Here is a 57,671-nt window from a genome sequence, read left to right as displayed (position 1 = left end):
CTCTTACGAGACCTTTCAGAAGGAAAAGACGTTGATCGTCGATGCTGTTCTCTCGCCTGCTCCTCGTGCGTGTAGAAGTTGTGGTTCTACTGTGGTAGATGGAAATGGGAAAGCAATTGTAGTGAAAAACGGGAAGAAGGAAACGATTGTCCGCTTTGAACAATACAATCATATGCCTTTGGTTATGCGCTTAAAAAAGCAGCGCTATACCTGTAAAAATTGTCGAACTCATTGGACTGCTCAAAGTTCTTTTGTCCAACCTAGACATTCAATCGCAAATCATGTCAGATATAAAATTGCTTCTTTACTGACTGAAAAAGTATCTTTATCTTTTATTGCGAAAAGCTGTCAGGTATCTTTGACCACCGTTATTCGTACATTGAAAGAGTTTAAAAGCTATTTACCAAAGCAATCTAAGAAGATTCTCCCCAGAGTATTGATGGTTGATGAATTTCGTTCGCACGCTTCCATAGAAGATAAAATGAGCTTTATTTGCGCAGATGGCGAAACAGGAAAATTAATTGATGTCTTGCCTACGCGTAAGTTACCTCGATTAACAAGCTATTTCTTAGGCTGTACCAATCCAGAAGAAGTAGAATTCTTGGTTACAGACATGAACGCCGCCTACTTCCAGCTCACCAAGCGTGTTTTGCCAAATGCGAAAGTAGTGATTGATCGGTTTCATATTGTCAAACACATGAATCAGGCGTTCAATGAGTTACGTATCCGTGAAATGAATGAGCTTCGTAAAGTAGGACAGAAAAGTCTGGCAGAAAAGCTGAGAAAGAACTGGCGCTTTCTGCTAAAAAATCGTGCAAACATCAACCATTATGAATACAAAACATGGAAAAGTTTCCGAGCGCCAAAATACCCGTTTCTTACTGAAGCAATGATGATTGATCGATTGCTTGGCTTTTCTGCGCCCCTGAAGGAGGCGTATCCCTTTTTTCATGAATTAGTTGAAGCCTTTCGAGACAAAGACCCTGACTTATTTTTCTCCTTATTGGCAGAACTTCCCGAAACACTAGATGACGGTTTTCGGAAGAAGCTTCAAAACCTTCTGAATTATGAAGAAGGCATCACCAACGCAATGATCTACCCTTACTCCAATGGAAAAATAGAAGCAAAGAACACACACATAAAGACAATGAAACGAGTATCCTACGGATTTAAATCATTTGAGAACATGAGAATTAGAATCTTTTTGATCAATCAATTAATCAAAGTAAGATAACAAAAAATCTGAGCCAGAATGAGGTTCATTCTGACCCAGATTTGATTTTGTATAACTCATCAGTCCTTATTGACAAAGAGCCGTTTTTTCATTATTTATTATTTTTTAAGTCAAAAGTACAACTATTCCCATCATACTATTTATCTTAGCATTAACGGTACTAAGAATGGATAACTTCCGAAGAAATCCAAGATTGAGCGATTGATTCGCCCAGTTTGTATGTCTATATTAGTATTTCCATATTCATTAACCTCTACAGATAAAGATTGCTCTTTATCCAGGAGGACCTCATAGCTATACTCACCAGTTTTTTCCATATCATACTCACTGTTTGACATTGCAATAATGAATATATTATCTAAAATATCTGTTGATAGCTCAAATGCGCTTTCCAAGTGGAGATCCAGAGGCTTGCCGTTATCTAAAAGACTTTCTTCTACAGTAAATCCTAGACCTTTAAAATGAATAAGCAGCTGATTTAATTCATGATTTAATACAGATAGCTGAACAGATGAGTATAATTTATCAACTGACCAGTAACGAATAAGTGCCAAAACTTGATTATCATCAACATCAACTTTCATACTACCTATATCTAATTTAAATATATCCATATAAGTCGGCTGGTATTTATTATTTATTGGTTTCATTTTGAAAGCAAACTTCAGCTGGCTTTGTTCAGTTATCGCGTAGTGAATTTGAAAATGAACCGTTTCCCAGCTATCTTGCTCAGCTAGAGAATACTTCAACCCAATATGTGTCAATGGTTTTAATAGTTCATACGTCATATATTCTAGTAGAGTTGCTTGAGCAATCGAAGAAATTTCTAGTGAAGATGATTCCAATAACAGCTTTTGATAATAGGTCAGCAGTTCTGGAAATTCTGATTCCATTAGAGATTTTCTTAATTTTAAGTCAGCTAATTCTTCTTCTGCTACTTGAATCATATCAATAATATTATTCCGATTTTTTTCTTTTTTTTCATAATAAGCAATCTCAGATTTAGTCAACTCTAGCTCTTTTGTGCGACTAACTTCCTCTGACTGTTCAACGATTGGTTCTTTAGTTTCTGTTTCATCAGGAGTAATAACTTTTTTCTCATTAATTTTTGTTTCGAATTCTTCAGTTGTTTGATCCTCACTCATTATCAGGCCCTCCCTCCTCAAAATGAACTGGTTTTTCAGTTAAATAATCATCTAAAAATGCGACAATTTTCTCTCTTAACTCTTGAAATCCACCAAAATACCTTTGAATGAGTCGATGCTCTTTTTCTACAATAGAATTATTCAATTCAACTTGTTTATACTGAGCATCTAAAGCAGCTCTTTCTTGTTCTACTTTTCCGCTATCATCAATAAACGGTAACCACTCTTCTTTTTGCTTATTTAAAAGGGCTAAACGCTTATCTAATTCTTCTATTTCCGTATCAATTTTCTTTCTATTTAATAATCCTTTTGATTCATTGATTTCACTTTTTTGATTTTGAACGGCTTTAATTTTTTGATTAATTTCCTCAATCTCAGCTTTTCCAGCAATCATTTTCGCATCTAATTGATTCATTTGTTCTCTAATGAGTGCTAACTCAACTTCCTTATCTTCATAATACGTCCGCCATTCACCATCGATTTCAGGCAGAATAAAAATTTCTGGAACAGACGCATCAATTCCAATAGTCGGTCTTTGACGATAATAATTTCCAATACGATAATAATTCACAGTAGTGTCTACTTGCTTTTCAAAATACATAAATGGAAAGACCTCTTTAAAGTGTTCATGTAACTTTTGTAGAAGCATGTAATCAATTTCATGATTTTGATTCGAACTTCGCCTTAATTCATCCGTTAACTCACTATTGTATAACCGATAAATCGCTGGAATATTTTCCTTTGATATTGCTTCTTCAAACTCTTGTAAATCATGTAGTAGCTTGCTTACATTCAAACTAGCTACCTGTTTAACCTCTTCAAATGAATTTGAAGAACTCTGAGAATCTATTTCTTCAGAGTTTGTAACTTCAACCTTAAACTCAACCAATTTATCATTTTTATCATTTTGACTCTCTGATGTGGTCATAAATGTACCTCCTTTTTTGAACATCGATACTACTCTATTTTATCATTATAATGAAAATCATTCATCTTTTAAAGTAATAGTTCTTTTTAGCCTTTTAAAGTAGGAAAAAACTTAGACTACTATCAGTAACCTAAGTTTTTTATTTCTTAAAATAAATTCCCAAAAAAGTCAGTAATACTTGTCCATAAATTGGAAAAGAACCCTTGATTCTCTTCTATTGTTCCTTTAATTGAGTCTCCAAATTTTCCAAGCTCATCACTTAATTTATCTACAGTATCTTTGAATCCTTCACTTATCTTATCTAGCTGAGCAATTGACTCCTTATCTAATACACCATCTGTAGTTTGATATTTTTCTGCTAAAGAAACAAGCTTTGCTACGTCATCTTTCGTTAGATAAGTTGAAAGATTATTTTTTGCTAGTGCATCATTGACAATTTTTTCAACGTCGTCTTTTGTTGCTAACTCACCTTGTTTTTCTTTCAAATCAGCTAATTCTTTTTTTATATCAACTAAAGTCTGATTTAATTGTGCTTTATAAGCTTCATCAGCTTTTGCTTGCTCATCATCCGTTAATGCCTCTGATTCATTCTCTTTTGTTGCCTGCTCAACAATTGAATTGGATAAATCCGTTGTTGTATCTAACTCTTCTTGTGCTAGTTGAGCTCTCTGAGGATCGACTGTTTCACCATTTGCCTCATATGCTTTATATACACCTGTCAAAGCACTTTCTCCTGTTACTTTGGCCACACTGGCTACTTTTATTGTTGCATCACTTATACCTGCAGTAACTAAAGGGTTTTTATATTGATCCGCTGTAATTAACGTAATGTTTTGTGGTGTCACAATATCTACATTAATTCCTTTTCCCTCATCTTCACGATTTACAACAACTGAACTAAGCATAACGCTGTCGTCTCCGCTTCCATATCCTAGATACGTAATCAAATCTTGACCTGTTGCTTTCTGAGTATTTACTGAGTCAGAGTTTATGTCTAATAGCTTCATAGTTTCATTAATTTGACTTTGATTTAATCCTGCTCCTGCGACAAAGGTTGGTTTTCCCCACCGCTCATTAATGACCGTTTCGTTAGCGGAGCCAGTCTCAGCAAAAGCTGAATTCGTATAAATTCCAATACTCCCAGCCAAAGATAGTGTTACTGCAGCTATGATTAAACTTTTTTTCATATTCACTGTACATTCCTCCTGTATCGATACTCTTACATAATAAACTTTGTTTGATTGAAATAGGGATGGAACTTTAAAACTTAATGGATTATTTATGAATATTGAAAAGTCTTAATACTTTTTAATTAATTTATAAAACACTCTTGTTTACATAATATTTGTATTGTAAATAAAAAAAGAATAAACATTTAACTGTAAAAAGATGTTTTTATGGTAAACTTATACATAGAAAGGTTGTGAATCATTGAGTTATATAAAGAATTTTTTTATTGTTGTTGGACTCTTCTTATTAAGCCAATTATATGGATTAATCATAGGTCTTGGAATCGGTTTAACTCAGCAAAGCGGTTTAAACAAAATGTCTTATATAATGGATATTTCCTGCATTGTTTTGACATTATTAAGTGTATGGCTACTAGTTTTTATCGCTAAAAAACTAAAACTAATGAATTTTTCATGGGATTTTCTGACAAAGAAAAATGTTAAATTTATTCTTTTAGCTTTTGTTATCGCTAGAGTTGTTGTTTATGGCTTGAGCGTTTTGATGATGTTACAAGGTGAAAACTCTACAAAAAATGATGATGCTATTATTGAAATGACTAAGCTAATAAGCCCTATCTTATCGTTTATCATGGTTTCAATTGCAGCGCCGATTACTGAAGAAATTGTTTTTCGTGGTGGAATTATCGGATTGCTTTTTAAAGATTATCCGATTGCTGGTATCATCATCAGCTCTCTTATCTTTGGCAGCATTCATCTATCAACTAATTTTATCAGTTTCCTCATCTATACTTCTATTGGCTTTGTACTAAGTTATAGCTATTATAAAACAAAAAGGCTTGAAGTGAGTATAAGTATCCATTTCCTAAATAACCTTATTGGCGGATTAGCTATCTTGTTTGGCTGGCTATAAACACCTAACCCGAGTATACTCATTTGAGCACTCGGGTTTTTTTAGAAAATAAAAAAAGCTTATCACAGGTAATTATAATAGTTACTTCAAGGTTCTATAAAATATTAATAAGAGGAAGAATACATTTGAGTTTTAAATCTCCAATCTTTTATCTCTTATCAACTGACATATTTAAGTAGAAGATCATGGAAATAAGATGTACCTAATTAGTGAACCTGATACGGTTTTCCGAAAAGAATAAATGTAGAAACGTATTTACTTGATTCTGGATGCTGCACATTTTCGTTCATATCTCATATCCTCTCCTTTCACTACTAATTTGCTACAATCTTCTCCCCTCTTTCATACATATAGATTACACGTACAATTTAATCAGCTTTAACCAGAAATCTTTTAAAAAAAACTATCTTTCTCTAAATAGTAAATAAAAAATTCTTAATAATCTTTTTCTCCTTAGAGTAAGGATATATTAGAAGGAGCCCGTAATAAAATAGGGCGAATACAGTCAAAGCAATTTCTTCAACGATATATACATATTTATCTTAATTCAGCAGATAACCTCTAGAAATTAAGGTGACAAGAAAACGAGGAAAGGAAATAACTATTTAAGTTATTTCTCACCTCGTAAAATCTTGATAAAGGTTGAGAAGAAACTCAACTCCGTTAAGTTTTTTTTTGGAGGGGGACTCATCTCCACTTCGTTTCGCTCTCATCAATCTCTAAAAGCGGGACACTTTAAGAATTGAAGGTCTCCACTTCGTTTCGCTCTCATCAATCTCTAAAAGCGAGACGCTTTAAGAATTGAAGGTCTCCACTTCGTTTCGCTCTCATCATCTTCTACGCATGAAACGTGCTTGAGTTGAAGCTTTCTCAAAGATGTTGAACACTTCTGTCCCGATCTCGAAACTGTTTTGGAAGTGTACAGTCAAACGACGTTTAGACAATAAAAAAGACTAGAATTTATGTTCTAGTCTTTACGCGTGGCGACGTCCTACTCTCACAAGGGGCAACCCCTCACTACAATCGGCGCTAAGAAGCTTAACTTCTGTGTTCGGCATGGGAACAGGTGTATCCTTCTCGCTATCGCCACCACACTTGGTGATGTTGTCTTATTGAGTTATGCTTTCGCTCACTCAAAACTGGATTTGAAGTAATCAATCAAAACTCGTCCGAGTTTATTTTCTTACCATTCTTTGGTTAAGTCCTCGACCGATTAGTATTAGTCCGCTCCGTACATCACTGCACTTCCACTCCTAACCTATCTACCTGATCATCTCTCAGGGGTCTTACTTTCTTAAAGAAATGGGAAATCTCATCTTGAGGTGGGCTTCACACTTAGATGCTTTCAGCGTTTATCCCTTCCCTACATAGCTACCCAGCAATGCCCTTGGCAGAACAACTGGTACACCAGCGGTAAGTCCATCCCGGTCCTCTCGTACTAAGGACAGCTCCTCTCAAATTTCCAACGCCCGCGACGGATAGGGACCGAACTGTCTCACGACGTTCTGAACCCAGCTCGCGTGCCGCTTTAATGGGCGAACAGCCCAACCCTTGGGACCGACTACAGCCCCAGGATGCGACGAGCCGACATCGAGGTGCCAAACCTCCCCGTCGATGTGGACTCTTGGGGGAGATAAGCCTGTTATCCCCAGGGTAGCTTTTATCCGTTGAGCGATGGCCCTTCCATGCGGAACCACCGGATCACTAAGCCCGACTTTCGTCCCTGCTCGACTTGTAAGTCTCGCAGTCAAGCTCCCTTCTGCCTTTACACTCTGCGAATGATTTCCAACCATTCTGAGGGAACCTTTGGGCGCCTCCGTTACCTTTTAGGAGGCGACCGCCCCAGTCAAACTGCCCATCTGACACTGTCTCCCACCACGATGAGTGGTGCGGGTTAGAGTGGTCATAACGCAAGGGTAGTATCCCACCAACGCCTCCATCGAAACTAGCGTTCCGATTTCTACGGCTCCTACCTATCCTGTACATGCGGTACAAACACTCAATATCAAACTACAGTAAAGCTCCATGGGGTCTTTCCGTCCTGTCGCGGGTAACCTGCATCTTCACAGGTACTAAAATTTCACCGAGTCTCTCGTTGAGACAGTGCCCAAATCGTTACGCCTTTCGTGCGGGTCGGAACTTACCCGACAAGGAATTTCGCTACCTTAGGACCGTTATAGTTACGGCCGCCGTTTACTGGGGCTTCAATTCGTACCTTCGCTTACGCTAAGCACTCCTCTTAACCTTCCAGCACCGGGCAGGCGTCAGCCCCTATACGTCATCTTTCGATTTTGCAGAGACCTGTGTTTTTGATAAACAGTCGCTTGGGCCTATTCACTGCGGCTGATCTTACGATCAGCACCCCTTCTCCCGAAGTTACGGGGTCATTTTGCCGAGTTCCTTAACGAGAGTTCGCTCGCTCACCTTAGGATTCTCTCCTCGACTACCTGTGTCGGTTTGCGGTACGGGTCGTTGTTTTCTCACTAGAAGCTTTTCTTGGCAGTGTGACATCAGGAACTTCGGTACTATTATTTCCCTCCCCATCACAACTTGTCCTTAGAAGTATAAGCATTTGACTCATACTAAGACTTATTGCTTGGACAGACATTTCCAATCGTCTGCATTCCTTAGCCTCCTGCGTCCCTCCATTGCTCAAACAAAAACAACGAGTACAGGAATATCAACCTGTTGTCCATCGCCTACGCCTTTCGGCCTCGGCTTAGGTCCCGACTAACCCTGGGCGGACGAGCCTTCCCCAGGAAACCTTAGTCATTCGGTGGACGGGATTCTCACCCGTCTTTCGCTACTCATACCGGCATTCTCACTTCTAAGCGCTCCAGCAGTCCTCACGATCTACCTTCAACGCCCTTAGAACGCTCTCCTACCATAACACCAGAGGTGTTATCCACAGCTTCGGTAATATGTTTAGCCCCGGTACATTTTCGGCGCAGGGTCACTCGACTAGTGAGCTATTACGCACTCTTTAAATGGTGGCTGCTTCTGAGCCAACATCCTAGTTGTCTGTGCAACCCCACATCCTTTTCCACTTAACATATATTTTGGGACCTTAGCTGGTGGTCTGGGCTGTTTCCCTTTCGACTACGGATCTTATCACTCGCAGTCTGACTCCCGGATATGAATGTATGGCATTCGGAGTTTATCTGAATTCGGTAACCCGAGATGGGCCCCTAGTCCAAACAGTGCTCTACCTCCATCATTCTCAATTCCGAGGCTAGCCCTAAAGCTATTTCGGAGAGAACCAGCTATCTCCAAGTTCGATTGGAATTTCTCCGCTACCCACACCTCATCCCCGCACTTTTCAACGTACGTGGGTTCGGTCCTCCAGTGCGTTTTACCGCACCTTCAACCTGGACATGGGTAGATCACATGGTTTCGGGTCTACGACCACATACTCATTCGCCCTATTCAGACTCGCTTTCGCTGCGGCTCCGTCTCTTCAACTTAACCTCGCATGGGATCGTAACTCGCCGGTTCATTCTACAAAAGGCACGCCATCACCCATTAACGGGCTTTGACTTGTTGTAGGCACACGGTTTCAGGATCTATTTCACTCCCCTTCCGGGGTGCTTTTCACCTTTCCCTCACGGTACTGGTTCACTATCGGTCACTAGGGAGTATTTAGCCTTGGGAGATGGTCCTCCCGGATTCCGACGGAATTCCTCGTGTTCCGCCGTACTCAGGATCCTCCTAGGTGCCTTCCAAATTTCGTCTACGGGGTTTTTACCCTCTTTGACTGACTTTTCCAAGTCATTCGACTATCTGAAAGAACTACCATATTGGAGTCCTACAACCCCAACAAGCAAGCTTGTTGGTTTGGGCTTTTCCCGTTTCGCTCGCCGCTACTCAGGGAATCGAATTTTCTTTCTCTTCCTGCAGGTACTTAGATGTTTCAGTTCTCTGCGTCTACCTCTAACCAGCTATGTATTCACTGGAAAGTAACATTCTACTAAAAATGCTGGGTTTCCCCATTCGGAAATCTCTGGATCATCGCTTACTTACAGCTCCCCAAAGCATATCGGAGTTAGTCCCGTCCTTCATCGGCTCCTAGTGCCAAGGCATCCACCGTGCGCCCTTATTCACTTAACCTTATCAACCTTACGGTTGGGTTTTGACTCGTTTTCCTAGCGATAGGAGCGTCATCAAGAAAATAAGCAATTGAACTTCTTAAAAAACTCATTCAACGCGGTGTTCTCGGTTTGTTTTGATTCTTTTTTACTTCAATATCCAGTTTTCAATGAACAAAAGTTTTGAGAGTAAACCTCTCAAAACTGAACAAAGGTTAACAAACGTGTGTAGTTTCCGTAATATTCCTTAGAAAGGAGGTGATCCAGCCGCACCTTCCGATACGGCTACCTTGTTACGACTTCACCCCAATCATCTATCCCACCTTAGACGGCTGGCTCCAAAAGGTTACCTCACCGGCTTCGGGTGTTACAAACTTTCGTGGTGTGACGGGCGGTGTGTACAAGGCCCGGGAACGTATTCACCGCGGCGTGCTGATCCGCGATTACTAGCGATTCCGGCTTCATGTAGGCGAGTTGCAGCCTACAATCCGAACTGAGAGAAGCTTTAAGAGATTAGCTTAGCCTTGCGACTTCGCAACTCGTTGTACTTCCCATTGTAGCACGTGTGTAGCCCAGGTCATAAGGGGCATGATGATTTGACGTCATCCCCACCTTCCTCCGGTTTGTCACCGGCAGTCTCGCTAGAGTGCCCAACTAAATGATGGCAACTAACAATAAGGGTTGCGCTCGTTGCGGGACTTAACCCAACATCTCACGACACGAGCTGACGACAACCATGCACCACCTGTCACTTTGTCCCCGAAGGGAAAGTTCTGTCTCCAGAATGGTCAAAGGATGTCAAGACCTGGTAAGGTTCTTCGCGTTGCTTCGAATTAAACCACATGCTCCACCGCTTGTGCGGGCCCCCGTCAATTCCTTTGAGTTTCAACCTTGCGGTCGTACTCCCCAGGCGGAGTGCTTAATGCGTTAGCTGCAGCACTGAAGGGCGGAAACCCTCCAACACTTAGCACTCATCGTTTACGGCGTGGACTACCAGGGTATCTAATCCTGTTTGCTCCCCACGCTTTCGAGCCTCAGCGTCAGTTACAGACCAGAGAGTCGCCTTCGCCACTGGTGTTCCTCCATATATCTACGCATTTCACCGCTACACATGGAATTCCACTCTCCTCTTCTGCACTCAAGTCTCCCAGTTTCCAATGACCCTCCCCGGTTGAGCCGGGGGCTTTCACATCAGACTTAAGAAACCGCCTGCGCTCGCTTTACGCCCAATAAATCCGGACAACGCTTGCCACCTACGTATTACCGCGGCTGCTGGCACGTAGTTAGCCGTGGCTTTCTGGTTAGATACCGTCAAGGGATGAACAGTTACTCTCATCCTTGTTCTTCTCTAACAACAGAGTTTTACGATCCGAAAACCTTCTTCACTCACGCGGCGTTGCTCGGTCAGACTTTCGTCCATTGCCGAAGATTCCCTACTGCTGCCTCCCGTAGGAGTCTGGGCCGTGTCTCAGTCCCAGTGTGGCCGATCACCCTCTCAGGTCGGCTATGCATCGTGGCCTTGGTGAGCCGTTACCTCACCAACTAGCTAATGCACCGCGGGTCCATCCATCAGTGACACCCGAAAGCGTCTTTCAAATTAGAACCATGCGGTTCCAATTGTTATACGGTATTAGCACCTGTTTCCAAGTGTTATCCCCTTCTGATGGGCAGGTTACCCACGTGTTACTCACCCGTCCGCCACTCTTTTTCTTTCGGTGGAGCAAGCTCCGGTGAAAGAAAAAGCGTTCGACTTGCATGTATTAGGCACGCCGCCAGCGTTCGTCCTGAGCCAGGATCAAACTCTCATAATAAAAGTTAGAACAATCTTTCGATTGTTAAGCTCAATTTGTTTGCTAGCATATTGCTTGCTTGTTAAATGTTTGTGACTTGATAAATCAAGTACACACTACACATTTGGTTTGTCTTACTTTGTTCAGTTTTCAAAGGTCTACTGTGCTGTTTCAGCAACTTTTATATCATATCAGTTAGACAAGTGAATGTCAACTGTTTTTCAAAAGTTTTTTCTGACTTTTTTCAGAAAGTCATGTGCTTGTTTCAGCAACTTAATTAGAATAACAGGTTATTTCTCTTCCGTCAAGAATAAATTTATATTTTTTTGTTTTTATTTTTTGATTCATTGTTTCAACGCTTTACTTGCATATATTAATATATGCAAGTAAAGCTGTAAATGACTTAGGATTAGCATCAACAGCTTTACTATTTTTAAATAACATTTCTATATACTAGATAGATTCTCTTTAATTTAAATAAGTTAGTGCATACTGAACATGATAGGCAGTTGCTAGAGCAAGTCCACGCTCATCAATATCAAATTTTTCGTGATGATGACCATATTGCGTCTCTTCATTTTCTAGATTTCTTGTCCCAACTCTGCCGTATACCCCTGGAGCCTTCGCTAAAAAATCTGCAAAGTCATCTGCTCCTAAACTTTTTGGATTATCTGTAATTACATTTTCTATACCTACAATTTCAGAAGCTACTTGTTGCGCTAATATCGTTGCTTGTTTTTCATTAATAAGGGGAGCCGCTGCATCATAACGTTCAAAATTCGTTATTTTGGTTCTGTGTGAATCTGCCACCTTATTTGCAATTTCTTCAACTCTTTTCAATACAAACTCACGTGTTTCAAAGCTAAAGCTTCTAACTGTCCCTTCAATCACAGCATGACTAGCCACAATATTATAGCGAGTTCCCGCTTTTAAAACGCCTATTCCAACTACAACCGGATCAAGCGGATCTATTTCTCTAGCTACAATCGTCTGCAACTCTGTAACCACTGCAGCTGCAGCGACAAGCGCATCACGACCTGCTTGAGGTCTTGCTACATGACTGCTGAATCCTTCAATTTCAATTTTAAAAATATCGCATGAAGCATTCGTTGCTCCTTGTGTTGCAACTAACTTTCCAACTTCTATTCCTGAATCAAGATGGATACCAAACACTTGGTCCGCACTGTCTAAAAAACCACCTTTAACAAATTGTTTCGCGCCAGCACCTATCTCTTCAGCCTGCTGAAAAGCAAATTTAATTGTTCCAGAAAACTCTCTTTTTAAATTTGTTAGTACCTGTGCTGCACCCAGTAGAGCTGCTGCATGCCCATCATGACCACATGCATGATTTAATCCTGGATTCTTAGAAGCATACTCTTTATTTGTTTTATCCTCTAGTTCTAATGCGTCAATATCCGCACGTAAAATTAAAGTTTTTCCAGGTCCCTTTTCTCCTATTAAGGTTGCAATTGCTCCTGTTTCACCTACAGGTTCATAAGGAAGGCCAATTTTCGTTAATTCTTCTTTAATCCGGGCAATTGTTTCATATTCTTTTAAGCTTGCTTCTGGATATTGATGGAAATGTCTTCTTAAGTCGATTACTCTCTTTTTTACAGACTCTAATTCACTAGTAATTACCTGCTCGTCTACTATTGTTGTCATTTATGTTTCCTCCTATTTCTTTCCAAAAGTATCCCAAGCAGGGACACTTGAGCCTTTTGATGTTTCAGCAATCACTTTTTCCGTTTCTTTTGTTTGATAGGTATCAACTACTTTTTGATAGACTTTATTTTCTTTATCTTCTTTACGGGCAACAATAATATTTACATATGGCCTTGCATTATCATCTACAGGCTCAAGATAAATAGCGTCTTTGTTTGGTACTAAACCTGAATCAACAGCTACACCACTATTGATTACCGCTACATCAACATCACTTAAACTTCTTGCTGTTTGTGAAGCATCGAGTTCATTAATTTTCAATTCTTTTTTGTTTTCAGTTATGTCTGAAACAGTAGGAGCTTGTCCACTGCCATCAGCTAATTTAATCAACCCTGCTGTTTGTAATAAAAGAAGAGCTCTTCCACCATTTGTTACATCATTAGGTATTGAAATTTCTGCCCCGTCTTTTAATTCAGAAATATCCTTTACTTTGTTTGAATAGATTCCTAAAGGTGCATTGACGGTATTTCCAATTGAGATTAAATCTGTTTTGTGTTCTTTATTATAGTTATCTAAGAAAAATTGATGCTGAAATGAATTTAAATCAATTGATCCATCAGCTAGAGCTGCATTAGGTTGATTATAGTCGCTAAATTGGACATACTCTAGTTCAATTCCTTCTTTTGCCAAGCGATCTTTTACACTATCCCATACATCTGTATCCGCACCAATAATTCCTAATTTTACTGTTGTTTTTTCTTCCTTAGCATTTGCTTTTTTCTCAGAGCCATTACTGCATCCTGTTATAACGAGTAAAGTAAGTGCTGCAATTATTATTTTTCCAAATTTTTTCATGTTTATTTCCCCTTTATCCATTTCTTTTTTCTAAATTTTTTAGTGAGTTGTTTTCTTTATAATCAAATTACTAATAAACTGACTGATAAATACTAGTAATAAGATAAGCAATGTTGCAACAATTGTGACATCTGTCTGAAATCGATTATAGCCTCTAGAAATAGCCAAGTTTCCTAGACCTCCTGCACCAACTGCACCTGCCATTGCAGTTAATCCTATTACGTTAATAATTGTGACAGCAGATACTCGAACGATACTAGAAACCCCCTCAACTAAATAAATTCTAAAAATAATTCCAAAAGGACTGGTTCCCATTGCTTGTGCTGCTTCTATTACTCCAGGATCAACTTCAAGCAGAGCATTTTCAATTTGTCGTGCATAGAAGGGAATCACTCCAATAATCAGTGGAACAAGAGCCGCCTTTTCACCAATCGTAGTTCCAACTAAAAATCGTGTTGTTACCGCAAATAATGGCAACATGATAATAAATGGGATGGATCGGATCGTATTGATTATTTTATCTAAAACTCCATAGACTACACGATTTTCTAATATCCCCCGGGGTCCAATTGCTACTAATAAAACGCCTAGCAGAATCCCTAATACCCCAGCAATTAAGGCTGTCCAAAATGTCATATATAGCGTTTGACTAGTTGCTTTAACAAATTCGTCAGGTATTTCGCTGACATTGGGTAAATACGTCTTAATAAATTGATTCATTTGTCTTCCCCCCTAATACATGAATGCTATCTGTTGAGTCATTACGTTTGATAACTCTCGTTTTCACTTGTTGACTATGCAAATAATTAAAAGCCTTCATTCGCTGCTGTGCTTCTCCTTTTAAGGTGACAATCAAGCTACCAATTGGTGTATTTTGAATAATTTCCACATTGCCATACAAGATATTCGTCGTTACTTGATATTGACTATATAATTTAGAAATCAGTGGTTCACTTGTTTGATCTCCAACATATGAAAATTCAACCAATAATTCATTTGATTCTAACTGCGAGAGTGTCGGATGATTTAAAATAGTTTCTAATGCTTGATCAACATGTGTCGCTGTTCGAATAAAATCTTTAGTCAGCTCTTTTCTTGGATCACTAAAAATTGAAACACTGTCATTTTGTTCAATAATTCGACCATTCTCCATAACAGCTACTTTGTTACAAATTTCTTTTACCACTTGCATTTCATGTGTAATCAGTACAATGGTTAATCCCAGTTCTTTATTTAATTTTCGTAATAAATCTAATATCTGTAAGGTTGTTTTTGGGTCTAATGCACTAGTTGCTTCATCACATAAAAGTATTTCTGGATCATTTGCCAATGCTCGTGCTATTGCAACACGTTGCTTTTGTCCGCCAGACAACTGGCTTGGATACGCATCTTTTTTATCAGATAAACCAACTAGCGCTAAAAGCTCTATTACTTTATCCTTTCTTTCTTTTTTTGATTTTCCTGAATATTTTAATGAAAATTCAACATTATCAGAAATTGTTCTTGCACTCATAAGATTAAAATGCTGAAAAATCATTCCAATCTTTTTTCTTTCTTTTCGAAGTTCTCTAGCTGATAATTGTCCCAATTCAACATTATCAATTACAACTTTCCCATTCGTCGGTTTTTGTAAATAGTTAATTACTCGGACAAGAGAACTTTTACCTGCTCCAGAATATCCTACAATACCAAAAACATCTTTTTTATCTATTTTCAAATTCACATTTTTCACTGCTTCTATTTTTTCTTTCTTTTGTTGAAAGATGACATCAATATTTGTTAACTCAATCATTTATCTCACTCCTTATTTTTTTACTTTTTATAAAAATAAAAAGCGTCCTCAAACTGACGATACTTCATCAGCTTGAGGACGCTTTTCGCGTGTTACCACCTCTATTTAGATATTCTTCGCAGAATATCCCTCTTCGAGTACTTCATACTCTAGCATGTTAACGAATGCATCCGTCACTACCTTACAGAATTATTTGTTCGGCAATGAATACTCAATGGCCATTTTCTTTAATGAAAAGATCACCCATTTTCAGCAAACAGGGCTCTCTGCTAATCTTTTCTCTATTAAATACTTTCCATATCTACGTATTTTTTTATAAAAAAAAAGTCCTTTTATCAGAATATCTGATAAAAGGACGATTGCTCGTGGTACCACCTTTTTTTGAAAGCTTACGCCTTCCTTAAACCCAACCAATTGATTGGTGCTCCTGATAACGGAGAGCTACCCGAAAATTGCCTACTTATCGACAATTACCCTCAAAGGCCATTTTCCATTTTACCTCATTAACTCTTCACACCAACCAGAGTCTCTCTTGAAAATTAATAAAATGTACTTTCCTTCTCACTGGAAATTTATATTTCTTATTGATCTATAATTTACATGAAAACAGATTAGATGTCAAACCTTTTTTTAAATTATAAAAAAAAGACTAGCTTAAACTAGTCTTTATCATGTGTAATAAAACGAATTTGTCTTTTTTCATCTCTTCTAAGAATTGTTTCTTCATGTAAGTATTGGAATGTTAACTCATCTAATGAGGGATTTTCCAACATAGTTTCATAGCCGATAAAAATATCTCGAATATATTTTTTATAGGCAGTTTTCTTTTTCAAACGTTTATTCATTTGGCACCGTCCTTTACCACTTAATAATAGCAATAGTTGTACGATGAAACAACTATTATTTAAGCTTTTTTATCACTACTTTTAGACTGATCGATTTAACGGCAGCCAGACAAATATACTTCTCTTTTTTAACCAAAAAAACCTGCCTAAAATTGGCAGGTTAACGTTTATTCTTATAAATCAACGGTTATCTCACTGTGTTTGTCGAATTATTTTGGTGCGATATAATCAACTAGATCTGATTTAGCAATTGACATCGGAATAACACGGTAAGAAACTACATCGGGACTAACAACATTCCCTTCAGAAACAAGTATTCCATCTGTTCCTACAGCTTCAACAAAGGCTACGTGTCCGTAGACAGAGCTTGATCCTGCAACACCTGGATGGAAGCTAATTGCATAACCAACTGTTGGCTCATCTGTTACTTCATAGCCTAATGCAGCACCTTTAGCACCCCATTCGCCACCATTTCCCATATATTCATCTACTGTTTTTCCTAGTTGAGCAAAACGATTATACACATACCATGTACATTGTCCTATAGGATATGATCCTGAAGCATTATAGTTTACCCCATCAAAATCTGGATAAATCATTTGTTCACGGTAAGCATTTGGAATTTGATCACGTGCTTCAATAATCATACTTGTTTGTGTTTTCACACCCTTAGATTTATCTGGCTCATCAAAGCGTGTAAGGTTATATGCAGCAATAATTGAATTAAGTTTATTACTATATTGTGTATCCGTTGCATATTTTCCAGTCAAAGCAGCAGTTGCCTGCAAATAATTTTTGGATTCAGAGCGCCATACACCCTTATAAAAATCACTATTGCCAGAAATCCCTTGACGAAGTAATTTTACATAATCAGAAAGGGAATCACGATAACTTGAATAACTTCTAAATGCAGATTTGATTTCATATAAATTGCCTTTTCCGTCATCTTCATTTGTCGTAAATACAGCAGATTGCCCATTAAATGATCCTTTAATACCAAATAAGTTATAGTGTGGTGCGCTTGATAAACCGCTGCTGCCAGATCCGCTCTCTAAAATGGCTTGAGCAATCATGACTGAAGCAAAAACGTCATATTCCAGTCCTAATTTTCTAGCATCTTCACCAATAACCTCGATAAAGTTTTCAGTGGTTGGATTTTTTTGGAAATCTAACGTTGCAGCATATGTTTTAACTACTTTTTCACCATAGTCATTTAATTTTAAATGTTTCAGTACATCTACCGCATATGAAGGTTGTTCATCTTTTTTTGTTTTTTCATTCTTGATGACCACTGCTTCAATTTTTACTTTGTTATCTTCTTTTTTCTTCGCTTGAGTATCTACATAAATGACTTTTTGTTGACCTAAATAAATGCCAACTTTTGTCACTTTCCCATCCTTTTCCCAGAAAAGTAAATCTCCGGGTTTCGCCGTAGCTGTAGCGATTTTTGTTCCAAACTCAACTTGCTCTTCCAAAGTTTTTCCTATGGAAGTAGTAAATAATTCACTATAAATAGAATCTATAAAGAGAACATTATCAAAAGAATCTGGTCCTTTTGCATCTTTTTCATACGGTTTGTTTAATTGTTTTAGTGATTCTGCAATAACAGCAGCCATCTTCGTATTATTTAAAGAACCTAAAAGAGGCAACTCATAACCATTTAAGTCTGAATCTGTCAGACTATCAACCTGTAGAGAACTATCTAATATTGCATTTCCATCTGAGTTAACCACTGGCCCTGATGGAATAGTCACAGGTTCATTAGAAGTACTTGGTTTTGTATCACCAGACGTGTTCGAACCTGTTGATTGATTAGTTGAACTAGAACTTGTTGAGTTACTTGAACTACTTGAGCTAGAATTTGTCGAGCTGCTTGAACTAGTTGTTGAATCTGTAGTTGTACTTGAATCAGTTGTTGAGGTTGAATCTGTTTCAGTAGAATCAGTTGTTTCTTCCGGTTGTGTAGACGTGCTCGTCTCACTAGATTCCGTTGATGATTCTGATTCGCTAGGTTCTGTTGGCACCTCATCTGAAGATTCTTCTGGTAAATCTGGTGTGCTTGGTTCAGTTGGTTCAGCAGGTGTTGATTCATCTCCTGGTTCCTCAACTGGTACCTCAGTCCCTTGCTCAACTTCTGAATTTGGTGTTTCACTTTGTTCTGCAGTACTGGTATTTAATGTATTTGCTAAATTTTCAACATTCGCAAATGCTGGTGCAGACTGAGTAAATACTACTGCGACTGCACTAAATACAGCGATTGATTGTTTGAAGCGCAGACTGTTACGTCTAGTCATTTAAAATTTCCTCCTTTTTAAGAATAATTCTCCTTTGGATATATAATAACATATTTTATCCTGCCAGAAAAATTTTTTTACTGAAAAAAACAAATTATTTCCTTACGCAATAGCAGAAAAGCGTTTTTTTTATTACAAGAAATAGATAACTTAGCAAAGTTATGCCTAACTTATTCATCTAAATCGTATAATTTAACCTTCACAAAGTAACTTACGCAAAAAATGTTTTTCTTTTTTTAAAACATAAAAATGCTAGGAAACAACCTATTAGTTAAAGTCATTTTCTAGCATTTTTTTATAGATAACTTTCCATTTTTAAAAGGTTCCATTAGTTCCTCATCATTAAAAATAAATTTACATCATTCTAGCTTTTTCCAATTCTTTTTCTGCAATGATATTATTTAACAAAAGATATTGATCACAATCAAATTGTGTTTTTGAGTCAATAAATGCTAAGTAGTCCATGTAATCTTTCTCAATTCGTTGATCAAGCTCATTTAACTGGTCATTGTCACTATCAAATTCGTCTTCTGTTAAATAAAAGACACAAAGATTCAGTTTTCCTTCTTCTTTGATAATTGTTTTCAGACTCTCCACGCAATTACTGGGTGTGATTGCGGCCATCAACTGATTTACTTTTTTTGAAATTTTCTTAAATTTATCAACTAGAAAATACTCTCTTTCAGAAGCAATTTCACGATCCATTCTTTCAGTAAAATAGGCTTCCAAGTCTAAATCCCATAAATACATATAATTTTCCCCCTAATATGAACGATCTCAACTGCCCAAACAATTGATAACTGTGTCTGTACTATCTGTTAAAAGCCTACACCCCTATAAGCTAAAAACATTCTGATAATACAAAAAAATGACCGTTTTATTTTTCTAAAATTTGAAAAAGTAAGCATCCCGATCTATCACTTAATCTTTCTTCTAGATACTACATATATTAGCCTACAAAAGCCAGTTTTGTAAATCAATTCTTTTGTTTTATTTGAAAATGATTAAGTATTTTAAACTATGAGGATAAATTAGAAATAACGATCTTTTATTGTATACATTGTAAAATCAACGTTTGTTCTCTATTTTTAGAAACAAAAAAATTTAAATAGTCATTTTTAGTACAGACAATCTCCAGAAATAGACAACTTTATTCTCATTAAAAATAAAGAAAAGTGATCATTTTTTATATCTTCTACACTCTTCTTTGTCTCAAATTCAAAAAACAGGTATACTGATAGAATGAAACGGTCTATATAAAGGAGGATTTTTTTGAAAAACCATTGCTATATTTTCATTGGACCCAGTGGATCAGGAAAAACAACACTTGCTAGTCATGTCTTTTCAGAGAATCAAAAGATTATCTCCTATACTACGAGACCCATTCGAAAGGGTGAACAAAATCAAAAGGACTATTATTTTGTTTCAAACGAACAATTTGAACAAATGATTCAAGCCGATTCCTTTGCAGAGTATGACATTTATGGTGATTTCTATTATGGTGTCACAAAAGAGACACTAGAAGAAAAATTAGCGACTGATAACTGCTACGATGTCCTTACTTCTACTGGTTTTTGGACTCTTTATAAAAAGTATGGTCAACAAATCGTTCCTATATTTTTGACGATTTCCAAAAAAACGATGATTGAACGTTTACACATTCGAAACGAAAAAAAAGCAGAACTTGACAAACGTATTGCACTATTTGAAGAAGATTTAAAGAATAAAAAGGATCTTTTAACGATTCCTGCTGCAATTTTTTTAGATGCAGAAAAGCCCTTAAACGAATTAAAAACAACGCTTCTCTCTACTATTGATACACAACAAAAAGAAACAAGAAGATAACTGTGCATTTTTCTCAGTCAGCTATCTTCTTGTTTCTTCTCTTACACATGCAAATCTTTTTTTTGATATAAATAGAGGCTCGCTATAAGAAACAGCACAATGAACACAGCGATTACCCCGCCATAATGCAATTTATCTTGAATAATTATTGCTGGAATACCTAAACTTATTGGTGAAATATTTTTCAGTTTTTCCAAATTGGGTAATAATCCCGAAATAATTCCTACTAAGTAAAAACCAAAAACGATGCCTAATGAAAGCCCAGATGCTTGTTTGCTTGAGGTCAGCATCGTTGAAAATAGAAAGCCTAAAGCTAAGAAAAAGAGTAAAATAAGAAATTCACCTAAAAATACACGATTTAGTTCCTTCATAAATTCTCCGAGACTATCCCCTTGCTGCTTTGTCCCTAAAAAGACCACTAGTGCACTTCCCCACGAAATAAGCCAGAAAATAAGCAGCTTACATGCGTGGGCAAAAAATTTCTGTAAAACTATTTGAACGCGTGTTATCGGTTGAGCATATAAAAACTCAATGGTTCCATCAGACTCTTCTTTGATTAGTGCATTACTTCCAGATAGACTAGCAAATATACAAGCAGCAATAAACATATACTGAAAATAGTAACCAAAAAAGCCTGTCGCAGTCATAAGACTTGCCGGACCACTACTAATAATATTAAATGATTTTAATAGTTCAGGAGAAAGTCCCTTTAGCATTTGATCCATAGTTGTTCGCATTTCAGGTGTATACATTTGAGGGTAGATAATCCCAAATATACTAATCAAACTGACGAATAATACGGACCAAATCACTAGACTTTTCCGAAAACTCCTCCACTCCAATCTAAAGAGAATCATCTTGGTTTCCCCCTTCATATAGAGACATAAATTGATCCTCTAAGTTTGGTACAGTTACAGAAAAATCTTCAATACTTTTATCTGAAATAAGAGCTATCAGCTGTTGTTTGGATAGATTTACCAACAACCGAGCAGAGTTATCCTCTTGTTTTAATAACTGTATTCCTGGAATCTTAAAAATCCTAGGGTCTAGATGACTACCTGACAGCTGGACAATTTTACCAAGCGAACGTTCACTTTGAATATCTTGGACAGTAATAATCTTTCCTTGACGAATAAAGGCTGCTGAATTTGCATGCTGCTGAATTTCATTTAAGTCATGACTTGATAGAAATATCGTCATTCCTTCTTTGTTTTTTTGCTCAATTTCTTCAAACAAACGATGCTGCATCAACGGATCAAGTCCATTAGTAGGTTCATCTAGGATTAACAGCCTCGGTTTTATGAGTAAAGCCGCTACGATAGCAATCTTCTTTTTATTTCCAAGAGATAGCTCAGCAGATTTCTTCTTGGGATCTATATCAAATTTTTCTATATAGTAATCAATCGTTTTTTTCATATTTTTTATCTGATGAAAATCGCAAACAGTCTCTAAAAGTTGATAGGTATTCATCTGAGGATAAAAACGCACATCACTAGAAACATACCCCGTCATTTCTCGGATTTTCTTTGCGTCACGTACACTATCTAAACCAAAAATTTCCGCTGTTCCTTCATCCGGATAAATAAAATTCATTAATAGTTTGATTGTTGTTGATTTCCCAGCACCATTTGGTCCAATGAATCCGTAAATTTCTCCTTCTTCTATGGAAAGTGAAACATTATCAATCGCAGTTTTTTTCTTATATTTTTTCGTCAGGTTTTGAGTATAAATAGCCTTCATTCTTGCTGTCCCCCCTACTTAAAATCAATTAATTACCAATAGTATAGCACGATTTATTTTAGCGTCTATTCATATGTTAGATTAGATGGTTTTCCTCTGAATAAAAACAAAAAAACCTATCAAAGAACGTTCAATACTTAGTTGGTTTCGCTCATTTTGATAGGATGATGATTTTATTTATTATTCAGTAAATTGATAGGCTTTTCTTTCGCCATCAGGAATGGGAAATTCAATCATTCCTTGATAGGTAAATCCGCTAGAAAATATTGCTTTTTCCATAATAACATTTGCAGGATAAGTGTCTATCCGAACATCTTTTATTCCTTCTTTTTTTGCTATAGAAACAAGCCCATTTAATAACTGTTTGGCAAGTCTATTTCCTCGAATCGTTCCATCAATTGCGACACGATGGATAGAGACATAGGCAGTGTCTGTTTTTTTCCATGTACCTGTAATCGCAGTATACACTGGATCAATCCCTGAAACTAGAGCAGCCGTTCCTACAATTTGATTATCAGCAATCAAAAGATAGCTCTCTTCTTTTTCGATGTCACGAAGAATTGTTTCTTTTTTCGGACCATGCCCTTTTTGCCACTGTGGAGAGCCTTGCTGTTTCAGAAATTCTTTGGCTTGTTCAATTAACTGCATGATTTTCTCACAGTCTGCTTTTTTTGCTTTTCTTAATGAAATCTCCATTTCAAGTTTCCTCCAACCACTATTATAAAAAAAGTATAGCAAACACTATCGCCAAAAAACAAGTCGTTTTCCTCCGAGGCACCCGCTCTCATTCGTCAAGCGATTTCGATCTATTTCTCCAATGCTCTCCTTCTTCTAAATAAGCACTAATTAATTCTAGATGGTGGAGTAAACTCCATTTTTTTATACTTCCTAACCCTGGAAATTTTTGAAGTATTTGATAATTCAGTAATTCTTTCATCCCTTCGGTAATCAACAACTGATCCGCATGTTTTCTCGTCCATACTGAAAGTTTGGTCAATGCCTCAAAAAACTTTTCTGATTGGTTTCCCCAAGTATCATTACTATCTGATGAAAAATGCTTTATACGAATATTTCCGTAAGCATCGAAGTACGTAAGGTGTAAAACAATTGCCACACTAGGAAATCCTTTGTCCGAATAAAAACTTTCGTCAATTGTATAATCAGAGAAACCAGAAAAACCGTCTTCTTGATAATATAAATGATGATCCGAATAAAAATCATCAGATTTGAACCAATAGTCACTACTTCTTTTCGGTAAATGAAATGCATCATTTATAATAATTTTATTTTCAGGAAACCAAATACGAAATCTACTCTGATCGGGAATAAGTTTTTTCCCTTCCAAACCGGCAAACTTTTGAAGTGTACTAGTTGAACTGACAGGCTGTGCGGCATCAAAAATATACAAAGGAGCGTTCCTATTTAAAGAATCAATGGCATTCTCCTCAGTGACAATCCTTGCAGACTGAACAGCCTGATTTTCCAGAAGCGACCACGTATGAACAGGTTCTTCAAATAATCTATATTGTCCTACCTGAGGATTTTGAATTACATACAAAGGTTGATTTTTTTGTTGAAAAAGTAAAATCGTTTTTTTAATTGTTGCCGAATCCTTCACAGGCTCAATGATAGGTTGGACTTTTTTTGAAAGAAGCTTACGATTTACAGCTTCATTTAGAGCAAGTAAATCAAATTGTTTGCCTCTTAAATAAGGATAATACATACGCTCACTCCAAAGGCTCTGTTGCACGTCTGCGAACAGTCTGCCGATTCTTTAGAAATTCGTAATCTTTTTTTAATGCGGTTAATTCTTCTGTCAGCTCTGTTACCGCTTGGTTCTCCAGCTCTTCCTTAAATGTTTCGTAAAGCAGAGATTCTCCAGCTACACCCAAAAAAGTAGTACGATTTTTCAATTCTTTATACAATTCTTCTGTAGGAAAATAGCGAACTCCTTTTTCCATTCGTTTAGCTTTTCTTACTTCTCTAAATAATGACGCCATAAACCGATTCGTTAGCGCTTCTTCTTCTACTTCCAACTCTTTTCGTTGCGGTTTTTTCACTATGCTAAACGTTCCTGGTACATCTGTTTTTTCTTCTGAGACGTACGGACGATAAACTAATACACCAATCTCGCGTGGAATTTCCTCCATCACTTGTTCGTATAATGATTTGGGTAAAACATAATAGTTATAATGTCCGATAAATGAAAGCTTGGCTGCAGAACGAAAATCTGCCTTAGATACTTTTAACTCATAACAACGCCATTCTCTTTTTCCGTCTGGGAACATAAAACAACTCAATGTGTCAACAATTCCCTTATCCTCTGGCATCGTTACCTCCTCAACAACTACTGCCCCTAGCTCCACACAATAGGCATACAACGAAAGCTCCATTTCAATTGTCAGCGTCGTTTTCATTTCTCATCACCTCATACGAACATATTTTCGCTTCTACTGTATCATATTTAGTCTGAAAAAAATAGAGGACAGACTTGTCCACTATATAATTTCTCTCTATTAGTTAGTTTTTTAAGAGACTGACTCTAATTCCAGCTTCTCCATAGGTATAAATCTGTCTACACGCCACTTGCTTAACTCTCTTTTAGACAAACTGTATAGATGTAAAAAGCACTGGTGCTCAAACTGCCCGTTTTATTTTTTCATAAAACTATATCCGCTTTTTAGACGAATAAAAATACTCGTAAAATGCAGATGCTTTCTAACTATCATGCATCATTTTATTGAAACAAAAACTAGTAGGCTTGAGCGATATTTTTTTGAACTTACTAGTTTTATACGGATTTCTTTGGGTTTCTTCTTTTGTATACTATCGCGTTCATTTCTCTCTTAACCGTCTTCTCTCTCACTTAAAAATGCAAATACGTCACTTTGAGTGAGTTCTCCTATATACTCTCCTTTGTCATTTACAATTGAAACAGCAGGTTCTTTTGCTAACAAAGAAAATAACTCACCCAGTTTAGCTGTTTCGCAAATACATAAGGAATGTTCTACTAATTTTTTCGCCGAAGCTTGCTTTTGACTCATCAGCTCTTTAACAGAAATAGCTGAAAGCGAGCGGTTTTCCTCTGTTTCTTCAAAGAACGTTTGAACGAATTCATTTGCTGGTTCTTTTTGGATTTTATCAGGTGTATCACATTGAACCACTTGTCCATTCTTCATGACAGCTATTCTGTCCCCTAGCTTAATGGCTTCATTCATATTGTGTGTAACAAAGACAATTGTATTTTTCAATTCTCTTTGGAGATTAATCACAAGCTCCTGTAATGAAAGTCGAGAAATTGGATCTAATGCACTAAATGGTTCATCCATTAAGATTAGGTCTGGCTGTGCGGCAATAGCTCGTAGAATACCAATTCTCTGTTGCTCTCCTCCCGAAAGTTCCTTGGGCATCCGCTCTCGATAAAGAGCCGGCTCTAAGCCAACCTGTTCTAATAACTCATCCACTCGTTCAGAACGTCTTTCTTTTTTCCACCCTAATATTTCAGGGATTACTTCAATATTTTCTTTAACTGTCATTGTTGGAAATAAAGCAATCTGCTGAAGAACATACCCCATTTGCCAACGCATTTTTTGAATATCATAGTCAGTGAGTTTCTGATGTTTAAAATAAATATCACCTTCAGTAGCTGTGGACAACCCATTAATCATTTTTAGTGTTGTTGTTTTTCCACTCCCAGAAGGACCAACTAAAACAAAAATTTCATTTGGAAGAATAGACAGATTGAGGTCTTCAATAATTTTTTTCTCTCCATAGGATTTTCCTACATGTTTGAATTCAATGATTGGATTCACTTCTTCTCCTCCTCTAACAATCCTTCTTTAACTAAGAAATCATGCGCCACCTTTTCTGGCGACTGATTTTCTACGTTCACTAAATAGTTCAGCTCACTCATTTGCTGTTCTGTAATCTTTCCAGATAATTGGTTCAACGCTTCCACAAGCTCTGGCATTTCTTCAGCGGTTGTTTGTTTCATTAACGGAGCGCCTTGATACGGAGGAAACAAGTGTTGATCGTCTTCGAGTCGAACAAGATCATATTCTTTTAATTCACTATCCGTAGAATAGGCATCAATTACATTTACCTCTCCATTATTTATTGCCTGATAACGAAGAGCTGGTTCCATCGCTTGCGTATCAAAACTCATCTGATACAACTCCTGAATTCCTTTATAGCCATCAGAACGATCAATAAATTCTAGTGTAAATCCTGCATGAATTTTATTTTGAATCTTTGCTAAATCAGAAATTTTTGTTAGCTGATTTTCTTCTGCAAATGTCCGTTTTACAGCTAACGCATACGTATTCTGATAGGTCATCGGCTCAAGAAATGTCATCGCGTATTGTTGTTCAAGCAATTGTTTAGCTTTTTCATACACCTCTTCTGAAGAGTTTGAAGGCTTCTCAGAGTCTTTAAGCGTTACTAAACTTTCTAAAACCGTTCCAGTAAATTCAGGATATACAGTAATCTGATCATGTTGTAGTGCGCTGAAGAGAAAATTTGTTTTCCCAAAGTTACTTTTTAGCTCTACTTCTATTTTAGGGTTGCGCTCCTCAATTAATTCTTTATACATGTGAATAAGAATATCCGGTTCAGCTCCAAGTTTCCCCGCAATAACTACAGTTTCTTTTGAAAAAAGAGTACTTTGACTGATACCAATTCCTGCAAATCCAATCAATAAAAATGCAAGGGTGAATAACGTTACTCGAGGTTTTCTTTTTTGTAAAAATCGTATGAGTGAACTAACCAGAATAGCTAATAAAGCAGCACTCATCGCACCAATTAAGGTTAGCGTAGGATTATTTCTATCTATCCCTAATAAGATAAATGTGCCCAGCCCCCCTGCACCAATAAGTGCCGCTAAAGTTGCTGTTCCGATAATCATAACGAGTGCTGTCCGAATTCCTGAGACAATTACAGGTAGTGCAATTGGTAGCTCTACTTTTATTAATCGTCGAAAACGGGACATTCCAAATGCAATGGCTGCTTCTTCAATCGAAGGATCAATTTCTGAGAGTCCAATATACGTATTTTGAAAAATAGGCAGTAACGCATAGACGATTAAGGCAATTAATGCAGGCAGTGTCCCAATTCCCACGAATGGAATGAGTAGCCCTAATAATGCAAGTGAGGGAATAGTTTGTAACACACTAGTAACTTGCAGCATCACCTCTGCTGCTTTTTTTCGGGTAGACAACATGATAGCTAGTGGAATTGCAATAACTATCGCACCAATTAAAGCGGCCAAAGAAATAGCTAAATGCTGAAAAATTGCTGTGACCAGCTCTTCTTTTCGTTCATTCAGTGTTTGAAAAAATAATGACATATACAACGCTCCTTACTGACAATAAGTTTAAGTATGAAGCAAACAAACGTTCGTTTCAACAATAACGACTTCAATAATTATTTTTTCAATAAAAAAGCTTAGAAAAAGTCAGGTTCCCCCTTCTTTTTCTAAGCATTCTCTTAATCATTTTCCATTTATAGATTATCAATTTCTATAATCTGAATTTTTTCCCACGTTTTTTTCCAATTTTTTTGTCGAACACGCTTTTGATAAATTTTCCCTCTAACAACGGATTCTTTGAAATGCGGCGTTGGCTGAACAATAAAATGAACCATATCTTCAATACCATGGGGAGCCATCAACTCCAGCTGATTTCCATTTAGTCTAGCAGCAATAGATGTACAGGTTTCTGGAAATTTTTCAATCGCATCATAACTGTCTTTATAAGGAAGTGTTTCCGGATTGTGAATGTGCATATAGACCTCATTTTTAAGTTCCCAATTCCAGTTAGGATACGTTTTTTTCAACCACTTTTCAATCTGTAAGGTCTCTTCATAGCTAACGGTTGGATCAAAAAAAACCACATCTACATCATTGGTTGTATCCAGCTCGTTCATTCCAGATAGATAATTCCAAATAAAATTTCGAATGGTTCCTGCACATAACCAACAGTCTCGTAATTGAAGTGCCTCTATAATCGTCAGTATCTTTTTCAATTGAGCATTTTCTATGAGAAGCTGTTTCAATTCCTCTTCATTCATAATCGTTAACATCTCCATTTAGATTGTTTTATTCGTTCGCTTATTAAGCAATACACGTTCATTCAGTTCTTCTTTCCAATGATAATTTCTGTCCAGCCCAATTTTAATCCGGCATGAATGGCAACATTGATGGATTGAACATGCGAAAATTGAGTAGAATAAATCGGTAGTACATCAGGATAGTCGGTTTGAATTTTAGCAACAAGCTTTCTTACCAGTTTACTTGCAAGGTATTTTGGTCCACCGTCCTCTATCCGTTCAATTCCAATCTCCCACGTATATTTTCCTTGATGATTCGCTCCACCCATCGCAAGTAACTTTCCATTTTCAGTATAAGAAAGGCCAAGTTTGTCTGGATCATCCTCAGAATAACAAAAGGACTGCCGAATTCGTTTATCATTTTTAAAAGCAGGTATCTCTTTTTCAGAATGGAATTGGTAATTTTCTTTAGCTATATCATCAATCACTTGACCATCGGGAATGAAGAAAGGAACAATCGATTGAATTTCTAAGTCATACTTAGAAAGTATTTGATTAAGTGCATACAAATTGGACATTTCGCAAAACCATTCAGCCTTTACTGATGCATATTTTTCTCTAAGTTCCTGGGTCAATGCAACATTGGTTGTTCGGCAAAGCAATCGTCCATTTTGGCAAACAAGATTGCCTTCATTTCTTGCATGATAACGTGAATCGCTCGTTCCTTTATAAGTTGTAAAAAAAGAATCTGGTAAAGCAATCGTCTCTGGACTGCAGTGAAAATCAATTGCTAGTTGTTTATATATAAGTGTCATTAGTATCTCCTCCAATTATTCACACTAAGCTACTATTATCTAAAATAGTCTTCACATATTTTTGTTGCTTGAGGTGACTCATAATCATCATAAATTAGAAAATCCAACATAATCTTCTCAATTTCTAAAGAACGCGCTTGCCTTGCTAAAAAATGAAAGAATCGCTCTCTCAAAGATTTATAAGGGTACGTAGTGGAAATAATTGCATACAGCTCCTTTAAGCGTTCAGGGAAAAAATAAGCAACCAAATGAATAAACTGATCCATCTCCCCTTCTTGTGGTATCATTTTTCTTTCGAGAATTGCTGTAAAATAAGAAAGTAGTTCTTCTTGGCTGTTCATTTCTTTTTCATCAATAAAATTTTGGAGAAAGCAAAATTCTGAAATCGTTGGTATTTCTGGAAATCTCTTTTTAGGGAAAACACCTTCATTTTTTTTCCAAAGAGGCTGCCCCTCTATGTATGGCTCAATAACAAAACAATCGAGCGGTTGATTTCTTTCGTAAGCAATCATTGCTTTGTGATGTCCATCTAACAGACAGCCAAGAAACCCACAAAATCCCCAAACAACACCATAGCCCAGCATATCTTTTTTTCTATACTCCTTAAGCGTATCTTCATTTAATCGTTCTTTTTCTTGCGTGGGAAGCATATAAATAGTTGATGCTTCTACTGTCATCGGTTCATTGTCCATAAACTCATAATAGCTATCTGCCGATGCGGTTAGGCTGCCTGAAAGAAAATCAATAAAACAAGCTTGTTCGCCATAGGTTGGAAATACTTTTCGTAAAGAAAGTGTGTAAGAGCCAGATGGTAAAAGTTCAAGTAATGGTTTGTTCGCTTCAATAATTTCCTGAAAGATACTACTTTTTCCCATCACTTGCCGATAGTTCGATAGCTGTTGAAGAATCTCTTCCTCCAAATTATAAGCATATCTTCTAATCAGTCGCTCACAAGTAGGACACCAGTAGTTTTCGTCTGTAGCAGAATAGAGTATCTTTTCTTTATATGTAAATAATAAATCCATCGCATACTCATTACTTGATTGATAATCATTTTTTGTCCATTCATTTTTTAAGATATTCCGTCCTTGCTTTACCTGTATCACTACAGAATCTTCTATTTGCAGTAAATGAAAATTTGTTGATGTTATCGGATGGACCTGAGTAATCTTAGGTTTCATTTCTTTCACCTCAGTTTCTTGCAAATATTTATACGGGCAAATAGAGCCTTTTCTTTTTTTTAATCAATAGACAACCTATGATAGCTTTTATTAAACATTTCTATCTGTTTCCCATATTTCCTTATAGTATATCACTAAATTTTCAAATCATTTCCGTATAAATTAATTCTTCTGTTTTGGTTACAAAAAAATTATTGTCTGAGGTATCTCTGGATCTGAACAGACTATTTTAAATGTCACTTTCATTTTTTTGATTCTTGGCAAAAGGTTGGAAATATAGAACAGCTCATTTTTCTCAAAACTTTTGATTTAGAATAAGGGTCTTTAGAAATCAAAGGAAAAGCGATGACTCTGCTAGTGAATTTCTCTGTATTTATTAAACTAGTCAAAAGGAAGTTTTTCAGTAGTTAATTATTTTTAGCTATTATGCTTTACAATATAGTGAGCATCGTTTATCATTACCTTGTAAAGCATAATAGTAAGAGGTGAGAAAATTGCCAAGTAAAATAGATTCGCAAATGCTTAAAGGAGTTCTAACAGGAAGCATCCTTTCATTACTCTCAAAAGAAGAACTTTACGGCTATAAACTAAGTGAACGGCTATCAGAATATGGTTTTACAAATATTTCAAACGGAACTATTTATCCATTACTGCTAACCCTTGAAAAAAAGAAACTAATTATTGGTAATATGCGTCCATCAGAAAATGGGCCTATGCGGAAGTATTACTCGATTACAGCGGAAGGTTTAGAGGAGAAACAAAAATTTATTACCCAATGGAAGACATTATCAACGAGTGTAAATCAATTAATCGAAAGGAATGAACGCAATGAAGACGAGTGAACTCATCAAAATAAATGAAGCTCTTCAAAATGAACTTACTACTGAAAATGGACAATTTTATGAAAATCTAATTATCTATGTACGAACAAAGTCGCTAATAAGAGATGAACATAAATCTGAAGAAATGTTATTAGAAATCCTTCAAGATATCGTCGACGCTCAAGAAAAAGGAATTTCAGCTGAAGAATACTTTGGTCAAAACCCTAAATATCTTGCAGATGAACTAATTCAAAATTTGCCTATTAATCTTTTTGACACGGTTAAACTCATTTTAACTGGATTTGGCTGTTACTTACTTTTTGCATTAATTCCATCATTTATCACTCCCGATAAAAAAATTGATGTTGGCAGTTACTTAATAGCCGGTATTTTTGCAACAATTTGTATCTTTGGAATACTCAGACTCTTAGGGTATAGTGTGTATCAATACAAATCAAAGCGAGCTAAAATAAGTTTATATATGTTCTTTATCATGAGTTTTTCACTGATGATTCTTATTTTGCTCTTCATAAAAACACCTTTACAACTTTCAATCCAGGGTAACACAGGGATTGTTCTTATCGTTGCTTGTTTGATTCTTCTTTTGTACTTATTTATAAGTCAACAAGAAAAATCTAGCTGGATTCCTTTTATCCCGCCAGTGCTTATGTTCTCAATTTTAGGTATTCTTTACAGAGTTCCTGCAGCAGTCTCTTATTTTAATACTTCAACTGGGAAATATGTTGTGGTATTTGTCCTTGTTCTTGGATTATTCATACAATATGTCGGAATTTTTTACTATACAAAAAAGAAAAAATAGCTAACAAAAAAACATCATCTAGTTTAAAAGTAGGATAAACACTTGCTTTTATTCCTCTAGGTGATGTTTTTATGAACAAGCAAAAATGAAAGCTCATTTGTTAAAACAGGGGGCTGATATTGAATAAACAATACTAATTATCTCCATTTTTTTTGCTAGTTCCCCCTTTTGGTTAATTGATTGTAGTTTTTTTTGTCCGTTTTTTAAGAAATAGAACGCCATCAATAATCATAAAAAAAGAAACTACTAGGATAAATATACTGACTTCTTTTTCTCTTAGCAGATACCAAGTAAACTCGTAGATAATTCCTAGACTCCCAAGCAATAAGAATAGACAATTCATGTACAGATCTAGTTTATTCTCAACTTTTTTCTCTAAAAGTCGTTCTTTAAAATCGATATCCTCTTTAATCAATTCATCTAAAGAAAGTTCAAATTTATCTGAGAGAGTAATCAAATTCCCAATATCTGGATATCCTTTTTGCCGTTCCCAATTTGAAACCGCCTGACTAGAAACATTTAATTGCTTAGCAAGTTCACTTTGTGTCAGATTATTTTGCATGCGTAAAAATTTAATTTTTTCTCCAATTTGCATAAAATTTTCCCCAATCTCTATAATTTTCTGTTGTCATATTACCTGTTCTATCACTTATTCACAATAAATAATTTCTTTCTTAGACTAAAGTATTACTTGAATCCTTATTAAATCAGGCAATTTATTGTTTTCTTACAGGTAATGCCATAAATAAAAAAATTCCGACAAAAAACCTTTGTACTGATTTTTAAAATCCAATACAAAGGAGAGCGCTTAGAGCATTTATTTATGATATATAAATTTTGTTTGCAGGATAAAACATTAATTATTGAAAGTCTGCTTCAGTAAATTTTTTTGTTTCACCAACATATTCATAGTAACAAGGTTTGTTATCATAATAAATTTCTGCAGTCATACTTACTTTTTCTTCAGGTAAATCATCGATAACTCCCGCAGGAATAAAAAATTTATTCTCTGGAACAAAATAGTAAAAAAGACTCGTGCCACAACACTGACAGAAACCTCTCTGCCCTGAATCTGAGGAATGATAGATATGAAGTGCCGCATTTTCTGTCAACGTTATCCCACCAACACATTCCATTCCTAGAAACCCACTGCTACCCATCATTTTTCTACACATAGAACAATGACAGACTTCAATAGAAAGATTTTTTAGTGAAACAGAAAAAGAGATTGCTTTACACAGACATGAACAATGGTACGTATTCAAGAACTCACCTTCTCAAAGTTTTCTAACAGTGTAACACAAGATTATTAGAACCAAAAACTATCATGGAAAAATGACTCATTTTCCTTACTTTCTCTATGGCGTACACTATGCAGTGATTAATCAAAGTTTTTTAATTTAAGAGAAACTCCCTCTCCTAGAAAACTGCTTTTTATTTCAAAAGAAGACTCCGTGTCCCATCTGTTCCAGTTGAATAAAAAAATTCTGAAAGCGCTGGGTCATCAAACACGTCTAACATTTCAAGAAAGTCTGATGCCAAAGAATAGGTGTGAAGCTCAGATTTTTTCACCCAAAATACGGGTCCCTCTTTTGAATTCGTTACAATCCCCTCATAGCTCGTTGCTTTATATAAAAATACGACATATCTTTCGTCTGTATTTGTTTGGAATTGCTTCACACCACATAAAGCAGGCTGTTGAATGGTTAACCCCGTTTCTTCTTTTACTTCCCTTATCACAGAATCCACAAACGATTCACCTTTTTCAACATGTCCCCCAGGAAAAGTTACACCTGGCCAATCCTTTTTCAGTCTTTCTTGAACGAGGACCCTCCCCTCACCATCTTCAATCATACACATATTCGTAAAAATTGCTTTTTCCATTGGTAAATCCTTTCTGAATGAGTTTATTGATAGTTTAAATACACAAACTTTTGTCGGTAGAATTTTTCTTATTCTCCCCCATTTTCTTCTGTTACTCTCATTAAGTTTATATCCTTGTTGATTATACCATTGTTTAACATAGCTTCTACACTGGAAATATGATTTTTTTACTCGCTACTTGAGAGTGGGACATAACTAATTAAGTTGTTCCTCACCTTCGTAAAATCTTAATAAAGGTTGGGAACAGAAGTAACTCATCTCCACTGCGTTTCGCTCTCAACAACTTCTACGCATGGAACATGCTAGAGTTGAAGGCTTCGAAAATAAGCTGAATTTTCCAAAGATTTGAGGAGCAATCTTCGTGAATTCCTTCTTATTTCTTGAAGCTGAACACTTCTATCTCGACCTCTTTTTATCATCAATCTTCTCCTTGGTAAACAAAAGAACCTCCTTTTTTCAGTAAACGAAGGCATTTACCAAAAAATAAGAGGTTCTATAGTACGGAAGAATTAGATATGTTCATTTAACATTTATTGTTTTGCTTACTAATAAATAAGAAGTTTCACCTACCTTTGCTTACTTTAATGTATTACGCTATGCATATCGCCACGCTTTCATCCGAAGATAAATCATCCCTTCAGCTATTATTTTAACTACGAGTAAGGAGATGATTATTAAAGCTGAATTTTCCAAAAAAGAATTGAAAATAAAATTATCTGAGGAAAGAATGCTTAATATTTGATTAGGACTGGCAAAATTCATCGGAAATAGATATAGCAGTTCATTTACTATTCCGGTTTTGATCAATTCTTTTAAAAAATAAGGAAGAAAGAACAAGCCTAAAGAAATTGAAAAAGCAGCCATAGGCGATTTTGCCATAGACGATACAAAAGTAGTAATACTTGCTGTAAACAAAAGACCCGTAAGTTGTAAACCTACAATAAAGGCATACACTTGCCAATGATTCCAGTCCATTGGAAAATGAAACAAATTCATTGATAAGTTTGTTTGAATATTTGAACTACCACCGTTTATATCAAACATTGCTGAGAAAACAACAAAATTTAATATCTGAAAAAAGAAAAATAATAACACTGAAATTAGATTCCCTACACCAATTTTAGCGATGTTTAACTTTGTTCGCCCAAGTTTAGTAGAAAATAAAAGCTGATTAATCTGTGTACTTGTATCATTAGAAAAAAGTAGCGAACAAATGAATACAACAAGAAGATTACACAAGATAAATAAGTTTCCTATTACTCGGAAAAAATCACTCCAGGGGATATAATTACCAAACTTTAACGGATGATGAAAGGTTTTAAAGCCAATAGAGTCTACAGAATTCAGCTCCAGATTGAGATTGCTTTCTGTTACTTCTTTTCCAGAATTCAACAACTCATTCAAATATGTTGACAAATTCTCTGGACCCATTTTTAAAAATGTTTGCGCCACTTCCCAGTAAAATAGATAAAAAGGTCCTTCTCCAGATGCAAATCCTTTGTCTTTTAACTCTTCACTTGTTAACTTCACATAATCATTCACTATTTTTTTTACCATTCCATCAGTCAAATCCCCTGTATACTCCATATTAATTTTATTGTCAATTGTTGAATAGCCCTTTTCACTGTTACTTGTTTGACTCATATGATTTTGACTATAGTTATACCCAATAAAAAATATTCCTCCAGAAATAATCAGACTAACAACTAATGCCCCTATAACAGTTTTATTCTTAATAATCTTAGACCATTCATAGCTAAAAAGGCTCATAGTTCAACTACATCCTCTCGAAAATAGTAAAGATATAAATCTTCTAATGTTGGTGGAACAGGCTGCGCATTTTCAACTGGCATTTCTTGGTTCACAATCCTTAGAACCATACCATTTTCTGTATGTTTCTGATTACTAATGGTATATATCTGCATCAATCGTTTTACTGAAGACTCTGGAACAAGGCATTCCCATACTGCACCCTGTATCTCTTTTAGTAGTTCACTTGCTGTTCCACGGGTTTCTAAATTTCCACGTTTTAAAACTAAAATTTCATCTGCAATGTACTCAATATCAGAGACTATATGCGTTGATAAAATCACAATTTTTTCTGTTGAAAAAGAAGAGATTAAATTTCTAAAACGAACGCGCTCTTTAGGATCAAGTCCAACTGTAGGCTCATCTAAAATTAATATTTCTGGATCATTAATCATTGATTGGGCAATACCTAGACGCTGCTTCATTCCACCAGAATACTCTTTAATTTTTTTGTTTTTGACCGCTTCTAAACCAACCAATTTTAGTAGCTCAACACACCGCTTTTTTGCAGTATTATTGTTTAGCCCTTTTAATGCTGCAATATACCGCATAAATTTTAATCCTGTAAATTCATCGTAGTAGCGAAAGTCCTGTGGTAAAAAACCTAAGATACTTCTATAATTATCTGCTTGTTTAAGTATCTCTTGCTGATTGTACAAAACACTTCCTTTAGTAGGCTTTAATAAACCACAAAGAATCCGAAAGAGGGTTGTTTTTCCAGCACCATTTGCACCTAATAATCCGTAAACGCCCGGTTTTAACTGAAATGTGACGTTGTTAAGTACTGATGTCCCTTCATATTCTTTTGAAATATTTTTTATAGTCAATTCCATTTAATCTACCTCCAAATATTTGTTTTTACTTGCATATAAATAACAAGAATTAAAGCAATTAAAGTTACTGCTAGCGAGCTGCTCCAATAATAAATATTAAGTTTATAAACATCAAAAAAAGTCACTACAAAAAGTGTTCCCGCGCTAATCATTCCTGCAATAATCCATAAAGAAAAACGGCTGATACTATTGCGCCACATCGTCACCGTTGAAAAAATCAAGAGACAGAAAATGTTATAGGGAACCAGTAAATAGAGTGTCAGGTGAATAATTGAAAGTGCCAATGCAGCTTTTGCCACCAGCGAAATAAATAAAATTATCAGTAAATCTAAGAAACCGAATATCATAAGCTTTACTAGCGTATGTTGTCTCAAATCGTACTTAAAGCTTTGTTCCAGTGCCCACATCCCTGAGATGAAGCTTTTATAAATTTCGTCTAAAAAGAACAGAATGGAAAAAATCAAACAGATAAGATAACTATTGATAATTGTTTTCGACGAAGACTGATCAAACACATGAGACATGGTTGTTACAAGAATTAAAAGGACTACCAAAAACTGCATTAACCACGTTTTGATTGAGATAAATCGAATCGTTGACATAGCTAAGTTTACATAGGAATGACGGGTTAATTGATTCTTAAAAAGTTCCTTTTTCCCCTGTTCTATTATAAGTTGACGTCTTTTATTATCAGAAAAAACAAAGGTATTCAATAATTTTTTTTTGGTCTCATTGGACATTGTCAAACTCCTTTCTGTTAAGGATTCCTTCTAATTTTTTCATTCCTTGGTGAATTCTTGATTGAGTAGTCGGAACAGATGTACCCATAATTTTAGCAATTTCTTTCACTTTAAAATCATAAAAATATTTTAATAGAATTGCTTCTTTCTGATTCTCATTTAGCTGATCTAATGCTTGCTGAACAAGCTGCTCCTCTTCTTGAATCACCAAAGTATCTCTTTTTCGTTCTTCCTTATCAAAATACAAGTAATCTTCTAATTGTTCCTCCTTAAATTTCTTTTTTGAAAAATGATTTCGACAGGTGTTTACAGCAATCGTGAAGAGATAGTTATGGAATTTTCCAGTGAAACGATAACGATTGATGTTTTCAATTAATTTCAAAAATATATCCTGTGTCAAATCAGCAGCCAGCACCCGATCTCCAAAACATCGCCGAACACAATAAGAAAAAATTCGGTCGTAGTATTTATTTACTAAAAGCTCCCAAGCATCCGTGTCACCATTCTTAATTTTTTGTACTAATAGATAATCTTTAATTCATTTCACCCACCTTCTACATTTCATTCTTCACTAGTAATAAACAAATCAAAAGAGAAAATCATTTAAACTAAAAAATAATTTTAAAAAAACTATCTAGTGAAAAATTGATAGTTTGTCTGGTTATTTTCTAAAACGAGTCATTTAAACATCATTTAGTTACGGAATAATTCTTTTAATAAAAAACAGCCTCTAAAAGTTAGACTCTTTTACTAACTTTTAGAATTCGGTCTTTTAAACGTTAACAATAGTAAGTACTTGATTGTTTCAGAATTTGCCTCATCATAAGCTTTTTCACCCTCAATAATAGTAGTTGAACTATGTATTAAGCAAACGTTAATTGATGACTATTCCAGATGAAATTAGGCTATTCACCTTTCACTTTCCATCCTTTCGATTAATAAAAAAGTTCCCATAAAATTAATTATGAGAACAAATAATCATCAGATTTAAGTAAAACAAAGTTAGAAAAACAACCAGCAATCTTTTTATTCGAATTAAAAAATAGCGGCTTTCTTTCCTCTCCGTAACAAAATATACTCTATAAAAATTATTGCAATATGAAAAAAATATGACACATAACACTTACTATAGGTATATACTCATTTTAACTTATATACTATTTTTCATCGATTTCAAAATCTAAAAAACCTTTTTTCTTAACTTTTACATAGTATTTCAATTCATAGGTTGCTTCATTAGTTGACATAGCTTTCAAAATATCAGCTAATTCTTTTTCAGCATCCTCTTTAGTAGCATACCATCCAAGAGTAACTGCACTATCCCCCCAAAAACTGTGACCATCTACACCCATTAGCAGTATTTCCGGATGATATTCTTTTCTACCAAATACAGGACTCAAAATAAATTTATAAAAAGACGATGCTTTATTATCGATTTGACTTATAATTAAAATTTTATTGTTTCCAGTACCAGTAACGGGCAAAAGTTTTTCTTGTTGTTTCAATTCAACATTTCCCAATAACTCGTCAACGGATACCTTAAAATATTTAGATAGTAAAAGTAATTTTTCAAAACTAGGTTGAGCTGTCTCATTCTCATATTTTGAAATCGACTGTCGTGAAACATCTAGTATTTCTGAAAGTTCTTCTTGCGATACCCCTTTTTCTTTTCTTAGCTGCTGTAGCTTTTTACCAAACACTTAGATCATCTCCCTTCATAAAAAACATAATAACCCAACCAAGCAATTGAATACAAGAATACACCAGTTGCAATCTTGCTACTTCTAGTTGCATCTAGCTATTCTCATTATTTGTTTAGAATGGTAATTAATGAAGTGGGCGATAGAAATGAGTTGGGTATGACTTTACTAGTTGTTTTATCCAACCGCTCTCTAATAACTCAGAAATTTTTAGAAACGCTCAAATATTTAGATACTTAGTATTTATTTTTAGTCATCAGAAATGATTTTTCTACAATCCAACTCGTTCCCTAAATATTTTTTCCACATTTTTATCTTCAAAATATACAGCACAGCCATCCATACCTCTTGACAGAAGTACATAATAAATATTTAATATGTATTCTGTTAACTCAGATAAACTAAACTCTTCTTTTAAAGGTGTTCCACCAATATCTTTATAATTTTCAGAAACAGCAATTATTCGTCCATCATTTACAGTAATATCATTACCAATGATGACTCCAGAATAGTTTAAATCATAGCCTTGGATAGCATGTATTGAGCCTATTTCATTTTCTGAGTTTATTTTTTTTACCCAATCTTCATATGTCGAGTTCCATCTTTTGTTTATACCGTCTATATTCCAGTCATATGGTAATTCTTCCAGCTTTTTACCTTTATTTTCTTTTTTACTAGTATTGGATATCCATTCTCTACAATAACCAGCTATAACTCTATTAGTTGTTTTTGGATAAGCGTGAGAATGGATATTTATATAGTCAATAACTTCTTTAAATGTATCTACAATTTTAAAATAGTCATCTTTAAAAACTTTAGTATTGAAATTTTTATTATCGCTTAATTGTAAACCGTATAATATTCCCTTTAAAAAATCTTCTCCAGAAAAATCTCCATTTCCTCCGATTCTAAACTGTTGCACCAACATTAATTTTTTATATTCTTTCGTGAGGTTCCTTATTTTTGAAGGTCTGATATTTTGAGGTTTAATACCTTGATAAGGGTCATATAACAGAACTAATCCATCCGTTATCCCCTCAAGAAGGGTGAGTTCCTCTTCACCTTCCTTAAGATGTCTTCTTGCGTTCGGATGGCCTTTTCTATAATGTTGTTTCAATTTATGGGCTTCATCTACAATAATAATATCAAATTTTTTATCATTCTTTTTTGCATCCAGTATTAGTTGAGAACCTGTTTTAACTTTTAAACGTTCATTTAAGCCAATTGACTTGAAAATTAAATTAAACTGTTTAGTTAAATTTCCTGTTGTAATTAATCCTATTTTTAAATTAGGATTCCGTTCAGCTAAAGAAAAAGCCAAATTAGTAAAAAGAACAGACTTCCCTGAACCAGCTGGAGCTTCCACTAAATATTTTTTTGTTATATTTTTTTCTATTTCGTCCACAATTTCTTTTTGTTTAGGTGATAGTTGTTTGAATGGCGAATATTTAAACAAAAGACTCTCTCTTAATTCATTAATATTTGGATTATTAACTAATCCTAATACATGCAATTCATTAGTCCATAATTTATAAAAAACTTCTGTTAATATTTCCTCCTTATTTTTATATATCAACTCAGTCTGGCCATTATTTCCATTAGCAAATACAAATCTTGTGCTATCAGCTTCTGCAATCATATAGTTTAGAATTAATGATTCTAAGTCCAGTATTACAGATTTGTTAAATAAATTAGAGTAGATTACTAAACAATTGGTAAATTCTTGATAATTAAATTTAGGATTAGTTTCTCCTAAATGTTGACTATGTCTAGAGTTAAAACTGTTAGTTTCTCCAACATAAATCTTCCTATTTTTCAGATTATAATAAATATATGTTACAGGATTATTTATTAAAACGTATTTTTGATATTCTTCTAACTGATTAACAATCCTTCCATCTACTAGTCTCAAATTTATCACTCTATAGCTTGTCAATATTATCACTCCACAAAAAATCTTTTACTTTCTTTTTTGTTTCACTATCTTTAAACCAAATATAAATTCCTTTCCTAGCACGTGTCATCAATACCCTATATGTATTTCTTTTACTTCGTTTGGATTGCCAAACTCATATATAAATCTGTTTAATCTATAGATTTCTCCATCTCTATACACTGTCCAATAATCCTCCTGAGGTGCACGATTTTTCAATTGTCCACCGTATGTCTCTACTATTTCTCTTATAAATTGTTTATCATGACTCTGATTTAAATCAACTATCCATTCATTACTTTGATTTGACCATACTAAATCGTTCCAAAAAATGTAGCCAACATAATCAAAATCGAGTCCTTGAGCAGTATAAATACAACCAATTCTGTCTTTATGACATTTTTTAATTTCTGAATACCATCTAAATTGTTCATTTATTGGGTTCCAAGGCTTATAAAAATTTTCTTCTGGAATAATAACATCATGATTCCTCACATCCTTAGTCCATTCCCAACAAAATGGTGCAAACCATTGAGCTTTTTCTTCGCTATCTATATATTTATCAAGTATCAAATCTATTTCATTTAATGTATTCAACATTTGTATCTCATACCTATCTATTTGTTTATAGGTTTTCTTTTGAGGAATTATCGAAAATAAATCATTTATTCTATCAACATAGCTACTTTGATACATTGAACGTTTCTGAACAGATAGATACTCTTGATGAAGCTCAATTTGATTTTTACTTTTTTCTACATAATTTTTAAAGTTTTTCTTCAGTCCTTCTTCTTTAATTCGAACTCTTTGTCTATCGTCTTGCAAAACAATAACAAATCTAACTTCATTTACTTTGTATAGCCTATCTAGTACCTCATCTAAGTCATGAATCCTGTGAGCCTCATCAATAATTACTAAATCGAAGATTCCATATAACCGATTAACATAAGGGGCTTTTATTTCAGTATGTCCACTAATAATGGCATTTATTATTCTACTTGTTGCAGTAAAGACTGCATTTTTCGATCCTGATATATCGATAAATTGCTTCAAAAGATACAATCCTAGGTAGGTTTTTCCAGTGCCACAATCACCACTAATCATAATTAAATGCTTTCTTTCGTTATCTTTAAAAATTTTACTAATTTTAGCTGAGATATCTCTTTGTTCATCTAACAAGGGGCTAAGTCCATCATCATTTAATACATTAACTAAATTTTCATATCCTAATTTTTCCATAGAGTACTGACCTTCAATAACTTGCTTTGTAACGCCTCTAGAGATACAATTTTTAAAGGTTGATTTTAGAAATTCAATTAATTCATCCTCTTCTCCTCGAACAAAGCAATGATTCTTTCGTGATTCATAAATACTATATTGATTACTAAACAGTTCATTTTTATTAATATAATTATGTAAATATTGTATTTCTATTAAATCAACTTGATTATTGCCAAGATTTGAATGGTTATATATAAGATGCTTTTTATATGTATGCGTTTGAACGATAGGATGACTTCTAATATTAGTTTTTTCACTAACATTTTTCAATCTGACTTCAGTAACTGATTCATCAAAATCTAAATCTATGGAGTCCCATTGTTTTAATTCAATTATTATTGCTGTCGGTTTATTAGTCTCAAGATGATACCCAGTCAATATCGCATCAATTCTTGCATTTAGCGGAGTTTCATATTCTAGTATTAGATCTAGTTCACCTAAGCCAGCATTAATAATTAGTTTAATTAATAATGGTAAAGATTTTTTCCAAGAGAGTATCTCATTATTATTAAAGGCAATATTACTATCACCATAAGATTCTAGTTTTTTCAGCATTTCTCCAGCTAATTCGTCGCCTGTTAAATGTTTTAAATTTAAGGTTTTATCATAGAAAAAAGCATCATTATCACCTCTTATTTTCAATATATAAATAATTGTATCATATATATTGAAGATTCCTTCACTAAACTTCCAATCAAAATGGAAATGTGATATAAATAGTCACTCCAAAAACAAAGAAACGGACCAAAAAATCTACAAAAAAGATTTTTGATACGTTTCTTTGTTTTTTAGTGATTTAATTCGTTCTCTAACAATCAAATTTCATCATATTTAACATCCACACATTGTTGTTAAAGTCATTTTGATTACCGTGCCGCATCTTCTGATTGAATTCAATATTATAAATCAAGCCTAAATTAACGATACTGATTCCTAATTCCGACTTCTTTTTATTAACTTTTGTAGGCTCATTATACCTCAAAGAATGGTTGAATTGGCCCTTAAAAATATAGTTAGCTCGTTATCTATCAAAAAACTAACCACACTGTTCTCACTATTAATCTAAAATTTTATACTTATTTCATAATCTAATGACAACAGAATGGTTTAAAAAAATATTTACCTCTAAGCCAGTCGGTATTCAAAATTATGATTTATTTTCATCCCAATTTTTATGAGGTATTAATCACTATATTGACAAATTTAGGTCTTTTTCATTATGGTCACTTCCTGAAAACCGTGATGAATGTTGATGTACAAATGTTTTCCCTTTATGTCAAACAAAAGAATAAGTAATCAATCTGTTTTTTTTGATATAATCAATATAAATACTCAAATTTTTTTACAAAGGAGGTATCTTATCTTGTCTCATATTCAGCATTTAGAACCTATTTTAAAAAAAATGTTGCACAACTATGAAGTAATTTCTAGTAAAGTTTCCACTAATGGACAAAGTCTCTATGTAACCGTATTAAAGCAAAATACCGATTACTATTGTCAATTTAGAATTAGCACACATAGCTCCAGCTCAAGCTTTTATAGTAATAAATCCTTTAACTATTTTGGAAACAATTCAGATAAATTAGTAGAAAAAATTTTAAATTATTTAGAATATTCACCTTGGACAAGTTTTACTTATGCAGATTATTTTGTTCTTCAAACGCTTAAATTATCATCAAAGCAAGACATTTTTTATTATATTGATAATACTTTTGGTATTTTTGATAATAATGTGCAGAGTATGGTTTTTTATCAAGAATATAATCACAGTAAATACAAAGCAATTAACCTTGTAACTGAATCTTTCAATAAATTTCTAAAAAAACTATTTTCCACTGGTCTTTTATCCCACTATAAATTATCTGAGGACATACTTCGATTATATATAACAAACGCAGGGGCAGAATTATTAAATAGATATACTTCAGTCTATTCAGATTTATATGAAGAAGATTTCTATGGTATAGATTGGAAAAATATCGCTTTACCTGAACACACTGGGTCTACTTTAATTGCAAACAAAGAATAATAAACAATAAAAGTGTCTCTATAATATTTGGTGTTGTCACTCAAAAAAGAGTAGGAACACCAAATTTTTTTATAACAAAAAGCATTTGGTTCCTCTATAATTAAGTCGTCGAACAAAATATAGAAGGAGAAACCAAATGCCTATGACTAAGATTAACAGAAAAAAAGAGGAAAAGACAAGTGAATTAATAAAAAAGTTACTAAACATAAAGGATTCAAACCTCTACTTTGTAGAGGACCCCTTAGCTAAAGAAACCATCTCTGGTAAACTGACTAATGTCTTTACCGGTATACTTACTTATACGCCTTCTTGTTGCCCAGCTTGTGGCTGTGTCAATGAAGGACAATGTATCATTCGTCATACGTATTATGAGCGTCTCTTTAGCTCATTCCGTATTAAGAGGTTCCTTACCTACTGTTATCTAAGTAGTGCTTTCGTTGTAAACCGTACACAGCCGCTTTCTCTTCCCAGAAGACCTATGTTCAGGAAAATTGTTACATTTCGAATCCATTGAAATTCGCTATTGCCATTGATTTGAAGCGTAAAATTTCAATGAAAGATAGTTGGGAACTCTTGTCTCTTTTAAAACGGTTGAACGAGTCCTAGACTCTTTTCATAGAGAACCTCGTTTTAATCCCCACTACTTGCCAGCTCATTTATTGATTGAGTTTAAAGGAACGAAAGATCGTGAAGGTACCATGTGTTTTATCGTCAGTGGCGCAGATACAGGACAACTTTTTGATAGTTTAAGCGATCGAAGAAACTTCAAACTACGTGCGTATTTTCAACGATTTACGCTAAAAGCGCGAAAGAAAGTCACCCATATTGTCATGAACATGAATGCTTCTTATGGTAGCTTTGTAAAAGATGTATTTCCTTGCGCTAAAATTTCAATTGATCGATTTCATGTGATTCAACAACTGAGTAGAGCCTTTAATAAGTAGCGAATTCAGGCAATGAATCAACTAAAAAAGTGATTTCATTGCCCAAAAGAACTATCGCAAGTTAAAAAAATATTGGCGGACACTTTTAAAGAAACATAAAAACATTAACTACAGTGCACTCAAACAGTTTCCTCTCTTTCAAAAGAGATATGTAACAGAATCAGAGGTTTTGGATCATCTCCTAGGCGTGGATTCTGACCTTAGAGAAAACTATAAAATTTTTCAAGAACTCTACCTTTGAAAATAAGGATTATAAGGGCTTCTTTACTTGTATTGACCAACTTGCCTAGCAGTTGAATAAAGAAACGAATTGCCTTTGAATTTCGAACATTTCGCCACCTACGCCTGCGTATTCTTGTCCAACAAGGTCTCTGTGAACTCATTTAAAAAACAAAAAAGAGAACACTGAAATGTTCTCAATTCTGCGACTTATTTTTAAAACAACACCATTTGACAAAGAGCCCCATTAAATCAACTCTATTCCCTAACGAATTCCCAAAGCAATTCGTGCATAACGACTCATTTTATCCGTCGTCCATGCGGGATACCACACCAGCTTCACTTCTGCTTTTGTAACTTCTGGGACTTCTTTCATCGCTTCATGAATTTGTTCGGTCAAAATGTCTGCCAATGGACAGCCCATAGTTGTCAGAGTCATTTTTATTACTGTTTCACCCGTTTGTTCAAACTCAATTTCATATATTAAACCTAAATTTACAATGTCTATACCTAGTTCGGGGTCAATAACGGTTTCTAATGCCATTAAAATTCGTTCTTTAATAGACTCAATTTCTTCCGGACTCCATGCTTGATTTGTTTCGCTCATCTTTTCACACTCCTCAGCAAGATTCCTATCCATAATACTCTTTTTTTTATCATTTGTAAATGAGAATATCCTCTTCTCCATTCTCGGTACATCTATTTCTATACAAGACTATCTGTAACTAAAAACTCTGACACCTCTATTAAAAATAGAAAAAAAACAAGTAATAGCCAAACAAGGTCGTCTTCCTCCTCCTTAACCATTCATTGCTTTTCTCTAATTCATTTTTTTCAGTTTAAAATAATTATTATTCAGTAATCGGTACATCTAAATGAATAATGTCCTCATAAGTTTCTCTTCGAACAACTAAGGTCGCCTGCCCATCTTCAACAAAAACAACTGCAGGTCTAGGGTTTCTATTGTAATTGCTTGCCATAGAGTAGCCATAAGCACCAGTGCTTGTTAGTGCCACAATATCTTTATCCGTTACCTTTGGAAAATCAATTTCTCGAATTAATACATCTCCTGATTCACAATACTTTCCAACAATACTTATTTTTTCCGCCGATTCTGCTTTGCGGTTTGCCACCACTGCGTCATAAGCTGCATCATACAATGCTGGACGTATATTATCTCCCATACCACCATCAACAGAAACAAATTTACGAATTCCAGGTACTTCTTTTTGTGCCCCAACACTATACAAGGTAACCCCAGCTTCAGCAACAATACTTCTGCCAGGCTCTATCCAAATTTCAGGTAATGGATAATCATTCTTTTGACATGCTTCCTTCACCTGATGAATAATCGTTTTTACAAACTCGGAAGGAGAAACAGGAGTGTCTGCCTGCGTATATTGAATACCGAATCCACCGCCAATGTTAAACACTTCCGCTAGATAATTCATTTTTAATTTCCATGTATTTAACAAATCAAAAATAATGTTTACCGCCGCAATAAAGCCTTCTGGTGAGAAAATTTGAGAGCCGATATGACAATGTACACCTTTTACAATAAATACATCATCAGATAAAAGTTGAGACAGCGCCTCGTTTGCTTGACCACTGGCTACATCAAATCCAAACTTTGAATCTGCCTGTCCAGTCAATATATAATCATGTGTTTCTGCGCTAATCCCTGGTGTTACACGAAACAATACTTCTTGCTTCTTCTTCTCAGTATGTAGAATTTCACTTAAAATCTGTATTTCATAGAAGTTGTCAACAATAATGGTTCCCACACCTTCATCTACAGCCATTTGTAGTTCGCTCTTTGTTTTATTATTTCCATGGAACTCGATGTCTCTAGGATTCATTCCTCCACGAATCGCTGTATAAAGCTCTCCACCTGAGACAACATCGCAAGTTAATGATTCTTCTTGTAAGACTTTATACACAGCTAAACAACTAAATGCTTTACTTGCATAGACAACTTTATTTTTTACTCCTGCTTCTTCAAATGTTTGTTTAAATCCGCGTGCCATCTCTCTAATATGTTGGACATCATAGACAAATAATGGAGTGCCGTATTTTTTTGCTAATTCTATTGTATCAACGCCACCAATTTCTAAGTGATCTTTTTGATTCCATTTTGCTGTTCCAAATAACATACCTTCACTCCTTTTCACTAATTATCTAGCATAATAGCATATTAATGAAAAAATGACTAGATTTCACTTAGTATTTTCTTATCAACTAGTTAGTCATCTAAATCCTCTAACAGCTGAATGCCAATAAAATTAAGACCTATAAAATATTCTTCTAAAAATGATGATGACTTTTTAATAAAAAAAGAAATATCATATGGAAAAAGCGTATCTAATTTTGAAAGGACCTCTTCCTCCCAATCTAAAGGAAGAAATTTACTTTCACTGTAAACAACTATCTCATCTGGATCATAAAGACTGACAAGAATTTGAAGACTCTCCATGACACGTTCTCTATAAAGTGTTTTATCAGTAATCGGAAATTCTTGTTGGTAAAATTGGGGAGCATGTTTTATCTCTCCACTCATACCATGACCCCCATGAAACAACTGATTATGGATAACTAAAGAAGCACCAGGTGGAAATTTTTCTGGAAAATATACACCAGCAATTACTTTCTCATTTCCCTTGTTTTTTAAAGAGTAACCTAACGTAGCTGCATTAATGTCATTTTCTACTATAACTGGTAAATGAAAAGTATCACGAATTTGTTGAGTAAGATTTATATTTAGCAGCGCAGAGTAATCCATGATTTTTAAATAGCCATTTATTTCTGTTCCAGGAACGCCAATTACAAGTGATGAAATAGTGGGATATTCTTGAAGTAAGCGCCCTATCTCTTTTTTTAGTCCATTTAGTTCAATTTGCTCTTCATATTTTCTATATTTTTTAACTATTTGATTTTCGAGATTCACGACAGAAAAATTTGCAGTCATTTCTTCATCCTGTGCAACGTATTGAACAATAAGTGTTGTATGATAATTAGCATTTAATCTATAAACAGAAGCTTTTCTACCACCTGTTACGATTGGATTATCTAATTCTATTAACTCTCCTCTGGCAATCATTTCAGGCAATAGTTTATTAATGGTTACTACACTAAGGCCTGTACTCTTAGCTAGCTGAGTCTTCGTTAACGGCTTCTGGTTATCATTAAAAACTTTTTTTATGAATTTTTGATTATGCTTTTTGATTCTTTCAGGTCCATAAGATTTCATATTTTCCCTCCTTTATTGCAGCAAAATTAGCATAGCAAAAATTATTTAATAAAACATCTTTATTAATGTTGTTAACAATGGTATAAATATATATGTAAAGAAACACATAGTTAGTCAGGTAAAAAGAAAATTCAGTTTAATTTTGATATAAATAAACACGTAACTAGTTTTCTAAACAATTTTTAAATTCCAGGGAGGACTTCTACAAGACACACAACTTAGCTAAAAAATGATTGGAGATCATTTATAGAATACGGATAGCTCTGATTAACAATGTATAAAACTATGAATTACGAAAACAGTTAGTAAAAAACTATTTGGTGTCCATGTTGAAGTTCTTACTGCAGAGCCCTCTATTTCCTCTAACTATGGATGAACTATTTTTGTAGGTAAAATTTCTTGCTAACTTTCAATTGCACATTTTTAAAGGTGTGCCCTATCTCCATTTTCTACTTGGACCGAACGTTCAAATTTATACAGCCACTCATCCTCTATATCCCATTGGAAGTAGTAGTGAACTTGAAATTGACAACGGAACGATCTTAATCGTCTGGAGTCACTTTGAAAAATAATGTGTGGCGCTGAGTAGTTGTTGCAAAAAAATTTCCCAGAGAATGTCATGATTGGAGGAGCCCTGCTAAAGATATAAAAATAAATATAGGAGGAAAAATTATGAAAATTGAACATATTGGTTTATGGGTAAATGATCTTGAAAGAATGAAGCAGTTTTACGAAACCTATTTTAAAGCACGCAGTAATTCACTCTACAAAAATGAAAAAACTGGCTTTTCTTCTTACTTTCTTACATTCTCAACAGGTAGTCGTCTGGAAATAATGCATAAAGAAGAGATTCCAGCAAACGCCTCTATTCAAACTGGTTATGCACACTTGGCACTCTCGGTTGGAACCAGAACAGAGGTTGATCGTCTAACTGAACAGTTAACTGCCAATGGATATCCGCTGGTCAGCCCTACTCGAGTGACCGGAGATGGGTACTATGAATCGGTCATTGCTGATCCAGAAGGAAATTTAATAGAATTAACAACAGACTAATATCAAATTAGAATAGGAGTTTTTATTATGACAATCAAAGCAATCGTATTAGATATTGATGGCACCCTATTAACCTCAGAAAAGAAAATATCCGAAAAAACAAAACAATCATTAATTCATGCGCAAAAAAAGGGAGTGAAAGTGATTCTAGCTTCTGGACGACCAACCTCCGGTATGCTATCGCTTGCTAAAGAGCTGCTCATGGATGTCTATGAAGGTTTCTTAGTATCCTACAACGGAGCTGTTGCAATGGATTGTTTAACGCATCAACCTATTTTTAGCAAAGTAATTCCTAATGATTCTGCAAAAAAAATATTAAACCATCTAAAACAGTTTCAATTAATTCCTATGATTAATGATGAAACGTATATGTACGTGAACGATGTATACAACAACCAACTACAGTTACCTGATGGTCCGTTTAACATTATTGAGTATGAATCAAGAGGTGGGCAATTCTTGTTATGTGAAGTGAAGGATTTAGCTGAATTTGTTGATTTTCCATTATATAAAATTCTTATCGCAGGAGATCCTGAGTATCTGCAACAAAATCATTTAGCGATAAAAGAACCCTTCTTAGACCAAGTAACAGCTGCCTTTTCTGCTCCTTTCTATTTTGAGTTTACGATGAAAGGAATTGATAAAGCAAAAGCACTTAATGAAATTGCTGCACAGCTTTCTATCACTCAAAATGAAATTCTTTCTTTTGGCGATGGGCAAAATGATCGTTCAATTATCGAATATGCAGGTACTGGAATTGCAATGGGTAATGCTGTTGATGAGTTGAAGGAAATTGCTGATGATGTCACTTTATCAAATGATGAAGATGGGATTGCTGTAGCTTTAGAAAAATACTTATAGGTTTCATTAATTAGTAGAAAAAGTTGAAATTTTAACTCTCTCTTAATTCACTGTAAAAAGAATAAACAAGGAAGTGGACTGGCTATGGATAAGCGATCCATTCGTACACGCAATCTAAATATTATCAGAAAAGTACTGTTTAATCATGAGAAACTACTCGCATCAGAATTAGTTGAAATAACCGGTTTTAGCATGGTCACCGTTAACTCTTTATTAAAAGAGCTGATTGAAGCAAAAGAAGTTATTGAAGGAGAACTCATCCAGCAAAAAGTTGGACGTCCTGCTATTGAATATGTTCTTGATTATGATGCTTCTTTTTCACTTTTATTATCCATTCAAGAAAAAAAGAAAGGCTTATGTGTTTATTCTGAGCTTGTAAACTTAAATGGAGTTATAAAAAAACAAGAAGAATTTGATTTGCTTAACATTACGCTCGAAGAAGTTTTATTCATTATCAAAAATCAGTTAGATGCCTATCCATTTGTGAAAAAAATTGGCTTATCTCTTCCCGGAAAAGTCCATAATGGAATTGTTCAATCAAGCTGGTATGAAAAATTTGATTATTGGCCAATCATAGAATCAATTCAGAATATTACTTCTATACCATTTTATGTTCAAAATGACGCCCACCTTATCACGATTGGCTTTGCTTTACAGCAAAAACTTTCTTTAGCCAAAGAAACGATTGTCGGCATTTTTCATCCAAAGACAAGTATGCCTGGGATTACAATTTTAGCAAATCAAGAATTAATCGAGGGGAATTTATCATTAGCAGGTGAAGCAAAATTTTTCCCTGGATTTTTGGAGCATCCGCTTCCCTCTTCCGACGAGGATTTAGCAAACCGGTTCCTTACGTTACTCTCCTTTTACAATGTTGCCATAGCACCCCACTCCTTTATTCTTTCATCTGATGGAGTCGTGCCAAAAACAGTTCAACATTTGATTCAACAGGACTCGTTTTTAAAAAAACAACCGAACCAACCGAATTATTATTTTGTTACAGAGTTTCAGACTTGTATTACACTTGGACTTCGCTGGCTTATTCATAAAAATAGTCCTTATGCATTAGAATGAAAGGAGAATCATTTTGAAGAATTCAGAGACAAAAGGTATTATTTTTTTCGACTTAGATGGTACGCTTTTAAATGAGCGTTCTGAAATTAGTACGGAAAATCGTTTATTACTTCTGCTATTAGACGATTTAAATTATTTACTAGTTGCCGCTAGCGGTCGTTCGCCTAAAGAGATTGAAACCATCGTAGGAAGGAGTCCAATTTCTAGTTATGTTTCTTTAAATGGCCAATATGTAGTCTACGAAAAAAAATGTATTAGTCATCATGCAATACCTTCTGAGCTGATTACAGAACTTCTTTCCTTTGCACATAAGTTTCAAACCCCTGTTGCAATGTATGGCAAGGAAGATTATCGTATTAATTTTATTAACTCTGCAACAAAGAAACTTTACAAGCTAGATAATGCAGACTTGCCTCAAATAGATGAAACTTATTTTTTAGATGAGGAGATCTTTATGCTTTATCTATTCAATGAAACGCCTGAATATGATGAATTATTTATGAAAGAATTTAAAGGCTTACTTACGTTTTATCGAGATAGTCCTTATTCATTAGCAGTCATTTTACACGGTCGTTCAAAGAAACAAGGAATATATGATATTTATCAGCAGCTAAGTCCAGATGTTATAAAAAATAGTTTTGCTTTTGGCGATGGAATGAATGATATTAGTATGCTTCAATCTGTCACCCATTCGATTGCTATGGGAAATGCCTCTGACTCAGTAAAAAAAATAGCTGATTACGTAACCACTTCACATACAGATAGCGGAATACTCACTGGTCTAAAACACTACAAAATTATTTAAAAGACAAGAAACACATAAATAAACCGAGTGACAAATTCGATCAATTTTCTATATTTCTTGTCTTTTTGCTTGCTAAACTTGTTTATTCGTTGCGTACATTTCATTTTTATTTAGTCGTATCCTTACTGAAAATACTAGTAAACTTTGGTTTACTCAATACTCCTTAATCAACTCTTCTTTAGATAGGTCTGAAGAAGCTTATCACTCCTATTTTTGAATAGCGTTCATCATCTCCTATCTAAAGTAAATGGTACTTTTTATCATTACATAGCAATAAATCCATCAAGCCAGATTCTTGTTCAACAACTTGGAAGGAGAATAAACAAGAGTCTTTTACTTACACGCTTATTTACAGACAGTCAGCTTACCATTCTTTCACTGCTAGCTATTTTTCACGCATACTTTTTAACTGTAAAAAATTTGGACGAATTTTTTCTAGTAAAAGTAAATGTTCAAGGCTATTTCACTAGATTACACTTGATACACAAACATTCGCTAGACTTACTTAACTAGTAAATCTTTTAACAATCGTAAGTCTCGTTCAATAACGAATAAAAGATAGATTTATAAGAATTTAATTGGGCTCTTATAAAAAGAAATATCCTTCAGTCTGTTCTGTCTTTAAGGGATTATAGGGTGAGGGAGAGTCAAACACAGGCGGGTTTGAATAGTTTTCCTAATTATTTGACTGACTATCCTATTTCATCCATTAAAATTGAACCCTTACTCTGATAAACTAGTATGCTAAACTTTTTTGCTTCAAAGCAAAAAAAGTACCGACCAGCTTTGTCACTGTTCGATACCTCTGTCATAGCTAATTAAGCGTTTTTCTCTCCTACTGTTATTAATTATACAAAAAAGAGTAGATAAATTTCCTCTTGTTAGGTACAATATAGAAGGTCAATGTGCGCATTGGCTAGGGCAAACTTGATTGATCAGTTCCTGCTGATTATTCAAGGCTTCATACGATGACGCCAATCATTGTATGAAGTGCCTTTTTTATTTGGATTTATTGCTATGCCTTATTTTAATGAATGAAAACCCTATAAGTCAAGAACAAAAAATGAGATAACATTGCTATTTCTTAGACAAAAAACTTGTTATTCAATTAATAAAAAAACAAGAATATTATTTTGCAAAAAAAATTTTTTAAAACATTATTTTACATTAGAAACTTATTCAAAATAAGGATTCTTCTCGATGGAAGAATCCTTACTCTACTACTTATTATTTTTATTAAATTTCAACTCTGGAAGCTGTCCTGTCTTTCGATAGGTCTTTTGTTCATTTTCATTTGCAAATCGGCCAATTACTGATTGCGTAGGCAAAATATTAATGAAAGCATTCTCATCAATCTCAAGAACAATTTGTTCTAAATCATACAGCTCATAGCGTGTGACAACCATCATAATCATTTTTCCTTCTACTTTTGCAAAACCACCAATCGAAGGAAGGAGGGTCATTCCACGAACTAATTTTTTTGAAATCGCCTCTGCTACAGATTCAGGTTTAACTGTAACGATCATTGCTGTAACTTTTTGGTGACTAGTATGAATCATATCCACAACTTGAGTCATACAATAAATCGAAATAATAGTAAACAGAGCACTTTCCCAGTTAAATAAAAAACCTGCAAGCATAACAATTAAGCCATTTAGCAAAAACATATATTTTCCGACTGTTTTTCCTGTTACCTGAGATAAAATTAAGGATAAAATGTCCATTCCACCCGTAGTAAATCCATATTTTAATGAAAGGCCTGCTCCGACTCCGACAAATACGCCTCCTACAATGGCATTCATCAAAATATTATCTGTTACATGACCAATAGGAACAATCATCGTCATAATGGAAATGCACAGCACATTTACAAAACTTAAAAGTGTGGATGCCTTACCAAGCTTTATGTAACCTAAAATAAAAACAGGAATATTGAGCAACAGAATAAACATCCCTGTATCTGTTTCAATCTTTAAATAGGTCTTTAAAAGAGAAGCAATAATCTGTGCTACACCATTCATTCCAGCTGAAAATACATGAGCTGGAATTAAAAAGTAATTTAACCCTATTGCTGCAGTAAGTCCGGTTAATAAAATAACTCCAATCTTCTTAACAATCTCATTTTTTTGATAGGTTCCTATTAGTTTACTCACTGACCACACCCCTTAAATTATTCCATTGCTAGAATAACAAATTCATCAATAAATTGAAATAGTTCCGACCTAAATGAGAAGAATTTTACCTTCTAGAATCAACTGGTAGCAAAAAGGCTTTCATGGTATGATTTATGTAATACAATTGAAGGATTACAGGAGGAATGATTATGGCAAAAGATGCAAGTTTTGATATCGTATCCGAGGTGAACATTGAAGAGGTGAAAAATGCAATTCAAATCGCTTTAAAAGAATTAAACAACCGGTTTGATTTTAAAGGCTCAACAGTTGAAATTACTTTAGATAAGAACAAAATAAATGTTGTTGGGGATGATGATTTTAAGCTGGAGCAAATAAAAGATATTTTGTTTAGTAAGCTGATGAAACGTGGAGTCCCTATTAAAAATATCCACTTTTCAGAAACAATTAAATCACTGGGTGGAAAAGCTCGTCAAACGGCAGATTTAATTTCTGGAATAGATAAAGAAAATGCAAAAAAAATTAATAATGCCATAAAGGATGCAAAGCTGAAAGTTAAATCTCAAATTCAAGACGATCAAATACGTGTTACTGGGAAAAATCGGGATGATTTACAAGCAGTCATTCAAACTTTAAGAAAATTAGATTTACCTATTGAACTGCAGTTTACAAATTATCGCTAGAAACGTACTGCTTTTTTTGAAATATTATCAATCGATTCATGTATGCACACAAGGAAAAAATACAGCAAGTTTTATCTAAAAAAGTGAGAGCAATTATCCATGGTTAAACTAAATCTCCCAGTTTAAACCGACCGGATTTCTGCCCTCACTTTTTAATTTATATTTGATTATCGACTCTCTTCCAAAAGCTTTCTATTTTCTCCTTTAACTGAGCAGGAGTAAATGCAGTTTCATACTGTCGCCAATGCGGTGGGAATAGTACCTGATATCGTGATGTCTTAAAACGTCTATCTAATAAAAGAACAATTCCCTGATCTGTTGCATCCCTTATTACACGTCCAGCTGCTTGAAGCACTTTATTCATCCCAGGAAGTTGATACGCAAAGGCAAATCCATTTTTATCTGATTCGTCATAATAGTTTTTTATCAGTTCTTGCTCATGATTCATTTGAGGAAGTCCTACGCCTACAATTGCTGTTCCAATCAGTCGAGTCCCTTTTAAATCGATCCCTTCAGAAAAAATCCCTCCAAGAACACAGAAACCAACAAGAGTTTTTTTAGGATCTTTTTCAAATTTACTCAAAAACAATTCTCGTTCTTCTTCATTCATCTTAGTATCTTGAATCACCATCTGAATTTCTGGATAAACTTGTTTAAATCCCTCTGCAATATCATCTAAATATTGATAAGAGGGGAAAAAAATCAAATAATTTCCTTTTTTTGCTTGGACTAAATCACCAATCGCTTGAATAACAGCAGATTCACTATCCTGACGTTTTTGATAAGTTGTCTCAATATAATTTGCAAGAATAATTTGCTGATTTTCAATAGGAAATGGACTAGGTAATCGATACGCTAGACTATCTTTTCCGCCCAGTACTTCTTGATAATAAGAAAGTGGTGAAAAGCTAGCTGAAAATAACAAACTTGCTTTCCCTTTATCTAATGAAGACTCTAAAAAGTCTGAAGGATCGATACAACATTGACGAACAATTAAGTCTCCTAGCTTTCTCTCAATTGTCGTCTCATAATGGTCATCATAATACTCGCTCATTTTAAGAAATGATAAAACATCAAAATAATAAGCTAGAACGGCGGGCTGCATAGAGGCCTCTGGAAATTCAGCCAGCCATTCTTTCATTTTTTCACTTAACTTGTATAGTTGATTGGTCAAACTTTCTGCAGGTTGTTTTTGATGATGATACACCCAGTTGTCTTCTTCAGAAATTTTCTCGATAGCTAAAAACTCTTTAGAGACTTTTTTCAATGCACGCTGAAGTGTCTGGTATTCTGTCCCTAATTCTCGAATCAGCTCCATACACTTATTTTTTGTGATTACTGCAGAATACATTTCGCGTGACCGATTCACCAAATTATGTGCCTCATCAATAAGAAAAATATTTTCTTCATTTGTATCTTCTTCAAAAAAGCGGCGTAAATATACCGTTGGATCAAACAAATAATTGTAGTCTCCGATAATGACATCACACCATAAACTAACATCCAAAGACAGTTCAAAGGGACAAAGTGTATGCTTTTTTGCATATTCTTCAATCACTTCTCTTGTCATTTGGTTCTCGTGGTTTAAAAGATCCCACAGTCCTTCATTTAACCGATTATAATAGCCGTTTGCATATATACAATGTTCTGGCGTGCAATTTCGTTCAGTCAAAAAACAAATCTTATCTTTCGCTGTTAATGTAACACTCTTAGCCTCGGCTCCTACGCCACTTAGTGCAACCATCGCATCTTCAGCTACCTGTCTTGTAATCGTTTTCGCTGTTAAATAAAAAACGCGTTCTCCCTCTTGTTCTCCTATCGCCTTTAAAGTTGGAAAAAGCGTCGAAATTGTCTTTCCTGTTCCAGTTGGCGCTTCAACAAACAACTTTTGTTTCGTTCGAATTGTTTTATAGGCTGCTACTGCTAACTCGCGCTGCCCTCTTCTATACTCCTCATAGGGAAATTTAAGTGCCATTAAAGAAGCATTTCGCACAGTACGCCAATTTTCTTGAAAAATCACCCATTCCCTATACTCAGTGACCAACTGATTAAAAAAATTTTCTAAGTCTTTTGCCGTAAAATGACGAGTCGTCCGTGTAATGACTTCTTCAATCGTTTGATAGTAGGTTAACTGAATCGTAATTTCTTCCAGTTCATTTTGACTTACATATATATAGCCATAAACCATCGCTTGAAAGAAAAATAAATCTACTTGGTCTTCATCTAACTCTTCAAATTTAGGCTCTGATGTCTTTATTTCATCAATGTACCAGTGATTCTCTTTTTTAAAGATTCCATCTGCTCGTCCTTCAATTTTTAAGACGATATCGTCAAATATAACCTCAGTCTTTAAAAAGACTTCTTTTTGATAAGTATCTCCAACCTCTTTTTGTAGCTTTCGATGGATTCTTGCTCCTTCGAGTGCAGTATGTGTACTGTTTTTCCCA

The 57,671-nt window shown here is 34.8% G+C and carries 49 protein-coding genes, 3 rRNA genes and 2 other annotated features (2 of these 54 cut by a window edge); of the genes, 13 read left to right on the top strand and 39 right to left on the bottom strand.

Annotated elements, in window-relative coordinates:
- Nucleotides 1–1,234 carry the 3' portion of an ISL3 family transposase gene (locus I589_RS08895; RefSeq protein ID WP_010766954.1) on the top strand. The gene continues 62 nt to the left of window position 1, outside the view, so the window shows 1,234 of its 1,296 coding nt (coding positions 63–1,296); its start codon lies beyond the left edge, outside the window; it ends in the stop codon at nt 1,232–1,234.
- A gap of 140 nt (nt 1,235–1,374) precedes the next feature.
- On the opposite strand, the gene I589_RS08890 is transcribed toward I589_RS08895, so the two are convergent.
- The 3 genes from I589_RS08890 to I589_RS08880 form a co-directional block, all read right to left on the bottom strand.
- The gene (locus I589_RS08890; RefSeq protein WP_010767784.1) at nt 1,375–2,379 is read right to left on the bottom strand and encodes a hypothetical protein; all 1,005 of its coding nucleotides are present in this window, start codon (nt 2,377–2,379) and stop codon (nt 1,375–1,377) included.
- Nucleotides 2,372–3,307 (bottom strand): hypothetical protein, encoded by a 936-nt coding sequence (locus I589_RS08885; RefSeq protein WP_010767785.1) that lies wholly within the window; start codon nt 3,305–3,307, stop codon nt 2,372–2,374. The genes I589_RS08890 and I589_RS08885 overlap by 8 nt, the downstream gene beginning before the upstream one ends.
- Before the next feature lie 146 nt (nt 3,308–3,453).
- Nucleotides 3,454–4,494, bottom strand: a complete 1,041-nt coding sequence (locus I589_RS08880) for a DUF1002 domain-containing protein (RefSeq protein WP_034685080.1) — start codon at nt 4,492–4,494, stop codon at nt 3,454–3,456.
- 358 nt (nt 4,495–4,852) lie between these two features.
- On the opposite strand from I589_RS08880, the gene I589_RS08875 reads away from it, so the two are divergent.
- Nucleotides 4,853–5,407 (top strand): CPBP family intramembrane glutamic endopeptidase, encoded by a 555-nt coding sequence (locus I589_RS08875; RefSeq protein WP_245561642.1) that lies wholly within the window; start codon nt 4,853–4,855, stop codon nt 5,405–5,407.
- Nucleotides 5,408–6,385: 978 nt separating this feature from the next.
- On the opposite strand, the gene rrf is transcribed toward I589_RS08875, so the two are convergent.
- The 10 genes from rrf to I589_RS08825 form a co-directional block, all read right to left on the bottom strand.
- Nucleotides 6,386–6,501: ribosomal RNA gene (rrf, locus tag I589_RS08870) — 5S ribosomal RNA — on the bottom strand.
- 99 nt (nt 6,502–6,600) lie between these two features.
- A 23S ribosomal RNA gene (locus I589_RS08865) occupies nt 6,601–9,514 on the bottom strand.
- Between the two features lie 229 nt (nt 9,515–9,743).
- Nucleotides 9,744–11,303, bottom strand: a 16S ribosomal RNA gene (locus I589_RS08860).
- The 16S, 23S and 5S rRNA genes sit together here, the layout of an rRNA operon.
- Before the next feature lie 447 nt (nt 11,304–11,750).
- On the bottom strand, nt 11,751–12,944 hold the full coding sequence (locus I589_RS08855; protein WP_010768437.1) for an amidohydrolase: 1,194 nt from the start codon (nt 12,942–12,944) through the stop codon (nt 11,751–11,753).
- Nucleotides 12,945–12,956: 12 nt separating this feature from the next.
- Nucleotides 12,957–13,799, bottom strand: coding sequence for a MetQ/NlpA family ABC transporter substrate-binding protein (locus tag I589_RS08850; protein WP_010768438.1), 843 nt, complete (start codon nt 13,797–13,799; stop codon nt 12,957–12,959).
- Between the two features lie 39 nt (nt 13,800–13,838).
- A complete protein-coding gene (locus I589_RS08845) occupies nt 13,839–14,519 on the bottom strand; it encodes a methionine ABC transporter permease (protein WP_010768439.1) in 681 nt (226 codons plus the stop codon).
- A complete protein-coding gene (locus tag I589_RS08840) occupies nt 14,503–15,591 on the bottom strand; it encodes a methionine ABC transporter ATP-binding protein (protein ID WP_010768440.1) in 1,089 nt (362 codons plus the stop codon). Before I589_RS08840 ends, I589_RS08845 begins: the two co-directional genes overlap by 17 nt.
- A 71-nt stretch (nt 15,592–15,662) precedes the next feature.
- Nucleotides 15,663–15,904: a binding site (T-box leader), on the bottom strand.
- 35 nt (nt 15,905–15,939) lie between these two features.
- Nucleotides 15,940–16,165, bottom strand: a binding site (T-box leader).
- Nucleotides 16,166–16,250: 85 nt separating this feature from the next.
- Nucleotides 16,251–16,436, bottom strand: a complete 186-nt coding sequence (locus tag I589_RS08835; protein ID WP_010768441.1) for a hypothetical protein — start codon at nt 16,434–16,436, stop codon at nt 16,251–16,253.
- 209 nt (nt 16,437–16,645) lie between these two features.
- Nucleotides 16,646–18,730, bottom strand: coding sequence for a glucosaminidase domain-containing protein (locus I589_RS08830; protein ID WP_010768442.1), 2,085 nt, complete (start codon nt 18,728–18,730; stop codon nt 16,646–16,648).
- Nucleotides 18,731–19,084: 354 nt separating this feature from the next.
- Entirely contained in the window at nt 19,085–19,480 is a 396-nt protein-coding gene (locus tag I589_RS08825) for a hypothetical protein (RefSeq protein WP_010768443.1), read from the bottom strand.
- Between the two features lie 522 nt (nt 19,481–20,002).
- Here I589_RS08825 and I589_RS08820 point away from each other — a divergent pair.
- Nucleotides 20,003–20,575, top strand: coding sequence for a guanylate kinase (locus I589_RS08820; protein WP_010768444.1), 573 nt, complete (start codon nt 20,003–20,005; stop codon nt 20,573–20,575).
- Between the two features lie 41 nt (nt 20,576–20,616).
- Here the strand turns inward: I589_RS08820 and I589_RS08815 are convergent, their stop codons facing one another.
- The 10 genes from I589_RS08815 to I589_RS08770 form a co-directional block, all read right to left on the bottom strand.
- Nucleotides 20,617–21,432, bottom strand: coding sequence for an ABC transporter permease subunit (locus I589_RS08815; RefSeq protein WP_010768445.1), 816 nt, complete (start codon nt 21,430–21,432; stop codon nt 20,617–20,619).
- Entirely contained in the window at nt 21,419–22,315 is an 897-nt protein-coding gene (locus tag I589_RS08810; RefSeq protein ID WP_010768446.1) for an ABC transporter ATP-binding protein, read from the bottom strand. The genes I589_RS08815 and I589_RS08810 overlap by 14 nt, the downstream gene beginning before the upstream one ends.
- Nucleotides 22,316–22,495: 180 nt before the next feature.
- Nucleotides 22,496–23,005, bottom strand: coding sequence for a GNAT family N-acetyltransferase (locus tag I589_RS08805; protein ID WP_034685077.1), 510 nt, complete (start codon nt 23,003–23,005; stop codon nt 22,496–22,498).
- Between the two features lie 94 nt (nt 23,006–23,099).
- Nucleotides 23,100–24,038 (bottom strand): sce7725 family protein, encoded by a 939-nt coding sequence (locus tag I589_RS08800; protein WP_010768448.1) that lies wholly within the window; start codon nt 24,036–24,038, stop codon nt 23,100–23,102.
- Between the two features lie 4 nt (nt 24,039–24,042).
- Nucleotides 24,043–24,732 carry a hypothetical protein gene (locus tag I589_RS08795; protein ID WP_010768449.1) on the bottom strand — a complete coding sequence of 230 codons (690 nt, stop codon included), beginning with the start codon at nt 24,730–24,732 and terminating at the stop codon, nt 24,043–24,045.
- Nucleotides 24,733–25,161: 429 nt separating this feature from the next.
- Entirely contained in the window at nt 25,162–26,127 is a 966-nt protein-coding gene (locus I589_RS08790; protein WP_010768450.1) for an ABC transporter ATP-binding protein, read from the bottom strand.
- Complete coding sequence (locus I589_RS08785; protein ID WP_010768451.1) at nt 26,124–27,659, bottom strand: ABC transporter permease/substrate-binding protein; 1,536 nt, start codon at nt 27,657–27,659, stop codon at nt 26,124–26,126. The genes I589_RS08790 and I589_RS08785 overlap by 4 nt, the downstream gene beginning before the upstream one ends.
- A gap of 155 nt (nt 27,660–27,814) precedes the next feature.
- A complete protein-coding gene (locus tag I589_RS08780; RefSeq protein ID WP_010768452.1) occupies nt 27,815–28,381 on the bottom strand; it encodes a nucleotidyltransferase family protein in 567 nt (188 codons plus the stop codon).
- 62 nt (nt 28,382–28,443) lie between these two features.
- The gene (locus tag I589_RS08775; protein ID WP_010768453.1) at nt 28,444–29,175 is read right to left on the bottom strand and encodes a hypothetical protein; all 732 of its coding nucleotides are present in this window, start codon (nt 29,173–29,175) and stop codon (nt 28,444–28,446) included.
- 35 nt (nt 29,176–29,210) lie between these two features.
- The gene (locus I589_RS08770) at nt 29,211–30,356 is read right to left on the bottom strand and encodes a hypothetical protein (protein ID WP_010768454.1); all 1,146 of its coding nucleotides are present in this window, start codon (nt 30,354–30,356) and stop codon (nt 29,211–29,213) included.
- A 494-nt stretch (nt 30,357–30,850) separates the two neighbouring features.
- Here I589_RS08770 and I589_RS08765 point away from each other — a divergent pair, with 494 nt between their 5' ends.
- Nucleotides 30,851–31,198, top strand: a complete 348-nt coding sequence (locus I589_RS08765) for a PadR family transcriptional regulator (protein ID WP_010768455.1) — start codon at nt 30,851–30,853, stop codon at nt 31,196–31,198.
- Entirely contained in the window at nt 31,185–31,997 is an 813-nt protein-coding gene (locus I589_RS08760) for a DUF1129 domain-containing protein (RefSeq protein ID WP_010768456.1), read from the top strand. The genes I589_RS08765 and I589_RS08760 overlap by 14 nt, the downstream gene beginning before the upstream one ends.
- 172 nt (nt 31,998–32,169) lie before the next feature.
- On the opposite strand, the gene I589_RS08755 is transcribed toward I589_RS08760, so the two are convergent.
- From I589_RS08755 to I589_RS08710, 11 genes are all read right to left on the bottom strand, one after another.
- The gene (locus I589_RS08755) at nt 32,170–32,592 is read right to left on the bottom strand and encodes a helix-turn-helix domain-containing protein (protein WP_010768457.1); all 423 of its coding nucleotides are present in this window, start codon (nt 32,590–32,592) and stop codon (nt 32,170–32,172) included.
- A gap of 265 nt (nt 32,593–32,857) precedes the next feature.
- Entirely contained in the window at nt 32,858–33,262 is a 405-nt protein-coding gene (locus I589_RS08750) for a GFA family protein (protein ID WP_010768458.1), read from the bottom strand.
- A 169-nt stretch (nt 33,263–33,431) separates the two neighbouring features.
- A complete protein-coding gene (locus I589_RS08745; RefSeq protein WP_010768459.1) occupies nt 33,432–33,881 on the bottom strand; it encodes an 8-oxo-dGTP diphosphatase in 450 nt (149 codons plus the stop codon).
- A 594-nt stretch (nt 33,882–34,475) separates the two neighbouring features.
- Complete coding sequence (locus I589_RS08740) at nt 34,476–35,651, bottom strand: ABC transporter permease (RefSeq protein ID WP_010768460.1); 1,176 nt, start codon at nt 35,649–35,651, stop codon at nt 34,476–34,478.
- Nucleotides 35,648–36,523, bottom strand: coding sequence for an ABC transporter ATP-binding protein (locus tag I589_RS08735; protein WP_010768461.1), 876 nt, complete (start codon nt 36,521–36,523; stop codon nt 35,648–35,650). Before I589_RS08735 ends, I589_RS08740 begins: the two co-directional genes overlap by 4 nt.
- A 5-nt stretch (nt 36,524–36,528) precedes the next feature.
- Nucleotides 36,529–37,263, bottom strand: coding sequence for a hypothetical protein (locus I589_RS08730; protein WP_010768462.1), 735 nt, complete (start codon nt 37,261–37,263; stop codon nt 36,529–36,531).
- Nucleotides 37,253–37,774, bottom strand: coding sequence for an RNA polymerase sigma factor (locus I589_RS08725; protein ID WP_345917500.1), 522 nt, complete (start codon nt 37,772–37,774; stop codon nt 37,253–37,255). Before I589_RS08725 ends, I589_RS08730 begins: the two co-directional genes overlap by 11 nt.
- Before the next feature lie 646 nt (nt 37,775–38,420).
- Nucleotides 38,421–38,963: a helix-turn-helix domain-containing protein gene (locus I589_RS08720; protein WP_010768464.1), complete on the bottom strand. Its 543-nt coding sequence runs from the start codon at nt 38,961–38,963 to the stop codon at nt 38,421–38,423.
- Between the two features lie 271 nt (nt 38,964–39,234).
- Complete coding sequence (locus I589_RS08715) at nt 39,235–40,908, bottom strand: DNA/RNA helicase domain-containing protein (protein ID WP_245561652.1); 1,674 nt, start codon at nt 40,906–40,908, stop codon at nt 39,235–39,237.
- Complete coding sequence (locus I589_RS18785) at nt 40,886–40,987, bottom strand: hypothetical protein (RefSeq protein WP_010768466.1); 102 nt, start codon at nt 40,985–40,987, stop codon at nt 40,886–40,888. The genes I589_RS08715 and I589_RS18785 overlap by 23 nt, the downstream gene beginning before the upstream one ends.
- Entirely contained in the window at nt 40,987–42,819 is a 1,833-nt protein-coding gene (locus I589_RS08710) for a DNA/RNA helicase domain-containing protein (protein ID WP_010768467.1), read from the bottom strand. Before I589_RS08710 ends, I589_RS18785 begins: the two co-directional genes overlap by 1 nt.
- Before the next feature lie 721 nt (nt 42,820–43,540).
- Here I589_RS08710 and I589_RS08705 point away from each other — a divergent pair.
- From I589_RS08705 to I589_RS18600, 3 genes are all read left to right on the top strand, one after another.
- Nucleotides 43,541–44,206, top strand: coding sequence for a hypothetical protein (locus I589_RS08705; protein WP_010768468.1), 666 nt, complete (start codon nt 43,541–43,543; stop codon nt 44,204–44,206).
- Nucleotides 44,207–44,342: 136 nt separating this feature from the next.
- Nucleotides 44,343–44,720: a hypothetical protein gene (locus I589_RS18605; protein WP_010768469.1), complete on the top strand. Its 378-nt coding sequence runs from the start codon at nt 44,343–44,345 to the stop codon at nt 44,718–44,720.
- A 184-nt stretch (nt 44,721–44,904) separates the two neighbouring features.
- The gene (locus I589_RS18600; RefSeq protein ID WP_245561653.1) at nt 44,905–45,150 is read left to right on the top strand and encodes a transposase; all 246 of its coding nucleotides are present in this window, start codon (nt 44,905–44,907) and stop codon (nt 45,148–45,150) included.
- A gap of 484 nt (nt 45,151–45,634) precedes the next feature.
- On the opposite strand, the gene I589_RS08695 is transcribed toward I589_RS18600, so the two are convergent.
- The 3 genes from I589_RS08695 to I589_RS08685 all read right to left on the bottom strand — a co-directional run bounded on the left by I589_RS08695 (nt 45,635) and on the right by I589_RS08685 (nt 48,616).
- Nucleotides 45,635–45,976: a metal-sulfur cluster assembly factor gene (locus I589_RS08695; protein ID WP_010768470.1), complete on the bottom strand. Its 342-nt coding sequence runs from the start codon at nt 45,974–45,976 to the stop codon at nt 45,635–45,637.
- Nucleotides 45,977–46,220: 244 nt separating this feature from the next.
- Nucleotides 46,221–47,522 (bottom strand): diaminopimelate decarboxylase, encoded by a 1,302-nt coding sequence (gene lysA / locus I589_RS08690; RefSeq protein ID WP_010768471.1) that lies wholly within the window; start codon nt 47,520–47,522, stop codon nt 46,221–46,223.
- An 89-nt stretch (nt 47,523–47,611) separates the two neighbouring features.
- Nucleotides 47,612–48,616 carry an ROK family protein gene (locus tag I589_RS08685; protein ID WP_010768472.1) on the bottom strand — a complete coding sequence of 335 codons (1,005 nt, stop codon included), beginning with the start codon at nt 48,614–48,616 and terminating at the stop codon, nt 47,612–47,614.
- 672 nt (nt 48,617–49,288) lie between these two features.
- Here I589_RS08685 and I589_RS08680 point away from each other — a divergent pair.
- From I589_RS08680 to I589_RS08665, 4 genes are all read left to right on the top strand, one after another.
- Nucleotides 49,289–49,669, top strand: coding sequence for a VOC family protein (locus tag I589_RS08680; RefSeq protein ID WP_010768473.1), 381 nt, complete (start codon nt 49,289–49,291; stop codon nt 49,667–49,669).
- Between the two features lie 27 nt (nt 49,670–49,696).
- Nucleotides 49,697–50,530: a Cof-type HAD-IIB family hydrolase gene (locus I589_RS08675; protein WP_010768474.1), complete on the top strand. Its 834-nt coding sequence runs from the start codon at nt 49,697–49,699 to the stop codon at nt 50,528–50,530.
- Between the two features lie 84 nt (nt 50,531–50,614).
- Nucleotides 50,615–51,604 (top strand): ROK family protein, encoded by a 990-nt coding sequence (locus tag I589_RS08670; protein WP_010768475.1) that lies wholly within the window; start codon nt 50,615–50,617, stop codon nt 51,602–51,604.
- Nucleotides 51,605–51,617: 13 nt separating this feature from the next.
- Nucleotides 51,618–52,409 (top strand): Cof-type HAD-IIB family hydrolase, encoded by a 792-nt coding sequence (locus I589_RS08665; protein ID WP_010768476.1) that lies wholly within the window; start codon nt 51,618–51,620, stop codon nt 52,407–52,409.
- A 1,220-nt stretch (nt 52,410–53,629) separates the two neighbouring features.
- On the opposite strand, the gene I589_RS08660 is transcribed toward I589_RS08665, so the two are convergent.
- A complete protein-coding gene (locus tag I589_RS08660; RefSeq protein WP_010768477.1) occupies nt 53,630–54,562 on the bottom strand; it encodes a YitT family protein in 933 nt (310 codons plus the stop codon).
- A 170-nt stretch (nt 54,563–54,732) separates the two neighbouring features.
- Here I589_RS08660 and I589_RS08655 point away from each other — a divergent pair, with 170 nt between their 5' ends.
- Nucleotides 54,733–55,224, top strand: a complete 492-nt coding sequence (locus I589_RS08655) for a YajQ family cyclic di-GMP-binding protein (RefSeq protein WP_010768478.1) — start codon at nt 54,733–54,735, stop codon at nt 55,222–55,224.
- Nucleotides 55,225–55,381: 157 nt separating this feature from the next.
- Here the strand turns inward: I589_RS08655 and I589_RS08650 are convergent, their stop codons facing one another.
- Nucleotides 55,382–57,671: the 3' portion of a helicase C-terminal domain-containing protein gene (locus I589_RS08650; protein WP_034684916.1), read on the bottom strand. It continues 71 nt past the right edge of the window; the window shows 2,290 of its 2,361 coding nt (coding positions 72–2,361); the start codon falls outside the window, past its right edge; it ends in the stop codon at nt 55,382–55,384.

This window comes from Enterococcus phoeniculicola ATCC BAA-412 (assembly GCF_000407505.1).
Lineage (GTDB): Bacteria > Bacillota > Bacilli > Lactobacillales > Enterococcaceae > Enterococcus_K > Enterococcus_K phoeniculicola.
This window is presented reverse-complemented; position numbering and strand designations above follow the sequence as displayed.

Coding starts and splice junctions, on each gene's coding strand:
- I589_RS08890 (WP_010767784.1), bottom strand. CDS start 2,379: ATGAGTGAGGATCAAACAACTGAAGAATTCGAAACAAAAATTAATGAG.
- I589_RS08885 (WP_010767785.1), bottom strand. CDS start 3,307: ATGACCACATCAGAGAGTCAAAATGATAAAAATGATAAATTGGTTGAG.
- I589_RS08880 (WP_034685080.1), bottom strand. CDS start 4,494: ATGAAAAAAAGTTTAATCATAGCTGCAGTAACACTATCTTTGGCTGGG.
- I589_RS08875 (WP_245561642.1), top strand. CDS start 4,853: ATGTCTTATATAATGGATATTTCCTGCATTGTTTTGACATTATTAAGT.
- I589_RS08855 (WP_010768437.1), bottom strand. CDS start 12,944: ATGACAACAATAGTAGACGAGCAGGTAATTACTAGTGAATTAGAGTCT.
- I589_RS08850 (WP_010768438.1), bottom strand. CDS start 13,799: ATGAAAAAATTTGGAAAAATAATAATTGCAGCACTTACTTTACTCGTT.
- I589_RS08845 (WP_010768439.1), bottom strand. CDS start 14,519: ATGAATCAATTTATTAAGACGTATTTACCCAATGTCAGCGAAATACCT.
- I589_RS08840 (WP_010768440.1), bottom strand. CDS start 15,591: ATGATTGAGTTAACAAATATTGATGTCATCTTTCAACAAAAGAAAGAA.
- I589_RS08835 (WP_010768441.1), bottom strand. CDS start 16,436: ATGAATAAACGTTTGAAAAAGAAAACTGCCTATAAAAAATATATTCGA.
- I589_RS08830 (WP_010768442.1), bottom strand. CDS start 18,730: ATGACTAGACGTAACAGTCTGCGCTTCAAACAATCAATCGCTGTATTT.
- I589_RS08825 (WP_010768443.1), bottom strand. CDS start 19,480: ATGTATTTATGGGATTTAGACTTGGAAGCCTATTTTACTGAAAGAATG.
- I589_RS08815 (WP_010768445.1), bottom strand. CDS start 21,432: ATGATTCTCTTTAGATTGGAGTGGAGGAGTTTTCGGAAAAGTCTAGTG.
- I589_RS08810 (WP_010768446.1), bottom strand. CDS start 22,315: ATGAAGGCTATTTATACTCAAAACCTGACGAAAAAATATAAGAAAAAA.
- I589_RS08800 (WP_010768448.1), bottom strand. CDS start 24,038: ATGTATTATCCTTATTTAAGAGGCAAACAATTTGATTTACTTGCTCTA.
- I589_RS08795 (WP_010768449.1), bottom strand. CDS start 24,732: ATGAAAACGACGCTGACAATTGAAATGGAGCTTTCGTTGTATGCCTAT.
- I589_RS08785 (WP_010768451.1), bottom strand. CDS start 27,659: ATGTCATTATTTTTTCAAACACTGAATGAACGAAAAGAAGAGCTGGTC.
- I589_RS08780 (WP_010768452.1), bottom strand. CDS start 28,381: ATGAATGAAGAGGAATTGAAACAGCTTCTCATAGAAAATGCTCAATTG.
- I589_RS08775 (WP_010768453.1), bottom strand. CDS start 29,175: ATGACACTTATATATAAACAACTAGCAATTGATTTTCACTGCAGTCCA.
- I589_RS08770 (WP_010768454.1), bottom strand. CDS start 30,356: ATGAAACCTAAGATTACTCAGGTCCATCCGATAACATCAACAAATTTT.
- I589_RS08760 (WP_010768456.1), top strand. CDS start 31,185: ATGAAGACGAGTGAACTCATCAAAATAAATGAAGCTCTTCAAAATGAA.
- I589_RS08755 (WP_010768457.1), bottom strand. CDS start 32,592: ATGCAAATTGGAGAAAAAATTAAATTTTTACGCATGCAAAATAATCTG.
- I589_RS08745 (WP_010768459.1), bottom strand. CDS start 33,881: ATGGAAAAAGCAATTTTTACGAATATGTGTATGATTGAAGATGGTGAG.
- I589_RS08740 (WP_010768460.1), bottom strand. CDS start 35,651: ATGAGCCTTTTTAGCTATGAATGGTCTAAGATTATTAAGAATAAAACT.
- I589_RS08735 (WP_010768461.1), bottom strand. CDS start 36,523: ATGGAATTGACTATAAAAAATATTTCAAAAGAATATGAAGGGACATCA.
- I589_RS08730 (WP_010768462.1), bottom strand. CDS start 37,263: ATGTCCAATGAGACCAAAAAAAAATTATTGAATACCTTTGTTTTTTCT.
- I589_RS18785 (WP_010768466.1), bottom strand. CDS start 40,987: ATGACACGTGCTAGGAAAGGAATTTATATTTGGTTTAAAGATAGTGAA.
- I589_RS18605 (WP_010768469.1), top strand. CDS start 44,343: ATGCCTATGACTAAGATTAACAGAAAAAAAGAGGAAAAGACAAGTGAA.
- I589_RS18600 (WP_245561653.1), top strand. CDS start 44,905: ATGTGTTTTATCGTCAGTGGCGCAGATACAGGACAACTTTTTGATAGT.
- I589_RS08695 (WP_010768470.1), bottom strand. CDS start 45,976: ATGAGCGAAACAAATCAAGCATGGAGTCCGGAAGAAATTGAGTCTATT.
- lysA (WP_010768471.1), bottom strand. CDS start 47,522: ATGTTATTTGGAACAGCAAAATGGAATCAAAAAGATCACTTAGAAATT.
- I589_RS08685 (WP_010768472.1), bottom strand. CDS start 48,616: ATGAAATCTTATGGACCTGAAAGAATCAAAAAGCATAATCAAAAATTC.
- I589_RS08680 (WP_010768473.1), top strand. CDS start 49,289: ATGAAAATTGAACATATTGGTTTATGGGTAAATGATCTTGAAAGAATG.
- I589_RS08675 (WP_010768474.1), top strand. CDS start 49,697: ATGACAATCAAAGCAATCGTATTAGATATTGATGGCACCCTATTAACC.
- I589_RS08670 (WP_010768475.1), top strand. CDS start 50,615: ATGGATAAGCGATCCATTCGTACACGCAATCTAAATATTATCAGAAAA.
- I589_RS08655 (WP_010768478.1), top strand. CDS start 54,733: ATGGCAAAAGATGCAAGTTTTGATATCGTATCCGAGGTGAACATTGAA.